This is a genomic window from Rhodococcus sp. P4_E4 (genome assembly GCF_056401575.1).
On sequence record NZ_JBFUJB010000006.1, the window covers coordinates 285,270 to 342,940 of the forward strand.

51 protein-coding genes (2 of these 51 cut by a window edge) are annotated in these 57,671 nt (G+C 63.6%); 17 read left to right on the plus strand and 34 right to left on the minus strand.

Annotated elements, in window-relative coordinates:
- Nucleotides 1-60 carry the 5' portion of a hypothetical protein gene (locus AC1DVN_RS10130; RefSeq protein WP_003944489.1) on the minus strand. 147 nt of this gene lie to the left of the window's left edge, so 60 of the gene's 207 nt are visible here — the first part of the coding sequence; the start codon lies at nucleotides 58-60; its stop codon lies off the left edge, out of view.
- A gap of 82 nt (nucleotides 61-142) precedes the next feature.
- On the opposite strand from AC1DVN_RS10130, the gene AC1DVN_RS10135 reads away from it, so the two are divergent.
- Nucleotides 143-2,101, plus strand: a complete 1,959-nt coding sequence (locus AC1DVN_RS10135; RefSeq protein WP_003944557.1) for a glycoside hydrolase family 15 protein — start codon at nucleotides 143-145, stop codon at nucleotides 2,099-2,101.
- Nucleotides 2,102-2,136: 35 nt separating this feature from the next.
- On the opposite strand, the gene AC1DVN_RS10140 is transcribed toward AC1DVN_RS10135, so the two are convergent.
- The 3 genes from AC1DVN_RS10140 to lepA form a co-directional block, all read right to left on the minus strand.
- The gene (locus AC1DVN_RS10140) at nucleotides 2,137-2,997 is read right to left on the minus strand and encodes an ABC transporter substrate-binding protein (RefSeq protein WP_477993778.1); all 861 of its coding nucleotides are present in this window, start codon (nucleotides 2,995-2,997) and stop codon (nucleotides 2,137-2,139) included.
- Between the two features lie 80 nt (nucleotides 2,998-3,077).
- The gene (locus tag AC1DVN_RS10145; protein ID WP_477993768.1) at nucleotides 3,078-4,007 is read right to left on the minus strand and encodes an NAD(P)H-dependent flavin oxidoreductase; all 930 of its coding nucleotides are present in this window, start codon (nucleotides 4,005-4,007) and stop codon (nucleotides 3,078-3,080) included.
- A gap of 6 nt (nucleotides 4,008-4,013) precedes the next feature.
- Nucleotides 4,014-5,906 (minus strand): translation elongation factor 4, encoded by a 1,893-nt coding sequence (gene lepA / locus AC1DVN_RS10150; RefSeq protein WP_024487634.1) that lies wholly within the window; start codon nucleotides 5,904-5,906, stop codon nucleotides 4,014-4,016.
- Nucleotides 5,907-5,978: 72 nt separating this feature from the next.
- On the opposite strand from lepA, the gene AC1DVN_RS10155 reads away from it, so the two are divergent.
- On the plus strand, nucleotides 5,979-6,512 hold the full coding sequence (locus tag AC1DVN_RS10155; RefSeq protein ID WP_161120668.1) for a type II toxin-antitoxin system PemK/MazF family toxin: 534 nt from the start codon (nucleotides 5,979-5,981) through the stop codon (nucleotides 6,510-6,512).
- Nucleotides 6,513-6,542: 30 nt separating this feature from the next.
- Here AC1DVN_RS10155 and AC1DVN_RS10160 read toward each other — a convergent pair whose 3' ends face one another.
- From AC1DVN_RS10160 to AC1DVN_RS10175, 4 genes are read right to left on the minus strand one after another with little or no spacing between them, the layout of a single operon-like run.
- Nucleotides 6,543-7,316, minus strand: a complete 774-nt coding sequence (locus AC1DVN_RS10160) for an aquaporin (protein WP_019749045.1) — start codon at nucleotides 7,314-7,316, stop codon at nucleotides 6,543-6,545.
- Nucleotides 7,317-7,375: 59 nt separating this feature from the next.
- Complete coding sequence (locus AC1DVN_RS10165; protein WP_007731033.1) at nucleotides 7,376-8,206, minus strand: transglutaminase family protein; 831 nt, start codon at nucleotides 8,204-8,206, stop codon at nucleotides 7,376-7,378.
- Between the two features lie 8 nt (nucleotides 8,207-8,214).
- Nucleotides 8,215-9,186, minus strand: a complete 972-nt coding sequence (locus AC1DVN_RS10170) for an alpha-E domain-containing protein (RefSeq protein ID WP_019749046.1) — start codon at nucleotides 9,184-9,186, stop codon at nucleotides 8,215-8,217.
- A gap of 56 nt (nucleotides 9,187-9,242) precedes the next feature.
- Entirely contained in the window at nucleotides 9,243-10,865 is a 1,623-nt protein-coding gene (locus AC1DVN_RS10175; protein ID WP_019749047.1) for a circularly permuted type 2 ATP-grasp protein, read from the minus strand.
- Between the two features lie 197 nt (nucleotides 10,866-11,062).
- Here AC1DVN_RS10175 and rpsT point away from each other — a divergent pair, with 197 nt between their 5' ends.
- Together rpsT and AC1DVN_RS10185 are read left to right on the plus strand one after the other, a co-directional pair.
- On the plus strand, nucleotides 11,063-11,323 hold the full coding sequence (gene rpsT, locus AC1DVN_RS10180; protein WP_003944567.1) for a 30S ribosomal protein S20: 261 nt from the start codon (nucleotides 11,063-11,065) through the stop codon (nucleotides 11,321-11,323).
- 158 nt (nucleotides 11,324-11,481) lie between these two features.
- A complete protein-coding gene (locus AC1DVN_RS10185) occupies nucleotides 11,482-12,078 on the plus strand; it encodes a cytochrome d ubiquinol oxidase subunit II (protein WP_139120592.1) in 597 nt (198 codons plus the stop codon).
- On the opposite strand, the gene holA is transcribed toward AC1DVN_RS10185, so the two are convergent.
- From holA to AC1DVN_RS10240, 11 genes are all read right to left on the minus strand, one after another.
- Nucleotides 11,990-12,967 carry a DNA polymerase III subunit delta gene (gene holA, locus AC1DVN_RS10190; RefSeq protein WP_003944476.1) on the minus strand — a complete coding sequence of 326 codons (978 nt, stop codon included), beginning with the start codon at nucleotides 12,965-12,967 and terminating at the stop codon, nucleotides 11,990-11,992. The two genes, AC1DVN_RS10185 and holA, sit on opposite strands and share 89 nt — an antisense overlap.
- Complete coding sequence (locus AC1DVN_RS10195) at nucleotides 12,964-15,324, minus strand: ComEC/Rec2 family competence protein (protein WP_477993769.1); 2,361 nt, start codon at nucleotides 15,322-15,324, stop codon at nucleotides 12,964-12,966. The genes holA and AC1DVN_RS10195 overlap by 4 nt, the downstream gene beginning before the upstream one ends.
- Nucleotides 15,321-16,241, minus strand: coding sequence for a ComEA family DNA-binding protein (locus AC1DVN_RS10200; RefSeq protein ID WP_211917747.1), 921 nt, complete (start codon nucleotides 16,239-16,241; stop codon nucleotides 15,321-15,323). The genes AC1DVN_RS10195 and AC1DVN_RS10200 overlap by 4 nt, the downstream gene beginning before the upstream one ends.
- An 81-nt stretch (nucleotides 16,242-16,322) precedes the next feature.
- Nucleotides 16,323-17,165 carry a DegV family protein gene (locus AC1DVN_RS10205; RefSeq protein ID WP_080910051.1) on the minus strand — a complete coding sequence of 281 codons (843 nt, stop codon included), beginning with the start codon at nucleotides 17,163-17,165 and terminating at the stop codon, nucleotides 16,323-16,325.
- Between the two features lie 4 nt (nucleotides 17,166-17,169).
- Nucleotides 17,170-17,952 carry a diglucosylglycerate octanoyltransferase gene (octT, locus tag AC1DVN_RS10210; RefSeq protein WP_019749052.1) on the minus strand — a complete coding sequence of 261 codons (783 nt, stop codon included), beginning with the start codon at nucleotides 17,950-17,952 and terminating at the stop codon, nucleotides 17,170-17,172.
- The gene (locus tag AC1DVN_RS10215; protein ID WP_019749053.1) at nucleotides 17,939-18,613 is read right to left on the minus strand and encodes a histidine phosphatase family protein; all 675 of its coding nucleotides are present in this window, start codon (nucleotides 18,611-18,613) and stop codon (nucleotides 17,939-17,941) included. The genes octT and AC1DVN_RS10215 overlap by 14 nt, the downstream gene beginning before the upstream one ends.
- Nucleotides 18,610-19,056 (minus strand): ribosome silencing factor, encoded by a 447-nt coding sequence (gene rsfS / locus AC1DVN_RS10220; RefSeq protein ID WP_003944502.1) that lies wholly within the window; start codon nucleotides 19,054-19,056, stop codon nucleotides 18,610-18,612. The genes AC1DVN_RS10215 and rsfS overlap by 4 nt, the downstream gene beginning before the upstream one ends.
- Nucleotides 19,057-19,102: 46 nt before the next feature.
- Nucleotides 19,103-19,819: a nicotinate-nucleotide adenylyltransferase gene (gene nadD / locus AC1DVN_RS10225; RefSeq protein ID WP_080657183.1), complete on the minus strand. Its 717-nt coding sequence runs from the start codon at nucleotides 19,817-19,819 to the stop codon at nucleotides 19,103-19,105.
- An 18-nt stretch (nucleotides 19,820-19,837) separates the two neighbouring features.
- Nucleotides 19,838-21,301, minus strand: coding sequence for a vWA domain-containing protein (locus AC1DVN_RS10230; RefSeq protein WP_477993770.1), 1,464 nt, complete (start codon nucleotides 21,299-21,301; stop codon nucleotides 19,838-19,840).
- Between the two features lie 8 nt (nucleotides 21,302-21,309).
- Nucleotides 21,310-22,221: an AAA family ATPase gene (locus AC1DVN_RS10235; RefSeq protein ID WP_019749056.1), complete on the minus strand. Its 912-nt coding sequence runs from the start codon at nucleotides 22,219-22,221 to the stop codon at nucleotides 21,310-21,312.
- A gap of 41 nt (nucleotides 22,222-22,262) precedes the next feature.
- Nucleotides 22,263-23,549, minus strand: coding sequence for a glutamate-5-semialdehyde dehydrogenase (locus AC1DVN_RS10240; protein WP_336504371.1), 1,287 nt, complete (start codon nucleotides 23,547-23,549; stop codon nucleotides 22,263-22,265).
- 195 nt (nucleotides 23,550-23,744) lie between these two features.
- Between AC1DVN_RS10240 and AC1DVN_RS10245 the strand changes: the two genes are divergently transcribed.
- The 9 genes from AC1DVN_RS10245 to AC1DVN_RS10285 all read left to right on the plus strand — a co-directional run bounded on the left by AC1DVN_RS10245 (nucleotide 23,745) and on the right by AC1DVN_RS10285 (nucleotide 33,770).
- Nucleotides 23,745-24,848, plus strand: a complete 1,104-nt coding sequence (locus tag AC1DVN_RS10245) for an NADH:flavin oxidoreductase/NADH oxidase (RefSeq protein WP_070386543.1) — start codon at nucleotides 23,745-23,747, stop codon at nucleotides 24,846-24,848.
- A gap of 243 nt (nucleotides 24,849-25,091) precedes the next feature.
- Nucleotides 25,092-26,534, plus strand: a complete 1,443-nt coding sequence (locus AC1DVN_RS10250; protein ID WP_003944479.1) for an MFS transporter — start codon at nucleotides 25,092-25,094, stop codon at nucleotides 26,532-26,534.
- Complete coding sequence (locus AC1DVN_RS10255; RefSeq protein ID WP_029255665.1) at nucleotides 26,531-27,397, plus strand: ribokinase; 867 nt, start codon at nucleotides 26,531-26,533, stop codon at nucleotides 27,395-27,397. Before AC1DVN_RS10250 ends, AC1DVN_RS10255 begins: the two co-directional genes overlap by 4 nt.
- A gap of 69 nt (nucleotides 27,398-27,466) precedes the next feature.
- Complete coding sequence (locus AC1DVN_RS10260) at nucleotides 27,467-28,288, plus strand: MerR family transcriptional regulator (RefSeq protein ID WP_029255666.1); 822 nt, start codon at nucleotides 27,467-27,469, stop codon at nucleotides 28,286-28,288.
- 39 nt (nucleotides 28,289-28,327) lie between these two features.
- On the plus strand, nucleotides 28,328-30,427 hold the full coding sequence (locus AC1DVN_RS10265; RefSeq protein ID WP_046378764.1) for a RecQ family ATP-dependent DNA helicase: 2,100 nt from the start codon (nucleotides 28,328-28,330) through the stop codon (nucleotides 30,425-30,427).
- A 160-nt stretch (nucleotides 30,428-30,587) separates the two neighbouring features.
- Nucleotides 30,588-31,103, plus strand: coding sequence for a diaminobutyrate acetyltransferase (gene ectA, locus AC1DVN_RS10270; RefSeq protein ID WP_019749063.1), 516 nt, complete (start codon nucleotides 30,588-30,590; stop codon nucleotides 31,101-31,103).
- A gap of 48 nt (nucleotides 31,104-31,151) precedes the next feature.
- Nucleotides 31,152-32,414: a diaminobutyrate--2-oxoglutarate transaminase gene (gene ectB, locus AC1DVN_RS10275; RefSeq protein ID WP_020969986.1), complete on the plus strand. Its 1,263-nt coding sequence runs from the start codon at nucleotides 31,152-31,154 to the stop codon at nucleotides 32,412-32,414.
- A 15-nt stretch (nucleotides 32,415-32,429) separates the two neighbouring features.
- Nucleotides 32,430-32,828: an ectoine synthase gene (locus AC1DVN_RS10280; RefSeq protein WP_003944463.1), complete on the plus strand. Its 399-nt coding sequence runs from the start codon at nucleotides 32,430-32,432 to the stop codon at nucleotides 32,826-32,828.
- Between the two features lie 9 nt (nucleotides 32,829-32,837).
- On the plus strand, nucleotides 32,838-33,770 hold the full coding sequence (locus AC1DVN_RS10285; protein ID WP_007731007.1) for a D-isomer specific 2-hydroxyacid dehydrogenase family protein: 933 nt from the start codon (nucleotides 32,838-32,840) through the stop codon (nucleotides 33,768-33,770).
- Between the two features lie 44 nt (nucleotides 33,771-33,814).
- Here AC1DVN_RS10285 and AC1DVN_RS10290 read toward each other — a convergent pair whose 3' ends face one another.
- Nucleotides 33,815-34,336: a VOC family protein gene (locus tag AC1DVN_RS10290; RefSeq protein ID WP_020969987.1), complete on the minus strand. Its 522-nt coding sequence runs from the start codon at nucleotides 34,334-34,336 to the stop codon at nucleotides 33,815-33,817.
- 50 nt (nucleotides 34,337-34,386) lie between these two features.
- Between AC1DVN_RS10290 and AC1DVN_RS10295 the strand changes: the two genes are divergently transcribed.
- Entirely contained in the window at nucleotides 34,387-35,244 is an 858-nt protein-coding gene (locus AC1DVN_RS10295) for an NAD-dependent protein deacetylase (RefSeq protein ID WP_070386546.1), read from the plus strand.
- Here the strand turns inward: AC1DVN_RS10295 and proB are convergent.
- The 9 genes from proB to AC1DVN_RS10340 all read right to left on the minus strand — a co-directional run bounded on the left by proB (nucleotide 35,217) and on the right by AC1DVN_RS10340 (nucleotide 47,684).
- Nucleotides 35,217-36,320, minus strand: a complete 1,104-nt coding sequence (gene proB / locus AC1DVN_RS10300) for a glutamate 5-kinase (protein ID WP_019749067.1) — start codon at nucleotides 36,318-36,320, stop codon at nucleotides 35,217-35,219. The two genes, AC1DVN_RS10295 and proB, sit on opposite strands and share 28 nt — an antisense overlap.
- Before the next feature lie 44 nt (nucleotides 36,321-36,364).
- On the minus strand, nucleotides 36,365-37,816 hold the full coding sequence (gene obgE, locus AC1DVN_RS10305; protein WP_019749068.1) for a GTPase ObgE: 1,452 nt from the start codon (nucleotides 37,814-37,816) through the stop codon (nucleotides 36,365-36,367).
- A 212-nt stretch (nucleotides 37,817-38,028) separates the two neighbouring features.
- Entirely contained in the window at nucleotides 38,029-38,298 is a 270-nt protein-coding gene (gene rpmA / locus AC1DVN_RS10310) for a 50S ribosomal protein L27 (protein WP_003944532.1), read from the minus strand.
- A gap of 42 nt (nucleotides 38,299-38,340) precedes the next feature.
- Nucleotides 38,341-38,652: a 50S ribosomal protein L21 gene (gene rplU / locus AC1DVN_RS10315; protein WP_003944533.1), complete on the minus strand. Its 312-nt coding sequence runs from the start codon at nucleotides 38,650-38,652 to the stop codon at nucleotides 38,341-38,343.
- Between the two features lie 319 nt (nucleotides 38,653-38,971).
- Nucleotides 38,972-42,205 (minus strand): translation initiation factor IF-2 N-terminal domain-containing protein, encoded by a 3,234-nt coding sequence (locus AC1DVN_RS10320; RefSeq protein ID WP_283567520.1) that lies wholly within the window; start codon nucleotides 42,203-42,205, stop codon nucleotides 38,972-38,974.
- A 471-nt stretch (nucleotides 42,206-42,676) separates the two neighbouring features.
- On the minus strand, nucleotides 42,677-43,096 hold the full coding sequence (gene ndk, locus AC1DVN_RS10325; RefSeq protein WP_042952256.1) for a nucleoside-diphosphate kinase: 420 nt from the start codon (nucleotides 43,094-43,096) through the stop codon (nucleotides 42,677-42,679).
- An 18-nt stretch (nucleotides 43,097-43,114) separates the two neighbouring features.
- A complete protein-coding gene (locus tag AC1DVN_RS10330) occupies nucleotides 43,115-43,570 on the minus strand; it encodes a DUF4233 domain-containing protein (RefSeq protein ID WP_283567519.1) in 456 nt (151 codons plus the stop codon).
- A complete protein-coding gene (folC, locus tag AC1DVN_RS10335; RefSeq protein ID WP_080910044.1) occupies nucleotides 43,567-45,006 on the minus strand; it encodes a bifunctional tetrahydrofolate synthase/dihydrofolate synthase in 1,440 nt (479 codons plus the stop codon). The genes AC1DVN_RS10330 and folC overlap by 4 nt, the downstream gene beginning before the upstream one ends.
- Nucleotides 45,003-47,684, minus strand: a complete 2,682-nt coding sequence (locus tag AC1DVN_RS10340; protein ID WP_024487630.1) for a valine--tRNA ligase — start codon at nucleotides 47,682-47,684, stop codon at nucleotides 45,003-45,005. Before AC1DVN_RS10340 ends, folC begins: the two co-directional genes overlap by 4 nt.
- 172 nt (nucleotides 47,685-47,856) lie before the next feature.
- Here AC1DVN_RS10340 and AC1DVN_RS10345 point away from each other — a divergent pair, with 172 nt between their 5' ends.
- On the plus strand, nucleotides 47,857-48,558 hold the full coding sequence (locus AC1DVN_RS10345) for a hypothetical protein (RefSeq protein ID WP_019749074.1): 702 nt from the start codon (nucleotides 47,857-47,859) through the stop codon (nucleotides 48,556-48,558).
- 72 nt (nucleotides 48,559-48,630) lie between these two features.
- Here AC1DVN_RS10345 and AC1DVN_RS10350 read toward each other — a convergent pair whose 3' ends face one another.
- From AC1DVN_RS10350 to AC1DVN_RS10360, 3 genes are all read right to left on the minus strand, one after another.
- Complete coding sequence (locus tag AC1DVN_RS10350) at nucleotides 48,631-50,664, minus strand: S9 family peptidase (protein WP_477993771.1); 2,034 nt, start codon at nucleotides 50,662-50,664, stop codon at nucleotides 48,631-48,633.
- 12 nt (nucleotides 50,665-50,676) lie between these two features.
- The gene (locus AC1DVN_RS10355; protein ID WP_003944518.1) at nucleotides 50,677-51,291 is read right to left on the minus strand and encodes a GNAT family N-acetyltransferase; all 615 of its coding nucleotides are present in this window, start codon (nucleotides 51,289-51,291) and stop codon (nucleotides 50,677-50,679) included.
- A gap of 63 nt (nucleotides 51,292-51,354) precedes the next feature.
- Nucleotides 51,355-52,362, minus strand: a complete 1,008-nt coding sequence (locus AC1DVN_RS10360) for an iron-siderophore ABC transporter substrate-binding protein (RefSeq protein WP_019749076.1) — start codon at nucleotides 52,360-52,362, stop codon at nucleotides 51,355-51,357.
- Nucleotides 52,363-52,482: 120 nt separating this feature from the next.
- Between AC1DVN_RS10360 and AC1DVN_RS10365 the strand changes: the two genes are divergently transcribed.
- Both AC1DVN_RS10365 and fdhD read left to right on the plus strand, forming a co-directional pair.
- Nucleotides 52,483-54,792, plus strand: a complete 2,310-nt coding sequence (locus tag AC1DVN_RS10365) for an FdhF/YdeP family oxidoreductase (protein ID WP_477993772.1) — start codon at nucleotides 52,483-52,485, stop codon at nucleotides 54,790-54,792.
- Between the two features lies 1 nt (nucleotide 54,793).
- Entirely contained in the window at nucleotides 54,794-55,663 is an 870-nt protein-coding gene (fdhD, locus tag AC1DVN_RS10370; protein ID WP_020908229.1) for a formate dehydrogenase accessory sulfurtransferase FdhD, read from the plus strand.
- On the opposite strand, the gene AC1DVN_RS10375 is transcribed toward fdhD, so the two are convergent.
- On the minus strand, nucleotides 55,614-57,527 hold the full coding sequence (locus AC1DVN_RS10375) for a sugar phosphate isomerase/epimerase and 4-hydroxyphenylpyruvate domain-containing protein (protein WP_269577845.1): 1,914 nt from the start codon (nucleotides 57,525-57,527) through the stop codon (nucleotides 55,614-55,616). The genes fdhD and AC1DVN_RS10375 overlap by 50 nt on opposite strands.
- Nucleotides 57,524-57,671, minus strand: the final stretch of a protein-coding gene (locus AC1DVN_RS10380; protein WP_269577846.1) for a shikimate dehydrogenase. Its footprint extends 731 nt past the window's final position; only the last 148 of its 879 coding nucleotides appear in the window; its start codon lies beyond the right edge, outside the window — the gene reads right to left on this strand; its stop codon occupies nucleotides 57,524-57,526. The genes AC1DVN_RS10375 and AC1DVN_RS10380 overlap by 4 nt, the downstream gene beginning before the upstream one ends.

Here is a 57,671-nt window from a genome sequence, read left to right on the forward strand (position 1 = left end):
GAACGGGAGCCCCGCCATCCACAGCTCGAAGCTGTCCCACCAATCCGCTATCCGATCCACGCCAACACCCTATCCTTCGGACGATACGGTCCCGACAGCGTGTGGATTGGACGTGTGTCGATTCTGGCCGGATGATGGCCGAATGAGTGCTGACGACGAAGTGGTGCAGACTATTCCTCCCGCCTCCACGGGTCACCATCGAAGCAACTTTCCCCCTATCGACGACTACGCGTTTCTTTCCGATTGCGAAACCTCGTGCCTGATTGCCCGTAACGGATCTGTCGAGTGGATGTGCGTTCCCCGCCCGGACTCCCCCAGCGTGTTCGGTGCCATCCTCGACCGCAGCGCAGGCCATTTCCGCATCGGCCCGTACGGCCAGAACGTCCCGGCCGCCCGACGCTATCTGCCGGGTGGACTCATTCTCGAGACCACCTGGCAGACCGAGACCGGCTGGCTCGTCGTACGCGACGCCTTGGTCCTCGGTCCTTGGCACAACGTCGACAAGCGATCGAACACCCACAAGCGCACACCCACAGACTGGGATGCCGAACACACCCTTCTCCGTACGGTCAAATGCGTCAGCGGCACCGTTGAACTCGAGATGAGCTGCGAGCCCGCGTTCGACTATCACCGCGGCACGGCGAATTGGGAGTACACCGGAAAGGTCTACGAGGAAGCAACGGCAACGTGTCGCTCCGCCAAGCCCGGAGACCACCCAACTCTGCGCTTGACCACCGACCTACGACTGGGCCTGGAAGGTCGTGAGGCACGGGCCCGGACGCGACTGGTCGAAGGCGACAACGTGTACGTCGCGCTCTCGTGGTCGGATCTTCCCGCGCCGCAGACGTTCGACGAGGCCGCCGACAAGATGTGGCAGACGTCCAAGTCGTGGCGCGAGTGGGTGACGATCGGCAAGTTCCCCGATCACCCGTGGCGCGGATACCTGCAGCGCAGTGCGCTCACACTCAAGGGCCTCACCTACGCCCCGACCGGAGCCTTGCTCGCGGCATCGACGACCTCGCTTCCGGAAACACCAGGCGGAGAACGTAACTGGGACTACCGCTACGCGTGGGTTCGCGATTCCACCTTCGCACTGTGGGGTCTCTACACGCTCGGGTTGGACCGTGAGGCCAACGACTTCTTCAACTTCATCTACGACGTGTCGAGTTCGGACAACGGTCAGCCACATCCCTTGCAGGTGATGTACGGCATCGGCGGCGAGCGCACACTCGAGGAATCCGAACTCAACCATCTGTCCGGCTACGACGGTGCTCGTCCGGTGCGCATCGGCAACGGGGCGTTCGATCAACAGCAGCACGACATCTGGGGCACCATGCTCGACTCGGTGTATCTCCACATCCGTACCCGCGAGCGCGTCCCCGAAGCGCTGTGGCCGCTACTCAAGAAGCAGGTCGAGGAAGCGATCAAGCACTGGCGCCAACCCGACCGTGGGATCTGGGAGGTGCGCGGTGAACCACAGCACTTCACGTCGTCGAAGATCATGTGCTGGGTCGCACTCGATCGCGGCGCCAAGCTGGCGGAGATGCAGGGCGAGAAGAGCTTTGCGCAGCAATGGACGGCCATCGCGGACGAGATCAAGGCCGACATCCTCGCGCACGGTGTCGACTCACGCGGAGTTCTGACGCAGCGGTACGGCCACGACTCACTCGACGCGTCGCTCTTGTTGGCACCGCTGCTGCGCTTCCTGCCGGCCGACGATCCGCGCATCCGGGCAACGGTGCTGGCGATCGCCGACGAGCTCACCGAGGAGGGGCTGGTCCTGCGCTATCGCGTCGACACCACCGACGACGGATTGAGCGGCGAGGAGGGCACGTTCACCATATGTTCCTTCTGGCTCGTCTCCGCCCTCGTCGAGATCGGCGAACTGGATCGGGCAAAGCATCTCTGCGAGCGCCTGCTCGGGTTCGCGAGCCCCCTCAAGCTGTACGCCGAAGAGATCGACGCCCACACCGGTCGCCATCTGGGTAACTTCCCGCAGGCGTTCACACACCTGGCGCTGATCAACGCCGTGGTCCACGTGATCCGCGCCGAGGAAGCTGCCGAAGCCGGAGCTTTCCAGCCCGCGCACAACGCGACCTAGACCCCCTGCTGTGCGCCTTTATTAACCGCCCGCGGTTAATAAAGGGGTAGGTCGGCGAACCCCGGCAGCGTCATCATGTCTTCCAGCGTTCCGCCGTTCGGCAGCAACACCACGACGTCGGCGCTCAGAGCGTCGACCCGTTCCGGGCTGAGCATCAGCCGGCCACCGGTAACGCCCGCCTCTTCGACCAGCTTGGGCGGCAACGACATTCCCAGGCTCGTGAACAATCCCGATGCGCCGTCCTTTGGATCGGCGACGATCACCAACTGCGACGTCGGGAAGACGTACTGCGACAGAAGCGCCGTCTTGCCCTTCAGGCCTGGCAGTCGCTGTGCGAGCGCATCGATCTGCCCGTTTGTCGTCTCGACGATCTCGTCGGCGCGCGACTCCTTGTCGAGAACTCGACCGAGAATCTCGACCTGGTCCTGCCACGGATCGACCTGGACGTCGGACAGACCGGCAATTGTCGGAGCGATCTTGCTCAACTGGTCGAAATCGTCCTGATCGGCGACGGAGAACCCACCGAGAATCAGATCGGGATCCAAGGCTGCAATTTCTTCAGCTTTGAGCGGGACACCGAACTGCTGGATCGCCGAGCGATCAAGTTCCTTCGCCGACGCGTCCACGTCGCTCTCCCACGGGAACAGGCCACGCTCGTCGCCCATCGGGCCGGCAGCCAGGTACCCCACCGGCTGGATTCCGAGTTCGAGCAGAGCGTCGAGCCACTGGGTGTCGGCCGCGACGATGCGCGTCGGCGTCCCGGTGATCGTGGTGGCGCCGAACTTGTGATCGATCGTGGTGACCCGACCGTCCGCGATCTCGTCGGCGTCCGAGGACGAACATCCACTGATACCTACGACCAGTGCTCCCAAGAGAGCCACCGCCGAGAACTTCATCGCACGCACGAAAATACTCCTCCACTAGTTAGTAGAGGCTTACCTTCTCATATGGGACCCGGCTGTGTCCGACCTTGCTTTCAGGCGAAACGAGAGAGCAGACGCTCCGCATCCGCGCCGATGCGTCGAACCACATCGCCGGCCGGATGGGTTCCGTGCACGAGTCCGACAGCTTCTCCGGCATAGACGACTCCGCTGTGCGGATCCGACGGGTCGTACGCCTGTGCCAGCGTTTCCTCGTCGGCGTCGACTCCGTGCCACGCGGCAGTGAACTCGTTGGCCACCGCGCGGCCACCCCACCGCTGCGGCCACGGTTGACAGCGCGCTCGGTCGAATACCGAGGTGTAAATCGTGTCCGCACTTCCGGCTTCGACGACGCGGTCGCGGGCATAGTCCGGCCCGACCGTCTCCGGGCTGGCGAGCAGCGCCGTTCCGATCATCACGCCTTCGCCGCCGGCTGCCAGGACGGCGGCCAAACCGCGTCCGGTTCCGATTCCGCCGGCTGCCAGCACCGGAAGTGACGTCGCTTCGAGGATCTCCTGCAGCAGCGGCAAGGTTCCGATTCGGCCCGTATGGCCGCCTGCCTCACCGCCTTGCGCGATCACAGCGTCGACACCTGCGGCCTCGACAATACGAAGGTCCTCGAGCGTATTGATCTGTGACACAACGGGAATGCCCGCATCGTGGATTCGTCCGACATACGCGGCGGGATCACCGAACGACAAGGTGATCATGGTCGGCTCGACGGCAATCGCAGCGTCGAGCATCAACTCGTTCTCGGGCAGCGACCACGTCATCAGGCCGACGCCGAATTTTCCGCCGATCGAGCGGGCCACTTCGGCTTCGGCCTCGATCCACTCCGGTGTGTTGTACCGGGCCGCGCCAAGCAGACCCAACCCACCGGCCGCCGAAACAGCTCCGGCGAGCGCGCCGCCCGCGCGACCACCCATGGGCGCCCCGAGAACCGGGATTTCGACTCCGAATTCTCGGGACAACCAGGTGGTGACCATGCGCTCCTACTTCTTGGGCTTCTCGCCGACCGATTCCGACGTCAGAGCCGCCACGAATGCTTCCTGCGGCACCTCGACGCGACCGATGGTCTTCATGCGCTTCTTGCCTTCCTTCTGCTTCTCGAGCAGCTTGCGCTTACGGCTGATGTCGCCGCCGTAGCACTTGGCAAGAACGTCCTTGCGGATTGCGCGAATGTTCTCGCGCGAGATGATCTTCGCGCCGATCGCGGCCTGAATCGGAACCTCGAACTGCTGGCGAGGAATCAGCTCACGAAGCTTCGACGTCATGCGTCCGCCGTAAGCACCAGCGTTGGAGCGGTGCACGATCGACGAGAACGCGTCGACGGCCTCGCCCTGCAGAAGGATGTCGACCTTCACCAGGTCGGCCTGCTGCTCACCGGCCTCCTCGTAATCGAGGCTGGCGTATCCCTTGGTGCGGGACTTGAGGGCGTCGAAGAAGTCGAACATGATCTCGCCCATGGGCAGTTCGTAGCGCAGTTCGACGCGAGTCTCGGAGAGGTAGTCCATGCCGCCGAGCTCACCGCGACGGGACTGGCACAGCTCCATGATGGCGCCGACGTACTCGCTCGGGGCAATGACGGTGCACTTGGCGACCGGCTCGTAGACCTCGCGCACCTTGCCTTCCGGCCAGTACGACGGGTTGGTGACGATGACCTCGGCCCCGTCCTCCATCACGACGCGGTAGACGACGTTGGGCGCAGTGGAAATCAGTTCGAGGCCGAACTCACGTTCGAGGCGGTCGCGGGTGATCTCCATGTGCAGCAGGCCGAGGAAGCCGCAGCGGAAGCCGAATCCGAGGGCAACCGACGTCTCCGGTTCGTACGCCAGGGCGGCGTCGTTGAGACGGAGCTTGTCGAGAGCGTCGCGCAGCACCGGGTAGTCCGAGCCGTCCATCGGATAGAGACCGGAATAGACCATCGGCTTTGGATCGCGGTAGCCGACCAGCGGTTCGGTCGCGCCGTTGCGGGTTGTGGTGACGGTGTCACCGACACGCGACTGGCGGACGTCCTTCACACCTGTGATGAGGTAGCCCACCTCGCCGACGCCCAGACCGATACTGGCCTTCGGCTCGGGCGAGATGATGCCGACCTCGAGCAGTTCGTGTGTGGTGCCCGTGGACATCATCGTGATCTTCTCGCGGGGACGGATCCGACCGTCGACCACACGCACGTAGGTGACCACGCCGCGGTACGCGTCGTAAACGGAGTCGAAGATCATCGCGCGGGCGGGGCCGTCTGCATCGCCGACGGGTGCAGGTACCTGCTTGATCACCTCGTCGAGCAGTTCCCTGACGCCCACGCCGGTCTTGCCCGAGACGCGCAGGACATCGCCTGGCTCGCAGCCGGTGATGTGCGCAATCTCTTCGGCATAGCGGTCGGGATCCGCGGCCGGGAGGTCGATCTTGTTGAGGACGGGAATGATCTTGAGATCCTTCTCCATCGCCAGGTACAGATTGGCCAGCGTCTGAGCTTCGATGCCCTGAGCTGCGTCGACCAGCAGAATTGCACCCTCACATGCTTCGAGCGCGCGGGAGACCTCGTACGTGAAGTCGACGTGGCCGGGAGTGTCGATGAGGTGGAGGACGAACTCTTCGCCGTCGACGGTCCAGGGCAGACGAACGTTCTGGGCCTTGATGGTGATGCCGCGTTCACGCTCGATGTCCATGCGGTCCAGGTACTGCGCACGCATCGCCCGCTCTTCGACCACGCCGGTGAGCTGAAGCATGCGATCTGCCAGCGTCGACTTACCGTGGTCGATGTGCGCGATGATGCAGAAGTTCCGGATCTGCGCAGGATCCGTGAACGTCTTGTCGGCGAAGCTGCTGATGGGAGACCCCTTAGTCGGACCGGCACCGGCCCGGATCCGGGCCACTGTCAACCCTCAGGATATCCAAGTCTCGGCGCCGCCGTACCAGGGGTTCCCACGGGTGGGTGATTATGCTCGAACGCTATGGCAAGCATGTGGAAGCAGATCGGCAGAACCCTCGGCGCCCTCGCGGTGGAGAAGGGCCCTGCGTTGCTGCGCCAGCTGCAGTCGTCCACGTCTCAGTCGTCTGCCTCGAAGCCGGGTCCGACCGGCCGCCCGATCGCCGCGCGAACGTCTCCGACCGCACATCGCGCCCGCAAGGTCGAGTACTCCCCCGACCTCGACGGCAAGGCCGATCCGGGCGAGATCGTCTGGACCTGGGTTGCCTACGAGGAGGATCCGACCCAGGGCAAAGACCGCCCGGTGCTGGTTGTCGGCCGCGACGGCAACACGCTGCTCGGTTTGATGCTGTCCTCGCAGAGCAAACGCGAAGGCGAGCGTGATTGGCTCGCAATCGGTTCGGGCCCGTGGGACGGCGAGGGAAGGCCCAGCTGGGTCCGGCTCGACCGGGTGCTCGACGTTCCCGAGAGCGGGATTCGGCGCGAGGGCGCCGTCATGGATCACAAGAAGTTCGACGCGGTCGCGGCAAAACTTCGGGCCGACTTCAGCTGGAGCTGAAGCCGACCCGAACGATGGAAACAGTATCGATCAGCTGTCCAGACGGTTGAACCGTCCGAAGAGTGCTCGATAGATGAGTGCACCGAGCGCACCGCCGATCAGCGGGAACACGATGAACAACCACACCTGACCGAGTGCACCGTCCTGGAACGGCGCGACAGCGAGGCTTCGAGCGGGGTTGACGGAGGTGTTGTCGATCGGGATCGAGATCAGGTGAATGACGGCCAGGGTGAAGCCGATGGACACCCCGGCGAGCGGCACGTCGGAGATCTGGTCGGTCGACGCGAGAACCACGAACACGAGCAGAGCGGTCAGGAGAATCTCGATGATCATCGCGGCACCGATGCCGTAACCGTCGGAAACCACCTGTCCGAGAAGATTCTTCTCGGCCGACGGACTGTGTGCGCCCCAACCGTTTGCGCCGAGGCCGTCTGCGGCCCGGTTGTACGCCGGGAGACTGTTGGCCACCGTGTAGATCACGACGCCGGCGACCAAGCCGCCGATCACTTGCGCGACAACGTAAATCGCTGCATTGACGGCCGAGATGCGCCCGATCACGAATTGGCCGAGAGTCACGGCTGGGTTGACGTGGCAACCGGAAATCGGTCCGATCGCATATACGAGGAACAGCAGGGTCAAGCCGAATGCGAAGGCAACTCCGAGATTGCCGACTTTCGCACCTGCGAAGACGGCAGTTCCGACCGCGGAGAACACGAGCACAAATGTCCCCACCGCTTCGGCCGCATACTTCTTCACATCCGAGATCGGTTCGATCTCAGTCAATTCCTGTGCAGTTGGAGACATATTCCCACCTTCTTCTCATCGAACGGTAGTAATGCTCACGCGCCTAGATTTGCCGGACTTTACGCAAGCCTGGTGATCTCCACAACAACTTCGAGATCTGTGGAGCGTCCACCGGAAAAGATTCCCTTCAAAGGCGGCACATCCGAATAGTCCCTTCCTATTCCGACCGAGACATGCTGTTCATTCACAGCTATCGCATTGGTCGGGTCATATCCCCACCACGCGCCGGTCCACGCTTCGATCCACGCGTGCGATTCCCCGACCACCGTGTCCCCGACTGCCGCATCACGTTTGGGGTGGAGATAGCCGGAAACGTACCGACAGGGAATGCCCATCGTTCGAAGCAACACCAAGGTCAGATGTGCATAATCCTGGCAGACGCCTTTCCTGGCCGACCAGGCCTCGACCGCCGACGTATGCACTCCGGTCGTACCCGGAACATATGACATTTCACCGTAAACCCATTGCGACGCAGCCACTACTGCATCTTCAGGTGATTTATCTTTGCGCAATTCCTTGGCAATTGTCGCCAGCTTACGATCACGCGGAACATATCTCGTGAAACTCAGTTGCTCGTTGAATCGATCTTTAATCGCGTTTCCCGACAATTCATCCCAGTCGACGGTTTCCTCGGGTTGAACAAACGGTTCCGTCTCCACCACCGACAGTCCGGTCACTTCCAGCTCCGTGTGCGGGGCGTGCAAGTCGAAGGCGGTCACCGCGGTGCCCCAGTAATCGGTGTACCGATAGGAACGCGTTGCCGGCTGGGTTTCGACGCGCGTGAGGATCACCGTCTGCCTGGTGTCGCCGCGGGGTGTCAATCGCGCTTCGTTGTACGACGACGTCACCGGGGCGTCGTACGCATATCCCGTGGTGTGCACGACCCTCATTCGCCAGCTCACAGCTCTCCCTCCACCGTCGACTCCGCATACGCGGCGCCGGCATCCGTCCATGCGACCCACGGCGCAGCGTGGAAGTACTGCAATGCAATCGCCTCACCCAGTTCGCGGCAGGTCTCCTGCCAACCGAGCAACCGTCCTTGCAGATCTTCGAGCAACACGCCCTGCGGCAGAAACTCCAGTTCGCTGCGTGCGCGGCCGAGAAGCCGCGGCGCCTCCGCCCGGATTCCGACGCGACTGCCCGGCTGCGGGTCGAGTTCCTGCAGGCACTTCTCGGCCTGCCTGATCGAATGGAACACCGAGCGCGGAAAGAGTCTGTCCAACAAGATGAACTCGACGACGCGGTTGGCGTCGAGCGCTCCGCGATACGTACGCAGATACGTGTCATGTGCGCCCGCCGAGCGAAGAACACTGACCCACGCCGGCGACGACGGGCGGTCACCGGCGCGCGCCAGGAGCATCCGCACAATCATGTCGACACGTTCGATCGACCTGCCCAGCAGGAGGAACCGGTAACCGTCGTCGCGGCTGAGCGTGGAATCCGCCAGCCCCGCGAACATCGCTGCGCGTTCCTCCACATAACGGAAGAACTCGTGTGGCCCCAGCCTGCGTGACGCGCGTTCACGCTCCGCCAGTCCGTTGTACGTGGTGTTCAGGCACTCCCACATCTCACTCGACGTGACCTCACGTGCTCCGCGAGCATTCTCACGGGCACTTGCCAGCGAGTCCACGATCGATCCAACCTGATTGCGGCTGAACGCAACCAGGTCGGTGAGCGAGCGTACGTCGAGCTTCTCCTCCGGCGCTTCGATGCCGAGGACACGCAGGAGCAGACGCGACGTGCGGTCCGGGTCGACGGTTGCGTCGTCGAGCAGTTGGTGGACGGCGACGTCGAGGATCCGAGCGGTGTCGTCGGCGCGCTCGACGTAGCGGCCGATCCAGTAGAGGGACTCTGCGTTGCGAGCAAGCATCGGTCACCACGCTCCGTTCGCTGATAGTTCTTGGTAGCTGGGCACTTCTGAGGTGTTCACTGTTGTTGCTGCTGCTGTTGAGAGGTGCTCAGTTCGGGTCCCTGCACCGGCTCCGCGGATTCCGGGGGCTCGGACACCAGTTCCTCACCGGACAGCTCTGGGTCCTCGTCCGAGCTGCGGCTGGCGAGCACCCATGTGTCCTTGCTTCCGCCGCCCTGGCTCGAGTTGACCACCAGCGAGCCTTCCGGAAGTGCCACCCGGGTCAGGCCGCCGGGCAACACCCACACGTCCTCACCGTCGTTGACGGCAAAGGGTCGCAAGTCCACGTGGCGCGGCGAGAGAACGTCGTCGATCTTGGTCGGCACCGTGGACAACTGCACGAGAGGCTGCGCGATCCACCCGCGCGGGTCTGCCTTGATCTTGCGGGTGATCGCGGCCAGTTCCTTGGGGCTCGCGTCCGGTCCGAAGACGATTCCGTAGCCGCCGGACCCTTCCACCGGCTTGATGACGAGTTCGGCGACGCGGTCGAGGACTTGCTCGCACTCCTCGTCCAACCAACAGCGGAACGTGTCGACGTTCTGCAAGAGCGGCTTCTCACCGAGGTAGTAGTCGATGATCTGCGGAACATAGGTATAGACGAGTTTGTCGTCACCGACTCCGTTGCCGACGGCACTCGAGATCACCACGTTGCCCGCTCGCGCCGCATTCAGTAGGCCTGCGACGCCGAGAATCGAATCCGGACGGAAGTGCATCGGGTCGAGATACTCGTCGTCGATGCGGCGATAGATGACGTCGACCTGACGCTCGCCTTCCGTCGTGCGCATGTACACCATGTTGTCGCGGCAGAACAGGTCGCGACCTTCGACGAGTTCCACACCCATCTGACGAGCGAGCAATGAATGCTCGAAATAGGCGGAATTGGCGATACCCGGTGTGAGAACAACCACTGTCGGGTCCGCTTCGTTGAGTGCAGCACCCGCACGCAGCGCCCTCAGTAGGTGTGTTGCGTAATCACCGACCGCCCGCACCTTGTGGGACATGAACAGATCCGGGAACACCCGAGTCATGGTGCGACGGTTTTCCATCACATAGGAGACACCGGACGGAGATCGCAGATTGTCCTCGAGAACTCGGAACTCTCCCGCCTCGTCTCGGACCAGGTCGATACCCGCGACATGGATTCGCACACCGTTGGGCGGCACGATGCCGGCTGCTTCACGGTGGAAGTGCTCGCACGAGGTCACCAGGCGGCGCGGCAATACGTGATCGCGCAGGATTCGTTGCTCGCCGTAAATGTCCGCAAGGAACAGCTCGAGCGCCTTCACCCGCTGCTTGATGCCCTTTTCCAGCCGCGACCACTCCTGCGCGGCGATGACGCGCGGCACCAGATCCAACGGAAACGGTCGTTCCTGCCCGGAAAGCGAGAACGTCACGCCCTGGTCGATGAATGCGCGTCCGAGTGCGTCGGCACGCGCGGCAAGGTCGGCGCTGCTCGTCGGCGCCAGGGCTTTGTACACACCCTTGTACGGGGCACGCACCGAGCCGTCGGGCTCGAACATCTCGTCGAAAGCCAACTCGTAGCGACCGATGTCTGAATATCCGTCGAACACTGCGGCAGGACGCGCTCGGGTGGTGGTCGAACCTGTTTTACTCGAACTTTTCGAAGGCGGCGGCGTCATAGGGCAACATGCTGCTACAAGTGGGGCTATTCGGCAGCGCGGCGAGAAATCGGGCGCTCGGTGTACTCTTCTCGACAGACGCAACGTGCGACGGTTTGGGTTCTTGGGCCCTCGGCTGGTAATCTTGCCAGTCGGTGCATCAGTGCGCCCACAGCTTTCTCGACCGTAACCAGCTAAAGACGACAAGGATTTTACGCGTGGCCAACATCAAGTCCCAGGTGAAGCGAATCCGTACCAACGAGGCGGCCCGACTCCGTAACCAGTCGGTGAAGTCCTCGCTGCGTACCGCGATCCGTTCATTCCGCGAGGCTGCGGCAGCCGGTGACAAGGACAAGGCCAACGAGCTCCTCGTCTCCACCAGCCGCAAGCTCGACAAGGCAGCCAGCAAGGGCGTCATTCACGCCAACCAGGCTGCCAACAAGAAGTCTGCACTCTCGCAGGCTGCCAACAAGCTCTGACGTTTCCACTGTGACGGTTCGCCGTCATACTGGTTCGTCTCGATAGCCGCCAGGTCGAAAGACCAGGCGGCTATTTTGCGTGCTCAATCGGATCAGAGCGAAAACCCGCCATCCATGTCTTGCACGGAATATGTGGATCGGGCTGCGACCATCTGATGATGGCGGTCAACGGGAAACGCCCTCGCAGCTGGTTGTTCACGACTGTCTTCTGGGCGGTCGTCGCTTTCGGCGTATTGGCAGCCCTGGGGATCCCTCGTTGGTGGGAATCATTGACGGTTGCAGTAGTCGGAGTCGCAGCAAGCTACGGATGGTGGAGCCGCAGGCGCCGCAGCGAATTCTGGATCTTCTTCGGCGTGGTGTGTTCGCTCGTTGCAGTCTTGGCGTTTCTCGCCGCTGGACGAGCGCTACTCACCACCGTGAAGGTGCCGGTAGACAGCATCGGCCAAGAAACAATTGTCTGCGGCAGTGTGATGAATCCGGCGCCGAACTACTCCCTACGAGTGACCGACATCAGGACTGGTGAACCAACGACACGGCCTCAGGCCATTCCGCACACCCAGTTGGAGCAAGCCTGCGTGAAACGCCTCGACTACCGGGTGGCCGAGGCCACGGCCGCCACTGTCGTCGGACTACTTCTGGCCGGCCGCGCGATCGGCCATGTTGTCCTCAGTTCTTCCGCAACGCGCACACTTTCCGCACTGCCATCTCCAGAGCGAAGGACGAGTCGACTGCGGCGCCCTTCACGTCGGCATTGAGAGCGGCGACGATCTGCATCGCAGCGCCGATCGACGTGGGATCCCAACCGCCGACTTCCTTGATCGCCTTCTTGACCTTCCACGGCGGCATCCCGAGATCCGACGCCAACCGGAACGGGTCACCGCCCCGTGCAAACGGGCCGACCTTCGCGATGGTGTGGACTGCATCGGCGAGGGCGTCAGCGAGCAGTACGTGCGCCGTTCCGATCTGGTCAGCCCATCGCAGAGCCTCGAGCGCACCCCGGGTATCGCCGACGATAACTTTGTCGGCCACATCGAATCCGGAAACCTCGGCCTTGCCCGAGTAGTACTTGTGGACCGCATCCACGTCGATCTTGCCGCCGGTATCGGCCGCCAATTGCGAGCAGGCCGACGCAAGTTCGCGAAGGTTGGAGCCGACGCTTTCGATCATCGCGGCGATCGCATCGGGCGCAACCCTGACGTCGGCGGTCCGAAACTCACCCCGGACGAAGTCGACAAGCTGACTCTTGTTCAGTTTTCCGCAGTTGTGAACCGTCGCGCCGAGCTTCTCGAGAGCCGGCGCCAACGCTTTCGCGCGACCGCCGCCCGAGTGCACGACGATCAGAACGACGCCTTCTGCCGGCTCACGCGCCGCCTCGAGAACAAGAGCTACGGCATCTTTGCCTGCTTCTGCGGCCGATTCCAGGACGATCACACGGTCTTCGGCAAAAAGAGAAGGGCTGAGCAACTCGGCCAACTCGGGAGCATTGGTGTCTCCGGCACGCATCTTGGTTACCGGGAGATCCGAAATACCCTGGCCGCGGTCACCGCGGACGGCTCTGATGAGCTGCGATACCGTGCGGTCGATCAGGAACTCGTCGTCCCCGAGAACAAGATGCAGCGGATCGACTCCAGACGGATTACTCACCCGAAGATGGTCCCACGAGGAACCGACACGATCGACACAGACCCGCCGCCCCCGCCGTACACAGCGACGGTGCCGTGGACGTCGGTCCGAACCACCGCCCCGCCCAACGAAACCAGTTCGTCGAGAACCTCCTCATTCGGGTGCCCGAAACTGTTGCCGTCGCCGACGCTGATCATCGTCAACCTCGGACGCACCGCTTCCAGAAATGCCGACGACGTGGTCCGAGAACCGTGATGGGGCAGCTTCAACACATCGGCCTTCACGTCCGTTCCCGATCGGAGGATGGCCTCCTCCCCCGCAACTTCGGCGTCGCCCGTCAACAGAATGCGACCCGCGTCCGTGTGTGCCATCACCACCAGCGACTGATCGTTGGCGGCGTCCGCGCCGTCCCTCGCATCGCGGGGAGTCGGAAGCAACGGTCCGAGAACCTCCATGTTCACCGATCCCAACGTCAACTCCATACCTGCCCGCAACGAGACAACCGGAACGCCGTGCGACTCGGCGGCATCCTTTACCGCCCGAAAACCTGACTCCGGCAACAACATCGACCCGACTCCGACCGCAGCGACCGAACGCCCACCCAGAACTGCTTCCAATCCACCGATGTGATCGGCATGAAAATGACTGATCATCAGCAACGCGATGTCGTTGACGTCCAACATGTTCAGGCAACGATCCATCGACGTGGGATCAGGACCGACATCGATGACGATCACCCTGCCGTCTCCAGTCGAGAGCACAAGACCGTCCCCTTGACCGACGTCGCACATCACCAGTACCCATCCCGGAGCAATACGACCACCGCCGAACACGTGCTGAAAGACGAGGGCTAGAACAACTCCCAGAACGAGGACGCCGACCACCCATCTCGAGATCCGATTCCACAGCGTCAGGGCCGCGGCCAGTAAGACGCCCACGACGACGAGAGCACCGATGAGCCCTGACGGCACCACCACCGACGCTCCGGGAAGCGCCGCCGCCCGCTCGGACACGTACAGCAGCCACCCCATCGGCGGCCGGACCAGCGGCGTGACGAACACCGCGATCGGTGGACAGATCAGCGCACACAAGGCAATCACCGCACCGAACACCGTGATGATTCCGATCACAGGCGCCACGGCCATGTTCGCGGCAATCGTGACCACGCTGAAGGTTCCCGCCATGGCGCCCACCAGTGGCGCAGACACGACAAACGCAGCACTCGAGACGGCTGTCATCTCCGAAAACCAACGGGGCCAACCTCGTCGACGAAGCATCTCCACCCACACCGGAGCAATGATCACCAACGCGCCCGTGGCCGTGGTCGACAGCGCAAACCCCCAGTCGACGGCAAGTTCGGGCATCACGACAACCAGCACGATGACGGCTGCGGAAAGAGCAGGCAGTGCCTGTTTGCGTCGACCGGTCACCAGACTGAGCAGGCCGATCAGGCCCATCACCGAGGCGCGCAGAACACTCGGCGACGGCCTCGCGACGACAACAAACGCAACGAGGGCTACCAGCGCCAAAGCAGCGCCGACGCGCGGACTGAGCGCCGCGGCTCTGACCAGCAGCAGAACCGCCCCGAGCAGAATGCTGATATTGGCGCCGGACACCGCGGTGAGATGGGAAAGCCCGGCAACGGTGAAGTTGTCCTTCACCACCGGCGACAACGCCGATGTGTCTCCGACGACGAGGCCAGGCAGCAGACCTGCCTGATCCGGCGGGAGCGCAGCCGAGCACGCAGCGGCGAAACGAGTACGCACCACACTCGCCCATCGCTGATACCAGGGCACTTCTCCCACCGCGACGGGAGGCCCCTCGGACGTGATCACGGCGAGCGTGGAATCGCTACGCCATGGCTGACTCGCCCGGCCGCGAACCGTCAGGCTCTGCCCTGGAACAACTTCGAGCCACGACGAACTGGGCGCCCGGATGGTGACCAAGCCGCCTCCGGAGTACCTGTGATTCTGGGCAGTCACCGAATTGACGGTTGCCCTGAAGAAAACCTGACCTTGACCCGCCGCGCCAGAGACTGCGTGCGGATCCTCCGAGGGTTCCACTTCGACACTCACCCACGCTCCCTCGAGGGCAGCCCGGGTCAGTGGGTGCCCCTCGACCTCGGTCGCCCGCCACCCGATGACGACACTGCATCCGGCACCGAACAGCAATGCAACCAACATGATTCGTGCCCACCCCGCAGATGTCCGGCGCACAACCACGTAAGTGAGGATTGCCGCTGGAATAGCGCATGCCACCGCCAGTACCCACGCGGCGACCGCGCCGAACAGGATCCCCACCGCACTGCTCCCCCACACTGCGACGGCCGACGGTAGCAGTCGAGCGTCGAGGGCCGGCGAGACTTCCGGTTCGTTCACACCGATACCAGCACTCGCAGTTTGGCCAACCTTGCCGGGCCGATCCCGTCGACTTCCCCCAATTGTTCTATGTCCGTGAATTTTCCGTTGGAAGTTCGCCAGGAGATGATCGCCGCAGCCGTTACCGGCCCTACCCCGGGAAGGTCGTCCAGTTCGGCCTCGGTAGCGGTGTTGAGGTTCACCAGACCAGCCCCGCCGGATTCCCCCGCGGCGGCGGGGCCGGTCCCTCCCGCAGTGGTACTCGAACTCGCTGAAACACCACCGGACTGATCGGCGGCCCCCACCACGATCTGATCACCATCGGCAAGCTTCTGTGCCAGATTCAGGCCCACCGTCTCTGCGCCCTCGAGCACTCCACCTGCCGCAGCGAGCGCGTCGGCGATGCGCGAGCCCGAATGTAGGTTGACGAGCCCAGGCGTGCGCACGAGTCCGACGACACTGACCACCAAAGCCTCAGGCGGCTGCTCCGCTACGACGCCGGTCGGTACGGGACTGGCTGATTCACCATCGTCGGCAGTGACATTCTGCGCCGTGACATTCTGCTCCGTGACATTCTGGGGCGAGGGCAACGGTGGGACCGCCTGCAAACTCGGAGAATCCCACCACACCGTGAACAAGCCGATTGCCGTGGCCAGGGCTGCAACGATCGCCAACACCCAGGTCGCCGATCGGCTCGGGCGCCAACGTGTACCGCGCCAGCGCTCGGGCAGCCGATCGAACCGTGACGAGTCGGGTTGAGCCTCGTATTCGTCTTCGTCGAAGTCCTGAAGCCACTCGGGGGGCCTCTCGAATGGCTGCGGGGACCTCTCGAAAGACGCTGAATCCTCGAAGTCGTCGACGGCCTGTCGCTGCCGGTAGTTCCCGTCCATCGCCGCGAGGCGATCACGCGCCCGCTCGCGCTCCTCGCTGATCCTCATGACAGGACGCTAACGAGAGACCATGCCGCCGAAGGCGAACAATTTCAGTCTGTGGAGAACTCGCGGATTGTGGAGAAACGATCAGGCGCTCGGGTCGATCTCCGGCAGCGGGCACACCACAACACCGATCGCGCCGACACCGACGTGCGCTCCGATAACCGCGCTGAAGTCGGTGACCACGGATTCCGCCACATCGGGAATGCGCTCGGCCAACTGTTCCGCTATCGCATCGGCACGCTCTCGCGCTCGCATGTGATGCACGGCTATCGCCACGCGGCCGAGACCGGCGCGCTCGACTGCCGAATCCACCAAGCGTGCAAGCGCTTTGGTGGTCGTACGTGTTTTTTCACCGAGCACGAGCTTGCCGTCCACCAGATGCAGGATCGGCTTCATCGCCAACGCAGTACCCAACAACGCGGCTGCGGTTCCGATTCGTCCGCCCCGACGCAATTGATCAAGTTTGTCGACGACGATGTAGCAGCGCCCACGGCTCGCGACGTCGACCGCCCGGCCGTACGCCTCTTCGAGTGACGCGCCCTTCTCGGCCAAGCGCGCAGCTTCGAGAGCGGGATAGCCCAAACCCATTCCGGCCGACTGCGAATCGACGATCCGGACGGCGCCACCGAACTCCTGGGCTGCGACTCGTCCGGCTTCCCACGTTCCCGAGAGTTGCCGTGAAATGTGCACGGCGAGAACGCCGTCACCGTCGCTCATGTCCAGGGCGCGGGCATACGCTTCGGACAACTCGGCGGGTGACGCTCCGGCCGTTGTCACTCCTGACAGGTCGCTCGGCATTGCGTCGACACCCTCACGCAAGTCGCAGCCGTCACGGAGCACATGGAGCGGAACCACCTGAATCCCACATGCGTCGGCCGACTCCTGCGGGATGCAGGCGGAGGAATCCGTGACGACGACGACCGGCATTCTGCTACCCGACTTCGCTCGGCGGTGATACCAGTTGCGGCGAAACCACTTTCTTCGACTCGACCCCGCGAATCGCGGCGATCATCGCGCGGGCTACACCGACATGACCGTCCCAACCCCAGTGAATACCGTCGGGGTTGCCGTTCTCGGAAAAGACGTTGTCACGCACTGCATCCGCGAGATCGACTACGGGAACGTCTTTCTCCGTAGCCCACTCGGTGATCGCGGACACCGCGGCAGGTCGTCCGGCGTGCACGCTCGCGTAGGCATCGCTGCGGTGCACCGACGGCAGGGTCGCGATCATCGGCAGTTCCGGCCGCATGTACTCCAACGCATTTCGCGAGCTTTCCAAATACTCGACGCTCAGCTTGGGCGGAAGTGCGACCGGGCGGCCCAGAGGTGCAAGCCGCGGCTGCAGCCACTGATAACCCTCGCGCACCACGCGTCGAAGCGCCGGAGGACGAACGTAGCGGATGGTCTCGCGGAGCGCGGTAGGCAATGGGGACGGTAGCGAGTCCATACCGCCGACCGCGAACACGACGGCGCCGGCCCGCGGCACCGCCGCCCACACACGAGGATCCTGAGTCAGTGCCCACCACGCGTCGCGGCACGTCCAGCCGATACGGGCGACCAACTCGACGTCCCAGCCGAGTTCGTCGGCCACGATGTTGGGCCAGATGCGTGGATGATCTGCGGCTAGGCCGCCCTTGGGGCCGAAATACGACAGCGAATCCGCGAGCACGAGGAGGACGGGGCGCTGCCCGTCGGCACTTTCAGAGGACGTCATTTGCGACACTCGCAGAAGCATTCCATACGTCGAGTCGCCACTCGATCGACTTGACGTCACCGTGTCCGCTGAGTTGCACCCAACTGGTGTTTCCCAATCCGCCGAGGACGGCCCAGCGATCGACGGGTAAGTCGAGCAATGCCGCTGTCAGTGCCGCGATCAAGCCTCCGTGCGCCACCAGAACTACGGGCCGCTCGGCCCAGTCCGGGTGCGTGTCGAGCAATTCGTGAACTACGGGGAGGCTGCGATTCGCGACGTCGATTCGGCTTTCGCCGCCGGGCGGCGCCAACGTGGCATCCGCCCGCCAGGCAGATCGCACACCGGGAGTGCGCTCGTCGACGTCATGATGAGTCAGGCCTTGCCATTCACCCAGGTGTGTCTCACGCAGACGCGTGTCGGTGAGGACCGGAAGTCCGGCGGCGTCACCGACAGCGACTGCCGTGAAATACGCGCGCCGCAGATCCGAGGACACGATCGTCAACGGTCTGCGATCGGCGATCACCGGACCTGCACTCTTGGCCTGCGTGCGTCCCAACTCCGACAGGTCGGTGTCGAGTTGCCCCTGCATCCGAGAGTCGGCGTTGTATTCGGTCTGTCCGTGACGCAGCAGGATGAGCCGGCGGACAGGGTTCGACGCCGCACTGGGCGCCGACGAAGTCACAGCGAGGGATCCTGCGCGTCCGGCTCGGAAACCGTGTCGGTCTCGAACACCGTGTTGGCATCGGCGGGGCCGGGACGGTTCTGTCCGAGGCCTTCGACCTCGACCGTCGGGCAGTCCTTCCACAGACGATCGAGAGCGTAGAAGTTGCGCTCCTCGTCATGCTGGACGTGGACGACGATGTCGGCGTAGTCGAGCAGTGCCCAGCGGCCCTCGCGGGTGCCTTCACGGCGGACAGGCTTGTGTCCCGCTTCGCGGAGGCGGTCTTCGATGTTCTCGACAATCGAGTTGACCTGACGCTCGTTGGTCGCAGATGCGATCACGAAGCAGTCCGTGATGACCAACTGTTCGGACACATCGAGCACCACCACTTCGGTGGCCAGCTTCTCGTCGGCTGCCAAGGCCGCGATGCGTGCCATGTCGATGGCTTCGGTGTTTGCACTCACTCGATGTTCTCCAGTTTCGTCTTCAGAAAGTACTTGTTGTTCTCGGCTAGCTCGATTCGGCGCCCGGGACGGCTTCCGACTTCCCCGGTGCGGGCTCCGACATCGTTGTAGCTCCGTCGCGGCGCTCCGCGTCGACAGGTCGATACAGGTTCCGCTTCGAGATGTACTGCACCACTCCATCCGGCACCAGGTACCAGACAGGGCGGTCTTCACTTGCCCGACGCCGACATTCGGTCGACGAAATGGCAAGTGCCGGAATCTCTATCAACGTGACCGCGTCGGCGGGCATGGTGTCGAGGTGACCGGCCAGATGCTCTGCATTGAGATCGAAACCCGGTCGCGATACCCCGACGAACTTCGCCAATGCGAACAACTCTTCCCAATCTTGCCAGGAAAGGATGCTGGCCAGCGCATCGGCACCGGTGATGAAGAAGAGTTCGGCGTCGGGATGGTAGGCCCGGAGGTCTCGCAGTGTGTCCACGGTGTACGTCACTTTTTCACGGTCGACGTCGACCCGAGAGACGGAAAACCGCGGGTTGGAGGCGGTGGCGATGACCGTCATGAGGTACCGGTCCTCGGCAGGACTGACGCCCCTCCCCTGCTTCTGCCAGGGCCGCCCGGTGGGGACGAAGATCACTTCGTCGAGTCCGAACCGGTCGGCGACCTCACTGGCCGCAACGAGGTGGCCATGGTGAATGGGGTCGAAGGTGCCACCCATCACTCCGAGGCGTCGAGCACGTTCCACCGATAGTCCCTTCTGCACGAGTGTCGAGCTTACGGGTCAGACCGGCAGCAGACGGGACACGACGTCGGCAAGCTGCTGGGCCGAGCGGCACTCGTGCATGCTGATGACCTCGCTGTACACCTTCGCCGCGGAGTCACCCGTTCCCCATTGCCCCTTCGGCTCAGGGTTGAGCCAGTGTGCGTGCTTGGCAACCGCAACCATCTGCGACAGCGACTGGAGGTTGGGATCGCGGTAGTTGTTGCGACCGTCGCCGAGTACCAGCAGCGACGTGCGACTGGTGATCGACTGCGCGAACTTCTCCTGGAAGACCCCGAAGGCGTGCCCGTAGTCGGAGTGGCCGTCGTAGGTGATCAGTTCGGCTTCACGCACCATCCGTGACATCGCGGACCCGAGGTCTGCGTTCGAGTCGAAGAACCGCGTGACCTCGTCGGTCGTGTCGATGAACGCGAACACCCTCACTCGTGAGAACTGCTCGCGCAACGCGTTGACGAGGAGCAGGGTGAAATGGCTGAACCCCGCTACCGAACCCGACACGTCACACATCACCACAAGTTCCGGCCGCGCTCGCTTCGGCTTGCGCTGCACCAGATCGATCGGCACTCCGCCCGTCGACATGGACTTGCGCAACGTGCGACGCAGGTCGATCGAACCCGAGCGAGAGCGGCTACGACGCACCGCGAGACGGCTGGCCAACAGACGCGCGAGTGGTGCGACGTTCTTCTTCAGTGTGGTGAGTTCGGCGTCGGAGGCCCGCAGGAAGTCGACTTCCTCGGCGAGTTTCGGAACGCCGTACGTGGCGACGCGTTCCTTACCCAGATTCTCGGCGGTGCGTCGACGCGTTTCCTTCTCGACCATCTTGCGGAAGTCCGCGATGCGCTGCGCTGCCGTGCGCTTGGCGACCTCGGACTGATAGTCGGAATTGTCCTTGCCCTCGGACCCGGCGCCTTCCTGGTTGCCGAGTAGACCTTGCAGGATCTTGTTGAGCAACGTCTCCGGGGCGACGTCACGCAGCGCCTGATAGGCGGAGAACGACGGGCCGTTACTCGACTGGTACTGCCCGAGTTCCTCGACCATCGCGGCGGTCAAGAGTTCGGTCATCTCCATCGCCTCGTCACTGCCGTCTGTCAGCAGTTCGGCGATCAGCTCACGCAATGCCTGCAGGTCGATCGAGCCGTCTGGCTTGCGCGGCAGTGTGACGTCGACGTCGCCGACCGCACGGTCACCGATCGCCTTGGGGAACCACAGGTCGAAGACGGCGTCGAACGTCGCCCGGTGGGTAGGTCGACGCAGGAGCGAGCATGCCAGCCCTTCACGAAGCGCTTCACGATCGAGCAGGTCGAGAACCGACATGACCTGACCGGCGTCGACGGTCTCGGACGGGCCGACCATGATTCCGCGTCGTCGCAGAGCCTCGACAAAATCGACGAGGTGACCGGGAATCCCGTGCGGCGCTGCCAGGCCGCCGGGTGCGAGCGGCGACGTCGATCCTGCGGGAGCCATGACAGACCTCAGTTCAGCCGAAGTTCAGCGGCGGCGCGCACCTGATCGGACTGGTGCTTGAGGATGACACCGAGCGTGGCGCGTACGGCGTCGTCGTCGAGCGTGTCCATGCCCAGAGCGAGAAGGGTGCGTCCCCAGTCGATGGTTTCGGACACCGACGGAACCTTCTTGAGCTGCATTCCGCGAAGAACACGAATGGTGTTGACCAGCTGCTCGGCAATCGCTTCAGGAAGCTCCGGCACCCGGCTTGCGAGGATGCGACGCTCGAGGTCGGCGTCCGGGAAATCGAGATGCAGGAAGAGGCAACGACGCTTCAGAGCCTCCGAGAGTTCGCGCGTGGCGTTGGACGTCAGCACCGTGAACGGCTTGCGGGTGGCGGTGATCGTTCCGAGCTCGGGGATCGTGACCGCGAAGTCGCTGAGCACTTCGAGGAGCAGACCTTCGATCTCGACGTCTGCCTTGTCCGTCTCGTCGATCAACAGCACCGTCGGGTCCTCGCGGCGAATGGCCTTGAGCAGTGGACGTGCGAGCAGGAACTCCTCCGAGAAGACATCCGCCTTCGTCGAGTCCCAGCTGTGGTCGACCGCGACATCACCCCTCGCTCCGCTCGCCCCGCCCGACTGAATCCGAAGAATCTGCTTCGCGTGATTCCACTCGTACAGCGCACGAGCCTCGTCGACGCCCTCGTAGCACTGCAGACGCACCAACTCGGCGCCTGTCGTCTGGGCTACCGCGCGCGCCAACTCGGTCTTACCGACACCGGCCGGTCCCTCGATGAGCAGGGGCTTGCCCAGTCGGTCGGCAAGGAACACTGCCGTTGCAGTGCCCTTGTCGGACAGGTAACCCGTCTCGGCCAAACGCTCGATCACGTCGTCGACGCTCGAGAAGAACGGTGTTGTATCGGGAAGAGCTCGGTCCACGGTTAACTCCTAAAAAGGGTGGGACAAGTCTGGTGAACTTTTCAGGCGGGTCGGGTGTGCCCGTCGCCCCAGACGATCCACTTGGTGGACGTCAGTTCCGGCAACCCCATAGGGCCACGCGCATGCAGTTTCTGGGTGGAGATGCCGATCTCGGCGCCGAACCCGAACTGCTCACCGTCGGTGAAGGCAGTCGACGCATTGACCATCACTGCAGCAGCGTCGACTCGAGCGGTGAACTCGCGGGCAGCCGAGAGATCGGACGTCACGATGGCTTCGGTGTGGCCGGTCCCGTACTGGTCGATGTGCTCGACCGCAGCGTCCAGGTTCTCGACGACCTTGAGCGCGACGTCGAGGGTGAGGTACTCCTTCGACCAGTCGTCCTCGGTCGCGGGAACCAGTCCCGGCAGATCACCGTGCACGACGACGTCGTGCATCTGGAGCGCTTGGAGCAGCTTCGGCACGGCGGTCTCGGCGATCGCAGCGTCGACCAGGACGGTTTCGGCTGTATTGCAGACACTGGGCCGACGGGTTTTGGAGTTGAGAAGAATCTTCTCGGCCATCAGTAGATCGGCGGCCGAGTGAACATAGACGTGGCAGTTACCGACACCGGTCTCGATGGTGGGCACGGTGGCATCACGCACGACGGCGCTGATCAGGCCGGCGCCACCGCGCGGGATGACGACGTCGACGAGGCCACGGGCCTGAATCAAATGAGTGACCGTGGAGCGATCCGCACTTGGCAGAAGTTGAACGGAATCCTCGGGCAGTCCCTGATCAACCAACGACGCACGCAGAGCCGCCACCAACGCTTCGTTGGACTTGACCGCCGAGGACGAACCACGAAGCAGCGCAGCATTTCCCGATTTGAGGGTGAGCCCGAAGGCATCGACGGTCACGTTGGGACGAGCCTCGTACACCATGCCGACGACACCGAGCGGAACGCGCTGCTGCCGTAGTTCCAAACCGTTCGGCAGAGTGGAGCCGCGAAGAACTTCGCCGATCGGATCAGGTAGTCCGGCAACCTGGCGCAGACCTGACGCGATGCCCTCGATGCGGTCAGCGGTCAGACGAAGACGGTCGAGCAGCGATTCCTCGGTGCCACCCGCCTTCGCGGTGTCGATATCGAGAGCGTTGGCCGCGAGAATCCGATCACTTGCCGCGAGAACTGCGTCGGCTGCGCCGTGGAGAGCAGCATCCTTCTGCGCCGTGGTCAGCAGAGCCAGGACGCGCGAAGCCTTACGGGCTCGGCGTGCGGCGTCGTGCACGACGGACTTGGTGTCGGACGCATTCGAGTCGACGGTTTCTGCGTTGGAAGTCACAGCGGTCATGAATACACATTAACCACCCACCTCCGCGGCCTGCTCGGCGGAACGAGGCTGTGACCACCCGGGAACATTCCGACGGACCGCCTGCGAACATTCCGACGGACCGCCGGGCAACATTTCGGCGGACCGCCGGGGAACAATTCCGACGCGCGGCGCTGTTGCACCCACCGACCTTCTTCTTCGAGTCAGGAGCCATCCGTGAGTGTGTTGTTCGAGCCTTTGACCCTGCGTGGCGTCACCATCCCGAACCGCGTCTGGATGGCACCGATGTGCCAGTACTCGGCCGACGTCATCGGCGACCAGGTCGGAGTGCCCAACGAGTGGCATCGCACGCATCTGGTGAGCCGTGCAATCGGCGGCACCGGCCTGATTCTCACCGAGGCGACGGCCGTCAATCCCGAAGGCCGCATATCGGCAGCTGATCTGGGGATCTGGAACGACACGCAGGCGCAAGCCTTCGCCGAGATCAACGCGCAACTCGCGTACTTCGGCGCAGTGCCCGGAATTCAGCTGGCCCACGCCGGACGCAAAGCGTCGACGCAGGTTCCGTGGCGCGGCGGCAAGAGTCTGCCCGCCGACGACCGACTCTCGTGGCAGACGGTTGCCCCGAGCGCGGTTCCGTTCGGTCACCTTGCCGATCCGGTCGAGCTCACCACGGAGGGCATCGAGAAGGTCGTCGCGGACTTCGCAGCGGCGGCTACCCGCGCATTGAAGGCCGAATTCAAGGTCGTGGAAATTCACGCGGCCCACGGATACCTGATCCATCAGTTCCTCTCCCCCGAGAGCAACAAGCGAACGGACCGCTACGGAGGCAGCTTCGAGAACCGCATTCGATTGCTCCTCGAAATCCTGACAGCAGTCCGCGAGGTGTGGCCGGCCGAGCTACCGCTCTTCGTCCGGGTCTCGGCGACCGATTGGCTGACGGAAGAGCGTGGGCTCGAGGTCGACAGCTGGACCGCGGATCAGACCGTTGCCCTGGCCAACATCCTCTCCGATTACGGGGTCGATCTCGTCGACGTCTCCACTGGCGGCAATTCACCGGCGGCACAGATTCCGGTGGAACCGGGATACCAGGTTCCGTTCGCCCGTCGCCTGCAGAACGAGAGCCTGCTACCGGCCGCCGCCGTCGGCCTCATCACCGAACCCGAACAGGCCGAGAAGATCGTCGAGGACGGAAGCGCAGTGGCGGTGCTCCTCGGCCGCGAACTGTTGCGTGATCCGTACTGGGCGCGCCGGGCGGCACGGGAACTGAACGCCGAGGTTGGACCACATATCCCGTCGCAGTACGCCCGCGCCTTCTAGCCCGAAAATCGGCTCCCGCGCCCAACTTTGATAGCGTAAGCGTCTTACTTGCCGGTAGTCCGGAGCCCTGTGGGCTCCGGACACTGCCGCGGGCCAGAGCCGTGCGACGGGGGTCGCAACGAGCCACAGGGCACGCGGACGCTCGATTTCCCGACCGGCTCATCGGCGAGTGGGCAACGAAAAGATGCGTGCATCAGGTACGTGCCCCGCTCGGTTCGATGATTGCGCTGGGGAGCGCATGTCATGACTACACCAGAGAACTCGATCAGCGCTCTCGAAGTGGCCGAATCACCCGATGTCTGCGTCACCGACAATGCGTCCGTCAAGCGCGCTGTCAAGGCGACGATGCTCGGAAATGCCATGGAGTGGTTCGATTTCGGCGTTTACGCATATCTAGCTACCACTATCGGAAAAGTGTTCTTCCCGGACGCGAGCGGCAGCGCTCAACTCCTCTCGACGTTTGCAATTTTTGCGGCTGCCTTCATCGTCCGCCCTCTCGGCGGATTGTTCTTCGGTCCACTCGGTGACCGCATCGGACGCAAGAAGGTCCTGGCCACCACCATCATTCTGATGGCCGGCAGTACCTTCGCCATCGGCCTCATCCCGAGCTACGAATCCATCGGTATCGCCGCCCCGATCCTGCTGGTACTCCTACGCCTGTTGCAGGGCTTTTCCACGGGCGGCGAATACGGCGGGGCCAGTACGTTCGTTGCCGAATACGCGCCGGACAAGCGGCGCGGTTTCTTCGCCAGCTTCCTCGAATTCGGGACTCTGGCAGGATATGTGGCGGCAGCGGGCATCGTGACGATCATCCAGACCGTCGTCAGTGCCGAGGACCTCCTCCAGTGGGGCTGGCGCATCCCCTTCCTCATTGCCGGACCTCTGGGTCTCATCGGCCTGTACCTCCGTCTGCGTTTGGAGGAAACTCCCGCATTCCAGATGATGGAGCAGGCCGAAGAGCGCTCCCTCGCAGATGAATCCACAGGCAAGAAACTACGCGAAACTCTCGTCGACAACTGGCGTCCGCTTGTTCTGTGCATCGTCCTGGTGGCCACGTACAACATCGCTCACTACGGCCTGCTCAGCTACATGCCGACGTATCTGACCAACACGTTGGGTTACGACGAATCCCACGGACTCGTTCTGATGATCATCGTCATGATCGTGATGATGATGGGGATCAGCTACGTCGGAAAGTTCTCGGACCGCGTCGGGCGTAAACCCTTGCTGCTCAGCGGTTTCATCGGATTCTTCGTCCTGTCCCTGCCTGCCTACCTGTTGATCGGCGTCGGCAATTACGTGACGGTCTTCCTGGGACTCGCAATTCTCGGCGGCTTGCTCCTGCTGTTCGTCGGGGTGTTCCCGTCCGTGCTTCCCGCACTCTTTCCGACCGGAATCAGGTACGGCGGCTTGGCAATCGGATACAACCTCGCGGTCTCCATCTTCGGTGGGACCACTCCCCTGGTGCTGACAGCTCTCGAAAGTGCAACGGGCAGCAATCTGGTCGCACCGATGTACATGATGATCGCCGCGGTGATCGGTGGTATCGCAGTCCTGATGATCCCCGAGACCGCACGGAAGCCACTGGACGGCTCTCCGCCCTCCGTCGCCACCGACGAGGAAGCACGTCGGATCATCCGCAAGGTTCGTCGAAAGAGAATGAAGGCCGATAACCTCGAGGTATGAGCACGCCTCGAATCGTCGTCGTCGGCAGTATCAACATTGATCTGACCACGTCGGTGGCCAGATTCCCCGCTCCGGGAGAAACGCTGCTCGGCACTGCCTTTGCCACCGCGGCGGGAGGCAAGGGCAGTAACCAGGCCATCGCCGCCGCGAAGGCCGGTGGGGACGTGTCGTTCGTCGGCGCGGTCGGCGACGACGGTTTCGGTACCCAATTGCGCGAGACCCTGCAAGACGCCGGGGTCGACACCGCGTTGCTTCGTAGTGTCGACGGCCCGAGTGGCGTTGCCGCCATCACCGTGAGCGAGGACGCGGAGAACAACATCATCGTAGTCCCGGGCGCCAATTCCTCGGTCACCTCGTTGTCAGAAGCAGACCTCGACGCGATCGCACACGCCGACGTTCTATTGTGCCAACTCGAAATCCCGGTCGAGACAGTCACAGCAGCAGCCGGGCACGCACATGCTAACGGGACGACGGTCATCCTCAATCCGTCTCCTGTGCAAGAACTTCCGGATCCACTGATCGATGCAGTCGACATCTTGATCGTCAACCAGACCGAGTCGGAGCAGTTGGCCGCGGTCACCGGTCGCGTCCGATACCTCGTCACGACGCTCGGGGCCGGCGGCGCGGATCTCCGGTCGGGCGAGGAGACAATCCACGCCGACTCCCCGGCCGTGACACCCGTGGATACAACTGGCGCAGGCGATGCTTTCACCGGCGCCTTCGCCGTGGAGTGGGTACAGGGCCAGGACCGCGCCCTGCAGTTCGCTGCCACGGCGGGAAGTCTGGCGACGACGGTCCGCGGCGCGTCGGTGTCGTCGCCCACTCGCGCTGCGATCGAGAAAGTGCTGAAGCGTCAGGCTTGACTCTGACACCGTGTGAGGTCGTAAACCTGTAGGTGTCGGGTTCGTGAGGGAGAAACGGGGCAAGTAACCATGTTGAGCATCGGAGACTTCGCGAGAGCAGGTCGCGTGTCCGTGCGCATGCTCCGCCACTACGACGCTATCGGCCTGCTCGCGCCCGCGAGGGTCGACGCATCCACCGGGTACCGCTCGTACACCGCGGGCCAGTTGGCGCTGCTCAACCGCATCGTCGCACTCAAGGAGTTGGGCCTGACCCTGGCCCAGGTCCAGCAGGTGGTGGAGTCGGCAGTCACCGTCGACGAAATCCGCGGGATGCTCACGCTTCGCCGAGCAGAACTCGAGACCCGAATCCAGGAAGACACCGCGCGACTGGCGCATGTACAGGCGCGCCTACGCATCATCGAAAGTGAGGGACAGATGTCCGCATACGAGGTTGTGATCAAGTCCGTTCCGGCGCTGCGGGTCGCGGAGTTGACCGGTACCGCCAAGACGATGGATCCGTCGTCGATCGGTCCRGTGGTTCGCGGGCTGTACGAGCGCCTGTGCACCGGTTTGGATCGTGCCGGTATCGCCACGATCGGACCTGCGCTCGCGTACTACGAGGATGCCGGTGACGACGAGAACGTCGTCGTGCATGCCGCGCTACCGGTCGATGCGGATCCCGAGGGCGACTACGAGTTCGCGGTCGTCGAATTGCAGGCCGAAGCTCAGGTGGCCTCGCTGCTGCACAAGGGGTCGATGGACAACTGCCTGCCCGCCTATCAAGCCTTGGCTCAGTGGATCGACGCAGCGGGATACCGCAATGCCGGCCCCAGCCGGGAGGTCACGCTGGCGTGCCCGGAGGACGTCGACGGCTGGGTCACCGAGCTGCAGGAACCTGTTGCCAAGGCCTGAAGCCCGCACGTGTCGGCAGGGTCGTGCACCATGGGGTCCATGACCACCGCCACTGCCCCAGCCATGCGCGACGAAGCCGAGCGACTGCTCCGTGAACTCGCGGGGCCGGATGCCCGCCTACGCGAGGACCAGTGGACGGCCATCGAGGCGCTGGTGGTGCAACGCAAGCGTGCCCTCGTCGTCCAGCGGACCGGCTGGGGCAAGTCTGCGGTCTACTTCATCTCGGCGAAGCTGCTCCGGGCAACAGGTCATGGCCCCACGGTCATCGTCTCGCCCTTGTTGGCCCTGATGAGAAACCAGGTCAGTTCTGCCGAGCGTGCCGGGGTGCGAGCCGCGACCATCAACTCGGGCAATGTCACGGAGTGGGACGACATCCACGCCCGCGTTGCAGCCAACGATCTCGACGTACTGCTGGTCAGCCCCGAGCGCCTCAACAACCCCGACTTCCGCGATCAGGTTCTCCCGTCCCTGGCAGCTGATGCCGGCTTGGTAGTGGTCGACGAGGCTCACTGCGTTTCCGACTGGGGACACGACTTCCGTCCCGACTATCGGCGTATCAGGACTTTGATCGCCGAACTCGGAGAGGGCATTCCCGTCCTCGCGACCACGGCTACGGCCAACAACCGCGTCGTCGAGGACGTGTCCGCCCAACTCGGCGTCGGCGGCGAGGAAACTCTCGTACTTCGTGGCGGGCTCGAACGCGAGTCACTTCACCTTTCCGTGGTTCACATTCCCGAGGCGACGGCGCGCGCTGCCTGGCTCGCCGACATGCTCGAGACGCTGCCGGGATCGGGCATCATCTACACGCTGACGGTTTCGGCCGCTCGCGACCTCGCAAGCCTGCTCTCCGAGCGCGGTCATACCGTCGCCGCCTACACGGGCCAGACCGATCCCACCGAACGTGAATCCCTCGAGCAGGACCTGTTGGGCAATCGCGTCAAGGCTCTGGTGGCCACCTCGGCCCTCGGGATGGGCTTCGACAAGCCTGATCTCGGGTTCGTCGTCCACCTCGGCGCACCGTCGTCACCTATCTCGTACTACCAGCAGGTGGGCCGCGCCGGACGTTCCACCGACAGGGCAGACGTGATCCTGCTGCCGGGCGCCGAGGACAAGCAGATCTGGAGCTACTTCGCCTCGGTCGCCTTCCCCCGCGAGCATCTGGTCCGCAGCGTCATCGAGCACCTCGACACCGAAAAGGCCACGTCGACACCGGCACTCGAACCGCTGGTGGAGCTCAATCGCACCCGTCTCGAAATGGTCCTCAAAGTTCTCGACGTCGACGGCGCGGTCAAACGAGTCAAGGGCGGTTGGATCAGCACCGGAGAACCTTGGGTGTACGACGCCGAGCGCTACGGTCGACTCGACGACGCTCGCCAGGCCGAGCAGGCTGCAATGGTCGAGTACCAGAGCATCACCACGTGCCGAATGACCTTCCTGCGTGAACAACTCGACGATCCTGGTCTGACATCGGAGAACTCACAGTGTGGACGCTGTGACAACTGCACCGGCAATCGCTACGACACCACTGTCGACACCACCGCCCTCGACGAGACTCGGGCGCGCTTGCAGCGCCCCGGATTCGACCTGGAGCCGCGCAAGATGTGGCCGACCGGCCTGAGCAAGCTGGGCGTCAAGCTGTCCGGGAAGATCACCGAGGGACCGGAAACCGGGCGCATTCTCGGACGGATGTCGGACCTGGGCTGGGGCCAACGTCTCCGCGCGCTTTTCGACGGACCCGACGCCGAGGTACCCGATGCGGTGGTCAGCGCGTGTATCAGCGTTCTGGCCGCCTGGAATTGGGCCGAGCGCCCCACCGGTGTCATGGCCCTCGAATCCACGACGCATCCATTGCTGGTGTCGAGCCTGGCTGCCAAGCTGGCCGAGGTCGGGCGATTGACCGACCTGGGCACCCTTCGCTTGCGACCCGACCACCCTCCGGTGTCGGCAGCGAACTCCGCCTATCGCGTGTCCGGACTGGTCGATGTTTGGGAAGTTCCGGACATGAGTATCCATCAGGGACCGATACTTCTTGTCGACGCAATCGCTGACACCGGTTGGACTTTCACGATGGCCGCACGCGCACTTCGGCAGGCAGGTGCGCATTCGGTCCTCCCATTGGCGCTCGCGAGCCCCAAATAGAGAGTTTTGGCCCGAAATAGTCGCTCGGACAACACCAAAAGTTACATAATGTGAGCACGATCACATTCATGTCCTCACCTGGGGCGCAACGGGTTCCGCACGGCCCGAAACGGACATCTGCATGACTTCGACAGCAATGATTGTTACGTTCAGATGACCGATGAAGCCTGTTGATACGAGAGCTATCCCGACCACCGCGCCGGACGCGGTGTTGTTCAGAAGCCCACAGATCGATGACGGAGTCCGGCTCTGGGAGATCGCACGTGATTCGAAGGTGCTCGACCTCAATTCGAGTTATGCATACCTGTTGTGGTGCAGGGATTTCAGCGCGACGTCCATCGTCGCAGAGGTAGACGGCCGCGTAGTCGGATTCGTTTCCGGTTATACCCGTCCCAGCGCGCAGGAAACCCTGTTCGTGTGGCAAGTCGCGGTCGACGAGGACCAGCGCGGCAAGGCAATTGCTGCCCGCATGCTGTCCGACTTGATGGATCGCACTGCCCCACTGGGTGTTACACATCTGGAGACGACGATCAGCCCCGACAACGAGGCTTCGATCGCACTCTTCACTGCGCTCGCACGTCGACGCGAAGTACCGATAACCAGGCAGAACTTGTTCTCGCCCAAAGATTTTCCCGATGGACACGAAGCCGAAGATCTTTACACGATCGGCGCCTAGCGCATTTCGCGCTCGGCATACAGCATGCCCCGGAGGAACAAAGAAGATATGAATATCAACGAAGCAAGCATTTTCGAAACCCTCGAGTCCGAGGTCCGCAGCTACTGCCGTGACTGGCCTGCAGTGTTCACCAGCGCATCCGGATCCTGGATTCGTGACGAAAACGGACGCGAATATCTCGATTTCTTCGCCGGTGCCGGCGCCCTCAACTACGGCCACAACAACCCGGTGCTCAAATCGGCGCTGGTCGACTACATCATGAGCGACGGCATCACGCACGGCCTCGACATGTCGACAGTCGCCAAGCGCGAGTTCCTCGAGACCTTTCAGCGCAACATCCTCGAGCCGCGCGGCCTGGACTACAAGGTCCAGTTCCCCGGCCCGACCGGATCGAACACCGTCGAGGCTGCACTGAAGCTGGCCCGCAAGGTGACCGGACGTTCGGCAGTCATCAACTTCACCAACGCATTTCACGGAATGACACTTGGTGCACTCTCCGTGACCGGCAACTCGATGAAGCGCGCGGGCGCCGGTGTTCCGCTCGTGCACACGACACCGATGCCCTTCGACAACTACTTCGACGGCGTCACCGAGGACTTCCAGTGGTTCTCCCGCGTTCTCGATGATTCCGGTAGCGGCATCAACCGTCCCGCGGCAGTGATCGTCGAGACCGTTCAGGGTGAAGGCGGCGTCAATGTCGCTCGCCCCGAATGGCTTCGGGCGCTGGCAACACTGTGCTCGGATCGTGGCATCCTGCTGATCGTCGACGACGTCCAGATGGGCTGCGGCCGCACCGGGCCGTTCTTCTCCTTCGAAGAGGCCGGAATCGTTCCCGACATCGTCACGCTGTCCAAGTCGATCAGCGGTTACGGAATGCCGATGGCGCTCACGCTGTTCAAGCGTGAACTCGACGTCTGGGGACCGGGCGAACACAACGGCACCTTCCGTGGCAACAACCCGGCGTTCGTCACCTCCAAGGTTGCACTCGACCACTACTGGTCCGACGACGCACTGACGAAGACAACCTTGAAGAAGGGCGCACGCATCAGCGAATGCTTCGCCAATCTCTCCGATCAGTTCCCCGGCGAGGTCTCGCACCGCGGACGCGGCCTGGTTCAGGGCCTCGTTTTCGATCAACCCGAGCGCGCCGGCAAGGTCTGCCAGCTGGCATTCGACGAGGGATTGCTCGCGGAGACCTCCGGACCCTCCGACCAGGTTGTGAAACTGCTTCCGGCACTGACGATTACCGATGACGAGCTCGAGCACGGCCTCTCCATTCTGGCCGAGGCGACACTCAAGGTCTGCAGCTAGAGGAAGGACTCTCCCATGATCGTTCGCACCACCACCGAGATCACCGACACCGACCGCGACATCACGAGCGAGGACGGCAACTGGCGCAGTAAGCGCATCGTCCTCGGCGGCGACCGCGTCGGGTTCTCGTTCCACGAAACCACCATCAAGGCAGGTTCGGTCAACGAGTTCCACTACGCCAACCACGTCGAAGCGGTCTGGCTCGTCGAGGGCACCGGCAAGCTGATCGACCTGGACAACAACAAGGAATACGATCTCGCACCGGGGTCGATGTACCTGCTCAACGGTCACGAGCGTCACCGCGTCGAGCCCGATACGCAGATGCGCATGCTCTGCGTTTTCAATCCGCCGGTCACCGGGCGTGAGGTACACGACGAGAACGGTGTCTACCCACTGGTGGAGGTCCCCGCGTAGCGTCTAGTCATGGCGACTGACACCTCTCCACGCGTAGCGATCGGCCCCGTCCCCGATGCACTGCTCGACAGCGCGGTGCTTCGGGGCGGAGGTCTGATCAGTCCGATCGACACTGCCGACGCCCTGATCTGGGCGGGCTCACCCGAAACTTTTCCGTCGGAGTTACCGGCGTCGGTCAGGTGGGTGCAGCTGCCGTCGGCGGGAATCGAGGATTGGTTCGACTCCGGTGTGATTCCGAAGGACACCGAAATCACGTGGACCTCGGCGGCCGGCGCGTTTTCGGCCTCGGTGGCCGAGCACGCGCTCATGCTGCTGTTGGCCGGAGTTCGTCACCTGCCCGCACACATCGAAGCTCGAACGTGGCGTCAGTTCGAGTTCTTTCCCAAGATCGGCACCCTTCGTGGCTCGACGGTTGCGATCATCGGCGCAGGCGGTATCGGCCGCGCGCTGATTCCGATGCTGGCCGCGCAGGGGGCGGACAGCATCGCAGTCAATCGTTCCGGTAGCCCGGTTCCCGGGGCCATCTCGACGTACCCCGCATCCAGGATGGATGAAATCTATTCTCGCGCAGATCACTTCGTGATCGCTGCGCCCGCCACCCCGGCCACCCGTCACCTCGTTGGCCGCGCGCAGTTGGCGGCGATGCAACCCCATTCCTGGGTGATCAATGTCGCGCGCGGATCACTGGTCGATACCGACGCGCTGGTCGAGGCAATCGAGTCGGAGCAGATCGGCGGCGCCGGTCTCGACGTCACCGACCCCGAGCCCCTCCCGGACGGTCACCCGCTGTGGGATCTGACGAATGCGATCATCACACCCCACGATTCCAATCCGCCGGGAGTTCGCCCCGCCGCGTTTGCGGATCACGTCTCCAAGAACGTGACCCGCTTCGCGAAGGGCGAGGCACTGGCTGCCCTCGTCGACCCGGTCGCCGGATACTGAGCACGCCGCCGAAGCCTGAATGATCCGGCGAAAGCTGCCGAAAGTTACTGTGGCGAATCCGTATCCGGGAAGAAGAGCGCCCGCGCCCGGCGAGCCACCTCCTCCGCAGGTACGTCCTCGACCTTCGTGCATACGGCCCACCGATGGCCGAATGGGTCGAGAAACACTCCGTGCCGGTCACCCGAGAACGTATCGGCGACCGCCGTGACCAGCGTGGCTCCCTCGGCGACGGCCCGAGCGACGAACTCGTCCGTGTCCTCGGTGTAAACGACGATGGACGAATGCACCCAGCCGTCCTGCGGCGACCTGAGACCGAAGTCCGGCATCTCCTGCGAAAGCTGCAGCATCGAATCACCGATCCGAATCTCGGCATGCATGAGAGTGCCGTCAGGTGCATTCATCGCATCGACGATCTCAGCTCCGAGTGCTCGTTTGTAGTAGTCGAGTGCGGCATGCCCGTCCGGCACCGCAAGGTAGGGAGTGATCGTGCGGTAACCAGCGGGAATTGGGTTCACTGTGTTCATGTCTACGAGTATCGACAGTCGTACACGTGTTCTATTGAACATTTCGGACTTCCTCCGCGCCGCCGTCTCGCACACGCGCCTATCCTGGAACGGTGCCTACCGACAACAGCCGCCTCGACGCCCTTCCCGAGCTCCTGACCGGCCGTCGCCTGGCAGTTCTGACGGGTGCAGGCATCTCCACCGACTCCGGAATCCCGGACTACCGTGGCCCCGATTCACCCCCGCGCAATCCGATGACGTTCCAGCAGTTCATCGGGGATCCGGCGTTTCGACGTCACTACTGGGCGCGTAACCACATCGGCTGGCGTTACATGGACAGCTCGCGGCCCAACCAGGGCCACCGGGCCGTCGCGGCACTCGAGCGAACAGGGCGAGCCGTCGGTGTGATCACCCAGAACGTCGACCTGCTGCACACCAAGGCCGGCGCGCGAAACGTCATCGACCTCCACGGCACCTACGCGCAGGTTCGATGCTTGAGCTGCCAGCGGCTGATCTCCCGCACCACTCTCGCCGAGAGACTGGAGGAAGCCAACCCCGGATTTGCCGAAACTGTGGCTGCTGCAACGGGAGTCGAGATCGCGCCCGATGCGGATGCCGTGATCGAATCCACCGCACACTTTCGCGTCGTGGATTGCGCCGTGTGCGGTGGGCTACTCAAGCCGGACATCGTCTACTTCGGTGAATCCGTCCCCAAGGAACGTGTGGCCCGGGCGTACAGCCTCGTCGACCAAGCCGATGCACTTTTGGTAGCCGGGTCGTCGTTGACGGTGATGTCCGGTCTGCGTTTCGTGCGGCATGCCGCCAAGACCGGGAAGCCGATCGCCATCGTCAATCGCGGAACGACCCGAGGTGACGAATACGCCGACCTCAAGCTCGAAGTCGGTTGTGCTGAAGCACTTTCCGCCCTGGTCGAGTACGACAGCTACAGCGCCACCAAGTCGTCCGCGTGAACCACGGGACGCTGCATGTCGGCCGGTAGATCGGCGGTGGAGCGCCCCAGGATCTCCTCGATCTCCGTAGCGTCGAACGCAACGACACCCCGAGCGACGGGCTTCTCCCCCGGTCCCATCAGCGACACGACATCGCCGGCGTGAAAATCGCCGGACACACCGACGATGCCGGCGGACAGCAGGCTTCGACGCTTGGACACCACCGCGCGAACGGCGCCTTCGTCGAGGTGAAGGTCACCCGATGTGTCAGCGGCGTGACGTACCCAGAATCGGCGAGCCGACAATCGCGTCGGCCGGGGCGCAAATGCCGTTCCGACATCGGCACCACTGAGTGCCTGCGCAGCGTCCGATGCTGCCGCGAGCAGCACCGGCACTCCGGAATCAGCGGCCAGGCGTGCTGCTGAGAGCTTTGACGCCATGCCTCCGGTACCGAGAGCGCCACCCGAACCGGCAACCACACCGTCGAGATCCTCGGGACTGTTGACCTCGGGAATCAGTGTGGCATCGCCCTTTCGGGGATCCCCGTCGTACAGGCCGTCCACATCCGACAACAGGATCAACGCGTCGGCGCCGACGAGATGAGCAACCAGAGCAGCCAGCCGATCGTTGTCACCGAATCGAAGTTCGGTGGTGGCAACGGTGTCGTTCTCGTTCACGATCGCCACCGCGTGCAATGCCCGTAGACGATCGAGTGTCCGTTGGGCGTTGCGGTGCTGCGTCCGTCGAGCGATGTCGTCCGCCGTGAGTAGAACCTGCCCGACGGTACGCCCGTAACGGGCGAACGACGTACCCCAGGCGTGAGCCAGCGCCAACTGACCGACGCTGGCCGCAGCCTGCTTGGTCGCGAGATCCCGCGGTCGCTTGGTCAGTCCCAGCGGCGCCAGTCCGGCGCCGACGGCACCGGACGAGACGACGACTACATCGGAGCCCGCGCGCATGCGGGCCTCGATGGCATCGGCCAACAGATCAAGTCGGTGAGTGTCGAGTCCCGCCACCAGACTGGTGAGCGCAGACGACCCGATCTTCACGACGATACTGTGAGCCGACGCTATCGACTCCCTGGTGGACCCGAGCACAGTCCCGTTCCCTCTCTTCGGTTTTCGTCCTGAAATCGCGTGAGTCAGGCGTCTTCGTCGAGCAGCCCGCGGCGGACGCGACGAGCATGCTTGCGCTCGTCGGCGCCGATACGCTCCACCTGATCGAGACGCGGGTCGGTTCCACGGCCCGTACGGGTCAGATCGATACCGGCCGGCGTCATCGGCTCCCACTCGAAGCTGACGTCACCGATGGTGACGGAAGCCCCTGGCTGAGCGCCCTTCTTGACCAATGCGTCCTCGACACCCAAGCGTGCAAGACGGTCGGCGAGGTAACCAACGGCTTCGTCGTTGTCGAAGGCGGTCTGACGAATCCACCGCTCCGGGCGGGTGCCTCGGACGACGAACCCACCAGGGATATCGGGATCCTTCTCGATGGTGAAGCTGGAATCCTTGACCTTGACCGGGCGAATGACCTGGCGCTTCGGCTCGGGCTTCGGATGGGCTTCGCGGTAGTCGCGGACCATCTTCGCCAGCGCGAATGTCAACGGTCGCAGACCTTCTCGGCTCACCGCTGAGATGGTGAAGACCGGCCATCCGCGAGCTTCGATCTCGGGTGTGACCATCTCGGCCAGCTCGGCTGCCTCCGGAACGTCGGTCTTGTTCAGGATGACGACGCGCGGGCGCTTGTCGAGGTCACCGAGTCCCGAGTCGCCGGAGAGCGCGGGCGTGTACGCGGCCAGCTCTGCTTCCAGGGCGTCGATGTCGGATATCGGGTCGCGTCCCGGATCGAGGGTGGCGCAGTCGATCACGTGCGCCAATACGGCGCAGCGTTCGATGTGGCGCAGGAAGTCCAGGCCCAAACCGCGGCCTTCGCTGGCACCGGGGATCAGCCCGGGCACGTCGGCGACGGTGAAGGTGGTGTCACCGCTCGAGACGACGCCGAGGTTGGGGACCAGAGTGGTGAAGGGGTAGTCGGCGATCTTCGGCTTGGCCGCAGAGAGAACGGACACCAGCGAAGACTTACCGGCAGAGGGAAATCCGAGCAGACCGACGTCGGCTACCGACTTGAGTTCGAGAACCAGGTCACGCTCGACACCGTCTTCACCGAGGAGTGCGAAACCTGGGGCCTTGCGAGCCTTCGAGGCGAGTGCTGCGTTGCCGAGTCCGCCGCGGCCGCCCTGAGCGGCGTCGTAGCGCGAGCCGACACCGACGAGGTCGGCAAGGACGTTGCCGTCGGTATCGAGAACCACAGTTCCATCCGGGACCTTGAGGATGAGGTCTTCACCGTTTGCACCCTCGCGGTTACTGCCGGCGCCCTGCTTGCCGTTGGTCGCCTTCGCGTTGGGATGGAAGTGAAAGTCGAGGAGGGTGTGGATGTTCTCGTCGACCACGAGGATGACGTCGCCACCGCGACCTCCGTTGGCACCGTCCGGACCGCCGAGCGGTTTGAACTTCTCGCGGTGTACGGAGGCGCAACCATTGCCGCCTTTTCCAGCGCTGACGTGCAGCACAACACGGTCAATGAATCGGGACATGACTGCCGGATCCTTCCTCAGTCAATTGCGGGTCTCACGCGATGAGCTGAACTTCTGGTGAGCAGGGTTGCTCGGGGTAAAACTGGCACTGCTTAAACAAACGATAGGGGCGGACCGGGTTATTTCAACCCTGGTCCGCCCCTATCGGGAGCTTGGAACGCGTCACTCTCTTACCGAAAGTAGAACCGGTGACGCACAACTAGCGAGAAAGACTAGACCTCAGCCGCAACGACGGCCGGAACGATGTTCACGGTCTTGCGTCCACGCTTCTGGCCGAACTCGACTGCACCGGCAGCGAGAGCGAACAGGGTGTCGTCGCCGCCACGGCCGACGTTGACGCCGGGGTGGAAGTGCGTGCCGCGCTGGCGAACCAGGATTTCGCCTGCGCTGACCGACTGGCCGCCGAAGCGCTTCACGCCGAGGCGCTGGGCGTTTGAATCGCGACCGTTACGGGAGCTGGATGCACCCTTCTTATGTGCCATGCTATTGACCCTCCTCGGGTGAAATTAGCTAGAAAGAACTGGTTACTTGATGCCCGTGACCTTGAGCACCGTGATCGGCTGCCTGTGGCCCTGACGCTTGTGGTAACCGGTCTTGTTCTTGAACTTGTGGATGCGGATCTTCGGGCCCTTGGTGTGCTCGACGATCTCACTGGTGACTGCGACCTTGGCCAGCTTGGCCGCGTCGGTGGTCAGGTCAGATCCGTCGACCACGAGAACGGGAGCAAGCGAGACAGCAGTGCCGGGCTCACCCTCGATCTTCTCGACCTTGACGAGGTCACCAACAGCGACCTTGTACTGCTTTCCGCCGGTCTTGACGATCGCGTACGTTGCCATCGGAGGGCTACCCCTTGCTTCTTCGAACTTGCTCGCGCTGCTGCCTGAGGCTTCAAATGCATCGCGACTGGTCTGGTTTATGTCACCTCGGCTCGGCACTGACGTACCGGGACATTCACGCGCACTCTAGGCACACGGAATCTCTACCGCCGGGTGGCGACCCTCCAAGGTTACGGGAAAGCAACCGTCAGGGTCAAACCGCCCCGCCGAGGGGTGGTGCTTACTACTCTGTACTGCTTCTACCAGCTGAAACTTCGGATAACGGTTGGATGTCCTCGCTCATCGCGAAGTCATCCAACCGACCGAAAGCCAGTAGTTCTTACTCTCCGTCTACCGGAGGACCTGCGGGACGTGCTGCTGCACGCCTGCGACGGGGTCGCTTGACGACGACAACTTCTTCCTCAGCCGGAACTTCGGTGGCCGGAGCCGGAACGTTTTCCACGACCGCTTCTGCCACGGGTTCCGGAGTCGGAATCACGAAGACCGTACCCACCTCGGGAGCTGCCTCGGCAACCGGTGCCGACGCTGCCCGCGACGCCCGGCGACTACGCCGACGACCGCGCGGAGCTGCTTCGGTCGAAGCTGTCGCCGACTCGTTGTCCACTGCGGATACTTCTTCCGCAGCAGAGTCCACAACAGGAACGTCATGGCGCTCAGTAGCAGCAGGAGTATCGATCGGCCGATCCTGTTGCCGATCGGCACTTTTGGATGCATCATCCCCCGAAGACGTACCGGTGGAATCAGACTCGATCGAGCCGGCCGCGACGGTCTCGTCGTCGTCGTGGTGGTGCGAGGCCATCGCCAATGCCACCGGATGAGCCCGCTTGACGGTCGCGTCGACAGCCGGAACCTCCGGCGCCGGAGCTTCCTGTCCGTTGGACTCGGTCGAAGGCGACTTGTCTCCGCGGCCACGCTTGTTCTTGCGCGAGGTGCCGGATTCGCTTCGCTGCGAGCCCGAACGCGATCCCCCGTCGTCCGAGGACTTCACCTCGACCGGCTCGGAGTGGACGATGATGCCGCGGCCGTGGCAGTGCTCACAGGTGGTCGAGAAGGCCTCGACCAATCCGGTGCCCAACTTCTTGCGCGTCATCTGCACGAGTCCGAGTGACGTGACCTCCGACACCTGATGGCGCGTGCGATCGCGACCCAGGCATTCGGTGAGCCGACGCAGGACCAGGTCCCGGTTCGATTCGAGGACCATGTCGATGAAGTCGACGACGATCATTCCGCCGATGTCCCGCAGGCGCATCTGGCGAACGATCTCCTCGGCTGCTTCGAGGTTGTTGCGGGTAACAGTCTCTTCGAGGTTTCCGCCGGCTCCGGTGAACTTTCCGGTGTTGACGTCGACGACGGTCATGGCCTCGGTGCGATCGATCACCAAGGTGCCGCCGGACGGCAGCCACACCTTGCGATCGAGCGCCTTGGCCAACTGCTCGTCGATACGGCGAGCAGCGAAGACGTCGATACCGTTGTTCGGCGTGTACTTCTCGAGTCGCGGAAGCAGATCGGGCGCAACGGAGTTGATGTAGTTCTCGACCGTCGTATGCGCCTTCTCGCCCTCGATGACCAGCTTGGAGAAGTCCTCGTTGAACAGATCGCGAATGACCTTGACCAGCATGTCAGGCTCTTCGTACAGCGCCTGCGGGTTGCCGGATTTACCGGTGTCCGCAGCCGCAGCCTGCTCCTCGATGCCGGCCCACTGAGCCTGCAGACGAGTCACGTCGCGCGCCAACTCTTCTTCGCTGACGCCCTCGGACGCCGTGCGAATGATCACGCCGGCGTCGGCGGGAACGATGTCGCGCAAGATTTCCTTGAGACGCTTGCGCTCGGTGTCCGGAAGCTTGCGGCTGATACCCGTGGACGTACCACCGGGCACGTAGACGAGGAAACGACCGGCAAGCGAAATCTGTGTGGTCAGTCGAGCACCCTTGTGACCGACCGGATCCTTGCTGACCTGAACGAGCACCTGATCGCCCGGCTTGAGGGCCTGCTCGATCTTGCGCGAGTTGCCACCGAGACCGGCAGCCTCCCAGTTGACCTCACCGGCGTAGAGAACGCCGTTGCGGCCACGTCCGATGTCGATGAACGCCGCTTCCATGCTGGGGAGCACGTTCTGGACACGTCCGAGGTACACGTTGCCGACCATCGACGCGGACGCCGAGTTGGTGACGAAGTGCTCGACCAACACTCCGTCTTCGAGGACTGCTACCTGTGTAGTCGCATGCGGCTGACCGCTGTCTGCTCGATCACGCACAACCATGACGCGATCGACGGCCTCACGACGCGCGAGGAACTCCGACTCGGTCAGAATCGGCGGGCGACGACGGCCGGCGTCACGACCGTCGCGGCGACGCTGACGCTTCGCTTCCAGACGTGTCGAACCACTGATGCCCTGGACCTCGTCCTTGACGCGGGTCTTGTTGCGAGGTTCGCGCTCGTGAACGACGGTGTTCGGCGGATCGTCCTCGGACGTCGCAGTCGCGTCGGTGGCGCCGTCGGTGCCGGTCTTGCGACGACGACGACGGCGGCGACGGCGGCTCGATCCGTCGGCATCGAGATCGGAATCGTCGGCATTCTCGGAATCCGCATCAGCGGTGGACTCGGACTTATCACCGGATTCTTCGCCGGCAGCGTCGTCGGTTTGCTTCTCGACTGCCGCAGGGGCAGATTCCTGCTCCGATTCGGCAGCGGTATCCGACTCTTCGTCCGAACCCTGCTCGCCACCCTGTTCACCGCGACCACGCCCACGTCCACGGCGTCCACGACGACGGCGACGCGGCTGATCGTCGTCCTCGTCCTCGGACTCGGCGCTCTCGCCCTCGGTTTGCGGTGCGGTCACGGCCGGCTCTTCGACGGCAGGAACTGCAACCGGTGCTGCCTCGGGAACGACGGTTTCGGCTTCCGTAGTTGTCTGCTTCTCTTCGACGACCGCCGGTGCAGCGGGCTCGCGGCGTGCGCGACGGCGACGCGGAGCTACCTCGGCGGCTTCGAGATCCGGCTGCAGGAACAGCGGGACCTGCGGCGCGGCGGGAGCCACCTCGGGCTGATGGGTCTGCGGTGCCTCGAAGGAAGTGAACAGATCGGACTGCTCGGCTTCCTTGCTCTGCAGCGCAGCTGCGGCGTCGAGTCCAGCGCTGATCTCGGCGACAGCCGGATCCACTGTTTCTTCTGCTGCAGGTTCTTCGGCGGCCGGTTCTTCGACAACGACCTTTTTGCGGGTGCGACGAGCCCTGACAGGCTTCTCGGCCGGAGCCTCTGCAACAGGCTCTTCCGCAACAGGGGCCTCGACGACCGGGTCGATGAGGGTATCGAGCTCGGCCACGACCGGCTCGATGGCCTCGGCCGCGGAAGTCAGCGAGGCGTGAATCCGCTGGGCAACGTCCCGTTGGAGACTCGACTGCGCACTGCGCAATTCGGTACCGAGCGCTGCGGCTTCGGCAAGGACCTGCTTGCTGGTGACACCGAGCAGCTTCGCCAGCGCGTGTACGCGCATCTTGTCGGGAAATTCCGGGGTGGTGCTGGAATCTGATTCGGTTGGGGATTGATCGGCCACGTAAGTCTCCTCAGCCCCCGGGCGCGTCCAACCCAGAAGTCGAGTTGTCACGCGGCCACGCGGGAGCGTGCTGTGTGTACTCGCACTCAGAAGTGAGTGCGAGATTGTAAGGTCTCGCTCCGCATGGTCCGCAATGCCCGTTATTCACTGCGAGCACATGAAGTGCCTGGCTGGATGGCCGTTGTCCTGTGCGCGAGCGCCTGATCATCCAGCGTGCAGAGGTCCAGGGATTTCCTGTTGACCTGGAGCAGCGATGAAAGGGCATCGAACCTAGGTGTCATCCGGTTGAACGTGCGTAAAACAAATTGCGGTTCAACTGAAAGCAGTATCCCACACCAATGCGCCTGCAACTGCAAAGGGCGCACCGATGTGGGATACGTGCCGAGAATTCGCTGTGGAGATGTGGGCCGAAGGCCCGTTCATGTGGGCCGGAGGCCCGTTACATGTGGGCCAGAGGCCCCGATCGAAGATTCAGATGGACGACAGCGCGGGGAACCACAGAGCGATTTCGCGCTCTGCCGACTCCACGGAGTCACTGCCGTGAACGAGGTTCTGCTGCGCTTCGAGTCCGAAGTCGCCACGGATGGTGCCCGGAAGAGCTTTGTCGACCGGGTCGGTTCCGCCGGCCAACTGACGGAAAGCAGCGATGGCGCGGGGGCCTTCGAGCACTGCGGCCACCAGCGGACCGGAGGTGATGAACTCCAACAAGCTCGGGTAGAACGGGCGCTCGGAGTGTTCTGCGTAGTGGCTACCAGCCACCTCTTCGGAAGCTACACGGAGTTCGAGTGCTGCAATTGTCAGGCCTTTGCGCTCGATACGGCTGAGGATTTCTCCTACGTATCCACGGGCAACGGCGTCGGGCTTGATCAGTACGAGGGTGCGCTCAGTCACAGCGGACAGCCTAAATGGTCAGTCCCGCTGGCCGGGAAGCAGGCCCTTGTCCATCCGGCGCTTGATGTCTCTCTGCAGGTAGACGAGGTATCCCCAGACGATCCCGAAGGTGATCGCCACACCGGCAATCGACGGGTGGACGAAGAATCCGAATAGAAGAATCACCTGCAGCGCGACGTTGAACCCCATCGCCCACGGCTTGCCCTGGACGCCGGCTCCCAGAATCATCAGTACCGCCAACCCGATGATGAATCCCGCGGAGGCCGCGGTGAGGCCACCGCCGACGACCGCGACAACCGGCAAAGACAGCAGCACGACGATCGCCTCGAGGATCAGGGTTCCGGCCATCACTCCGCGGAAACTTTTCCAGGGGTCCTTGGTCGGAGGCCCGAACTCGCCGGCAGTGTCTCCGGACTCGGGGTCTCCGGGCTCGTGGCCTCCGGACTCGGGATTGGCATCTGACGGGGTACTCACGCGGGGTCCTTTCCGAACAGCGTGCGGGCGGCGCCTGCGGTCACGACGGATCCCGTCACCACCACACCTGCCCCTGATACGGCTTCGCCGGGTTCGGCGACCTGCTCGGCGATTTCGATCGCGACTTCCAACGCGTCGGCAAGCACCGGCGCCACGACGACGCGCTCGTCGCCGAACTTCGCGACGGCAATGTTCGCCAGCTCCTCGACATCCATCGCCCGGGGTGACCCGTTGTGGGTGACGACGATCTCGTCGAAGACGGATTCGAATGCGGTCAAGATGGCGTCGACGTCCTTGTCCGCCATGACGCTGACCACTCCCACGAGCTTGCGGAAGTCGAACTCGGCGGAAAGTGCGGCGGCGAGAGCGCGGGCGCCGTCTGGATTGTGGGCGGCGTCGAGAAAGACCGTCGGCGCACTCCGAACACGTTCGAGGCGACCGGGATTGACGATCGAGGCGAACCCGTTGCGGATAGCGTCCTGATCGAGTTGTCGGTCCGGACCGGCACCGAAGAACGCTTCGACGGCAGCGAGCGCGAGCGCGGCGTTGCGCGCCTGATGCTCACCGTGAAGGGGGAGGAAAATGTCGGTGTACACGCCACTCAAGCCTTGAAGTTCGAGCTGCTGTCCGCCTACCGCGATCTGGCGAGCAAGCACCTTGAACTCCGAGCCTTCACGCGCGACCGCGGCCTCGACCTCGACTGCTCGCCGCAGCAATACCTCCATCACTTCTGGAGTCTGCTCGGCGATGATCGCGACGGTGTCCACCGGAACCAGGTCCTCGCGGCCCTTCTTGATGATCCCGGCCTTCTCCTCCGCGATTCCGGCCAGGTCGGTGCCCAGGTACTCGGCGTGATCGAGGCTGATCGGCGTGATCACCGCGACCTGTCCGTCGATCACGTTCGTGGCGTCCCAGCGTCCGCCGAGGCCGACCTCGACCACGGCGACGTCCACCGGAGCCTCCGCGAATGCCGCATAGGCCATCGCAGTGAGCACTTCGAACTTGCTCATCGCCGGTCCCCCGGCTTCCTGCGACTGTGCGTCGATCATCTGCACGTACGGTTCGATCTCGCGGAACGTGTCCACGTAGAGCCGCGGGGAGATCGGATGACCGTCGATGCTGATCCGCTCGGTCGCGATCTGCAGATGAGGGCTGGTGGTTCGGCCGGTACGACGATGCAGAGCGCTCATCAAGGAGTCGATCATGCGCGTCACCGACGTCTTGCCGTTGGTTCCCGTGACGTGCACCGACGGATAGTTGTGCTGCGGTGAGCCCAGGACATCCATGAGCGCCTCGATACGAGTCAGTGACGGCTCGATCTTGGTCTCAGGCCAACGCTTGTCGAGTTCTGCTTCCACCAGCGCCAGTTCGGCGATGTCGACCGGGGTCGGAACCGAACTCTGAGCGTCGAATTGGGACGGCTCGTACGAACTCACTTGTCGGCCAACTCCTTCAGACGTCCTGTGATGCGCTCGATCTCTTCGACGGCGATCTGGCGACGTGTCTTGATCTTGTCGACGACGGCGTCGGGCGCCTTCGCCAGGAAGGCCTCGTTCGCCAGCTTGTTGTCAGCGGTGACGAGCTCCTTCTGAGCTGCCGCGAGGTCCTTTTCGAGCCGCTTCTTCTCCGCGCCGAGGTCGATGGTGCCCGAGGTGTCGATGTCGACCGTGACGGTGCCCTGGCTCAGACGCACCTCGACGGAGATCGACGCGGTGAATCCCTCTTCGGGTTCGGTCAGCTTGGCAAGCGCCGCCACGTAGGCGAACTGGCCGTCCATGCCTGCCTCCGAGAGCCCGGACGCACGAGCCGGAACCTTCTGGGAAGGCTTGAGCCCCTGATCGTTTCGGAAACGTCGCACCTCGGTGATCAGCTTCTGCGTGTCTTCGATCCTGGTGGCGGCCTGGGTGTCGACGGCCACACCGGACAACGTCGGCCAGTCGGCGACGACGACGGATTCACCACCGGTGAGCACCTTCCACAGGGTTTCGGTCACGAACGGAATGACCGGGTGCAGGAGGCGGAGCAGTGCATCGAGAACGTTGCCGAGCACGGCGCGGGTGTTCGCGGCGACAGCCTCGTCGGCGGCGAACTGCACCTTGGCGAGTTCGAGGTACCAGTCACAGACCTCGTCCCACGCGAAGTGGAACAAGCCTTCGCACGCCTTGCTGAACTCGTAGCGATCGAATGCGGCGTCCGCCTCGGCCTGGACCGTGTCGAGACGGTCGAGGATCCAACGATCGGCGTCGGTCAGTTCGCTTCGAGCGGGCAGCGGCGCGGGAGCAGCGCCGTTCATCAGAGCGAACTTGGTCGCGTTGAACAACTTGGTCGCGAAGTTGCGCGAGGACTGCGCCGAATCCTCACCGACGGAAAGGTCACTGCCCGGGTTGGCGCCGCGTGCGAGTGTGAATCGCAGGGCGTCGGCGCCGAAACGATCGACCCAGTCGAGTGGGTCGATACCGTTGCCGCGAGACTTCGACATCTTCTTGCCGTACTGATCGCGGACCAGTCCGTGCAGGAACACGTCCTTGAACGGCATCTGCGCGCCGGACTTACCCGGACCGGCGGTGATCGACTCGTCCTCGGACACGTAGGTGCCGAACATCATCATGCGGGCGACCCAGAAGAACAGGATGTCGTAGCCGGTGACGAGAACGCTGGTGGGATAGAACTTTTCGAGTTCGGGCGTGTTGTCGGGCCAGCCCATCGTCGAGAAGGGCCACAGTCCCGAGGAGAACCAGGTGTCGAGGACGTCGGGATCCTGGACCCAGCCTTCCGGTGCCGTTTCGTCGGGACCGAAGCACGCAACTTCACCCTCGGGGCCGTACCAGACCGGAATGCGGTGACCCCACCAGAGCTGGCGGGAAATGCACCAGTCGTGCATGTTGTCGACCCAGTCGAACCATCGCGGTTCCTGGCTCGCCGGGTGAATGACGGTGTCCCCGTTGCGAACCGCGTCACCCGCAGCCTTGGCGAGCGTCTCGACCTTGACCCACCACTGCAACGAGAGACGAGGCTCGATGGCCTCGCCACTGCGCTCGGAGTGCCCGACGCTGTGCAGGTACGGGCGCTTCTCGGCGACGACGCGGCCCTGCTCGGCGAGAGCTTCGCGAACCTTGACGCGAGCCTCGAAGCGGTCCATACCGTCGAATTCGGTTCCCGTGTCGGCGATCTTGCCGGTCTTGTCCATGATGGTGGGCATCGGCAGGTTGTGCCGCAGGCCCATCTCGAAGTCGTTGGGGTCGTGAGCCGGCGTGATCTTCACTGCGCCGGTTCCGAACTCGGGGTCGACGTAGTCGTCCGCGATGATCGGAATCTGACGCCCGGTGAACGGATGATCGAGAGTGGTTCCGATGAGGTGCTTGTAGCGCTCGTCTTCGGGATGGACCGCCACTGCGGTATCACCGAGCATCGTCTCGACGCGAGTGGTCGCGACGATGACGTGCGGCTCGTTGTCGTCGAGCGAGCCGTAGCGCAGGGAAACCAGCTCACCCTCGACGTCCTCGAACTTCACCTCGATGTCGGAGATCGCGGTCTGCAGCACCGGCGACCAGTTCACGAGACGCTCGGCGCGGTAGATCAGACCCTCGTCGAACATGCGCTTGAAGACGGTCTGAACGGCGCGCGAGAGGCCCTCGTCCATCGTGAAACGATCGCGACTCCAGTCGACACCGTCACCGATGCGCCGCATCTGGCCCCCGATGGTTCCACCCGATTCGCGCTTCCAGTCCCAGACCTTGTCGATGAAGAGCTCGCGGCCGAAATCTTCCTTTGTCTTGCCGTCGGCAGCGAGCTGCTTCTCGACGACGGACTGCGTGGCGATACCGGCGTGATCCATGCCAGGTAGCCACAGCACCTCGTAGCCCTGCATCCGCTTGCGACGGCTGAGCACGTCCATGAGGGTGTGATCCAGGGCATGGCCCATGTGCAAGCTGCCCGTGACGTTCGGGGGCGGCAGCACGATGGAGTAGCCGGGCTTGTCGCTGGTCGCGTCGGCCTGGAAGTACCCGGCGTCTACCCAGCCTTGATACAGATCGGCCTCTACAGCGCTGGGGTCCCAGCTCTTGGGTAGGGCGTCGGCGGGGGTCTGGGGGTTCTCTGGAGCTGCACTGGTCACCACTTGATCCTAATGACTCCCCCGTCGTGAACGAATTCGCCCGTCGGCCGCCGCGGCGCACACGAACGACTGCCCCGCAGTCCGGGGTCAGCCGAACAAACGATATTCACCGATCCGCTCCGCTGACAGGATCGCTCTGAAGGACGACCGACCAACTACCTGTGGAGCAAATATGTTGAATAACTGGAGTTCTCGCCGTCCCGGCGTTCGAACCTTGGCGGCGGCCGCGACGATCGGAGCGGCGGTTGCCCTCGTGCTTCCGGCGACTGCGTCCGCTGCCCCCGGCATCGAAGAAAGTGTGCAAGGAAGCATCGACAGTGGTAGCGCCACGATCAACGGAAGCGTCGGCGATATCGGGAACGACATCGCAAACGGCATCGCCAGCGGCAGCGTGGGCGACATCGTCGGCGGGATCGCCACTGGGAACCTCAACGACGTTCTCGGCGGCCTGAACGCCGGCTCGACCAGCGCGACGGACATCGTCAACGGCCTGGCCAGTGGCAACGTCAGGGACATTCTCAGTGGCCTGGCCAGCGGCAGCGGCGGCGGCGGATCGTTTGCACCCACGCAGCGCTGCGACGCCTCGACCGTCTCGGGCGGCGCAGGAATCACCAGCACCAAGCACGAACTCGGCCGCGGTGGCCCGACCTCGTTCGTGCTCGGCTACGAGACCGAAAACGTCCCGGACCTGATCGAGGTGTACTACGAAGGTCGGTTGATCCACAGCACCGGATACATCGGCGATAACATCAACGAGGGAACTGGTTCAGCTGTCGTCAACGTGCCCGCCGGTGGGGCGTCGTCCGTTCTGGTTCGCGTCACGGGCCCTGACCACACCGAGTGGTCGTACACCGTTCGTTGCCCCGGCGCCTGAGTCCGGTCCGGATCCGCGCGAAGACGATCATGCCTCGTTCGGCTGCTTCAGCCGAACGAGGCATGCGCGCGTTCAGCCCAGAATCTCCGGCAGCGCGACATCTTCGCCGAGAACGTGCTCGGAGAGGAACGCGGTGACCACCTCGTACCAGATCTTGGTGTGCTGCGGCTTGAGCACCCAGTGATTCTCGTCGGGGAAGTACAGGAAGCGATGGTCCGTTTTCCCGTCGTCGTCGGCGGGCAGACCTGACTCGGCGAGCAGTTCGTACCAGAGTCGCAAGCCCTCACCGATCGGAACCCGGTAGTCCTTGTCGCCATGGATGACCAGCATCGGAGTCGTGATGTCCGCGACGTACAGGTGTGGCGAGTTCTCGACGGCCATCTCCGGCGACATCTCGCGTTGCCAGTACCAGGCCGCGTCCGTCGTCGGGCCGAATTGATCGAGTGCCCAGAGGCTTGCGTGGGTGACGATCGCGTCGAAACGGTTGGTATGGCCGGCGATCCAGTTGGCCATGTAACCGCCGAACGAACCACCCATCGCGCCGGTTCGCTTGGGGTCGATCTCGGGCTGCGCGACGGCAGCATCGGTGATCGCCATCAGATCGGTGAAGGGCGCCTTGCCCCACTGACCCCACCCGCGCTGGACGAAGTCCTGCCCGTATCCGGTCGAGAGTGCGGGATCGGGCAGCAGTACGGCATAGCCCTTGGCGACGAGCAGCCACGGATTCCACCGCCAGGACCAGGTGTTCCACGAACCGAGTGGGCCGCCGTGGACCCAGAGGAGCAATGGCACCGGCGCGTGCGGTGCGGCGCCGGTCGGCAGTGCCAACCAACTCCGGACTGTCGAACCGTCCTCGGCGCGAGCGGTGATCTCGGTCAGTGTTCCCGGCAGCTCCGGCAATGCGTCGGGTCCACGAAGTGCAGTGATCTCACCGGATCCCAGATCCACCCGCACCACGTGCGGGGGCGCTTCGTACGAGGCTCGCAACGCGTAGATCGACTCGCCGTCCGGCGCCACTCGAACATCGGTGTACGCCGCGTCGTCGGCTGTCAAGCGCACCGGCTGGCCCCACAGGTCGATGGTGAAGATCGGCCCTCGGCCGCCGTCGTCCGCGGTGACCACCAGCCCGGATCCGTCGGGTAGCCAGGCAAGTGAGGTGGGCCAGCGGTCCCAGCCGTCGGCGACGCCGGTCACGGCACCGGATCCGAAGTCGTAGAGCTGCAGAGTCATTCGCGGTGCGAACTCCGGCGTGGTGAGAGTCTCCCGGATGAACGCGAGCTTGGTTCCGTCCGGTGAGAGCACCGGGTTGTAGACGTCCGCGTCGGCCTCGTCGACAAGAGTGGTTCGGTCGCCGGTCACCGTGTCGATCCGAACCAACGTCGATCGGCGGGCGGCACTCGCATCGCCGACAGTCCACGTGGTCACGACGAAGAGACCGTCGTCGGAGATCGTGGTCGACGTCTCTCGCAGCGCCGCGGCTGCAGTCGGTGTGATGTCCCGCAATTCGACGGATTCCTTCGAATCCGTCTCGGCGACAACCAGATGCGGATGATCGGGGCCCAGGTCGTGGTCCCAGTGGCGCACCGGATACCCGGTGTGCAGCATCGCCGTGACCTTCTTGTCCTTGCGCGCCGATCGCACCTGATCGTCCTGGTCGAGGCTGATCGCCGAAGCCATGACCGAAGTCTGGGCCACGAACGTCGGCGCCGCCTTGGCCGCTGATACCGACGAGACACCACCGGGACGTGAGATCAACAGCTGAGCTTCTCCGCCCGCCGCGGGCAAGCGCCAGAGTGCGGGTTGCGGATCGCTCTCGCCCGGCACGGCTCGCGTGGCGGTGAAGAGCACGTCGCCGTCGAACGCGAAGGCAGCACCCGACTCGCTGGTCGAGCCCCAGGTCAACCGACGCGCCGGACGCCGACCTTCCGGGTCGATCTCCCACAACGAGGACACGTATTCGGCGCTCTTGTCGTCGAGAACGGCGCGCGCGCAGATCAGCAGCGAGCCGTCGGGTGACAACACCAGGCCGGACAACCTGGCCAAGGCGATGTAGTCGTCGAGTTCGTCGAACGGTGTGCCTGCGTGGAGCTCGGGAATCTGGGTCACCACTAGTTGGTATCACGCGCCCCGCGGTTGACGCATCATTGCGTAGATCGTCGGCCCGCCGCCTGGCATGACGATGTCACGGGTCACTTCGAAACCGAAGCGGTTGTAGTACGGGATGTTCGATTCCTTGCTGCTCTCGAGGTAAGCGTCGACGTGTTCACGATCGCAACGCTCCAACCGGGAGTTCAGTAGGGCTTTGCCGTATCCCCCACCGCGCGCCGCGCTGCCGGTCCCGACCGTCGCGAGATACCAGTGCGGCGAATTCGGATGTGCTCCTTCGAGAACGGAGCTGACCTCGGCCGCGTGTCGTAGCCCCCTGCCGAAGACACGCACCATTGCGGGCAGGCTCACGAGCCCGGAAATCCACGACTGCTTCCACCGCCCCGGCGGATCCCACAGAGTTGCCCCGCCGATCACGCCGTTGTCATCGGTGGCCACCTCGACACCGCCACCGGCGAAGTGGTGGTAACGAGCTTCTGCGGCAAACAGTTTCGTCAGGCGCTCAGCCCTGGAGTCCTCGTCCGGCAACATCCAGGCCATCAAGGGATCATCTTCGAACGCCTCGGCCAACACCGCCGACAGCGCCGGAATATCGGATCGGACAGCCGGCCGCACATGTACACCCATGAGGCGAGAGTACCGCCGACTGTCCGAATCCCTGGACTTTGAACAGCGCTGTCCTTGAACCGATCAGACGAGCAAGCCCGCAATCCGCGGCGGAATCTGTTCGAGCGCATACGGCAAGCTCAGTACGGTGCTCCACGTCATGGCTTCGGCAGCAGCGTCTTCCAGAATGATCGCGCGGCCGTCCTTCACGACGTCGAGCTCCTGGTAGATCGGGGTCTTGTCCAATTCCGCCCGAAGCTTGTCGCCGTAGCCACCACCGGCGTACCAGACGAGTACGTCGACGTCCGCGAGCGAGAGTTGCTCGGTGCTGATCTCGGCGAAGTTACCCGTGATCTGATCGGTGACAGGCGGATTCACGAATCCGAGTTCAGTGAAGAACCTCACCTTGGGGTCTTCCGGTCCGTAGACCCCGAATTGCCCCGGCCCCTTCAACGCGCCGACCAGAACGGTCTTGCCGGCAAACGCCGGATTGGCCGTCTTCACGTCGGCGAACTTCTTGTCGACGCCGGCGATCAGCTCGGTGGCCTTTCCTTGCTGCCCCAGCGCTTCGCCGATGATGGTCGTCTGGTTCTGCCAGGGGATTCCGTAATCCGCGAACTCCTTCGGCTGCGCCACCGTCGGCGCTATGGCACTGAGTTTGTCGTACTGCGCCTGAGTGAGCCCGGAGTAGGTGCCGACAATCAGGTCGGGTGTCGTGGCAGCGACCTTCTCCATCTGAATGGTGGTGCCCGCGGTTCCGATGATCTCGGGAGTCGCCCCGTTCAACAACGGCTGCGCCCATGGCCACACACCGTAGGGGTAATCGCCGTACCAGTCGAAGGTTCCGACCAAAGTCCCACCGAGGGCGAGGATCGCATCTTGATCGTTGTATCCGACACTGACGATCCGCTGCGGATCCTCGGGCAGCTCGGTAGCCCCAAATTTGTGGGTGATCGATCCCGCAGAGTCGCCGCTGGGGGGCGTGTCCTCGTCGTTCGAACTGGAGCAGGCTGCGGCGAATGCCAGCAACGCTCCCGACGTGCCGATCAGAAATCCGCGCCGGGTCAGCCGACCTGCGTCCGTTCGATCCATGCTCTTACCCCTTAAGTCCGCTCGTTCGGTAGGTAAGGCTAGCCGATGAATGTCGCATTCCGGTGAGTTCGACCGGCCCATTCGATGGCAGTACCGCGCCGTTCGGGCCAGTATGGAGACATGACGCGCCAGGGCCCCTCGAAAGACATCGACGAATCGGATCTCGAAGTCACGCACCCCAAGGACTACGCGGCCGGAGTGCCAGCCGTTCTGGTGTCGCTGCAACGAGGAATCGAGCAGATGGGAGCCTTGCGGACCGCCCGAACGCTCACCAGGCTCAACCAGCGTCACGGCTTCGACTGCCCGGGGTGTGCGTGGCCGGAGACTCCCGGACATCGCAAGCCCGCCGAGTTCTGCGAGAACGGAGCGAAGGCCGTTGCCGAGGAAGCAACGCTTCGCACGGTCACGCCTGAATTCTTCGCGGAGCACTCGATCGCCGACCTCGAAGGCAAGACCGATTACTGGCTCGGCCAACAGGGCCGACTGACGCACCCGATGGTCCTGACCCCGGGAGCAACCCATTACCAGCCGATCGACTGGGATGGCGCGTACGCACTGATCGCCGAACATCTGAACGGCCTCGCGTCGCCGGACGAAGCAGTGTTCTACACCTCCGGTCGCACGTCCAACGAAGCAGCGTTTCTCTACCAGTTGATGATTCGTAGCTACGGCACCAACAACATGCCCGACTGTTCCAACATGTGTCACGAGTCGTCCGGAAGCGCACTGACCGAATCCATCGGCATCGGCAAAGGCTCGGTGACGGTTCCCGACCTCGAGAACGCCGATCTCATCCTCATCGCCGGACAGAATCCCGGCACCAACCACCCACGAATGCTCTCGACACTCGAGAAGGCAAAGGGCAACGGCGCCAAGATCATTGCCATCAATCCCCTCCCCGAGGCGGGATTGCGGCGGTTCAAGGATCCGCAGAAAGTCTCCGGCGTGATCGGGCACGGAGTCGACATCGCGGACGAGTTCCTGCAGGTCCGGCTGGGCGGCGACATGGCGCTGTTCCAAGGCTTGGGGAAGCTGCTGCTCGAGCAGGAAGATCGCGCTCCCGGCACCGTGGTCGATCGCGCATTCGTCGACCGCTACTGCGCCGGTTGGGACGAATACGAGAAGCACATCCGCGCGGTCGATCTCGACACGGTACTCGAGGCGACGGGCCTGTCGATGGCGCAGCTCGAGGAAACGGCTGCCGCGCTTGCCCGATCCGAGCGAACCGTCACCTGCTGGGCCATGGGCATCACTCAGCACACACACGGAGTCGCCACCATCGAAGAAGCGGTCAACCTGCTGCTCATGCGTGGAATGATGGGCAAACCCGGTGCCGGGGTCTGTCCGGTGCGAGGACACTCCAATGTCCAGGGTGACCGCACGATGGGCATCTGGGAGAAGATGCCGGAAGAGTTCCTGGCCGCGCTCGACACCGAGTTCTCGATCTCGAGCCCCCGCAAGCACGGGTGGGACACCGTCGACGCGATCCGCGCGATGAATGCCGGCAAGGCAAGCTTCTTCATGGCGATGGGCGGCAACTTCATCCAGGCCAGCCCGGACACCGCAGCCACCGAAACCGCGCTGCGCCAATGCGAACTCACCGTTCAGGTTTCCACCAAACTGAACCGAAGCCACGTCGTTCACGGGCAGACCGCAATCATCCTCCCCACCCTCGGACGCACCGACCTCGACGTCCAGGCCGGCGGAAAGCAGCTTGTCTCCGTGGAAGATTCGATGTCCATGGTGCACCTGTCGCGCGGACGCCTCACGCCGGTCAGCCCCTACCTACGTAGCGAAGTCGCCATCATCTGCCAACTCGCCCGCGAACTACTCGGCAGCGATCACTCCGTCCGCTGGTCGGCCTTCGAGGGCAACTACGACCTGATTCGCGACTCCATCTCACGAGTGGTGCCCGGATGCGAAAACTACAACACCCGGGTTCGCCAGCCGGATGGATTCCAGCTCCCACACCCACCGCGTGACTCGCGTGAGTTCCGCACGCACACCGGCAAAGCCAACTTCGGCGTGAACGAACTGCACTGGATACCCACTCCGAGCGGGCGCCTGATTCTGCAGACCATGCGCAGCCACGACCAGTACAACACCACGATCTACGGCCTCGACGACAGATACCGCGGTATCAAGGGCGGACGCAAGGTCATCCTCGTCAATGCCGAAGACATCACTGCACTCGGATTCCACGACGGCGATCTCGTCGACATCGTGTCCGAGTGGACAACACCAGACGGAACACTCGAAGAGCGTCGGGTCACGGAATTCCGCATCGTCTCCTACGACACCCCCCGCGGCAATGCGGCGGCGTACTACCCCGAGACAAATCCGCTCGTTCCCCTCGAACACGTTGCAGCCAAGTCGAACACGCCGGTCTCGAAGGCCGTCACTGTTCGACTCGAAGCATCAGGCGCCTGAGATGGGACGGGTCACCGCACGAACACCGGTCGTTCGAATCTCGGGTGATCGGGTCGTCACGCGCCCCGACACGCTGGCCGTCGAAGAACCACTCGAAATGAGGGTTGGCGGTCAGGTGCTGGCCGTGACGATGCGAACACCAGGCAACGACGTCGACCTCGTCCACGGATTCCTTCTCAGCGAAGGCGTCATCGGTACCCGCGACGACGTGAGCGTCGTCCGGTACTGCGACGGCGTCGACGAAACCGGCGCGAACACCTACAACGTCCTCGACATCGCGCTCGCTCCCGGAGTGCCGTTGCCCGATCACACCACCGATCGCAACACCGTCGTCAGTTCCGCGTGCGGCGTGTGCGGCAAGACGTCACTCGATGCCGTCCGAACCACCACGCGGCATCCCCTGGTCGGTGACACGACTTCCGTCACCTCCACCGTCCTGTCTGCCATGCCGGTCACGCTTCGGGAGAGCCAACGGATCTTCGAGCGCACCGGAGGCCTGCACGCAGCCGGATTGTTCACCGCCACCGGCGAACTCCTGGCGCTGCGCGAGGACGTCGGCCGGCACAACGCAGTCGACAAGGTGATCGGTTGGGCAATCACCGACGGCCGAGTGCCGCTCTACGACACGATCCTGATCGTCAGTGGGCGGGCGTCGTTCGAACTCGTCCAGAAGGCCGTCATGGCGGGCATTCCGATTCTGGGCGCAGTCTCCGCGCCGTCGTCATTGGCCGTGGAGTTGGCACAGGAATCGGGGTTGACCCTCGCCGGTTTCATCCGCGGCGATTCGATGAATATCTACTCGCACCCGCACCGAGTCGAGGTCACGTCTGATTCGCGCGCAACTGAGCCGACAGTCGCACAGCGGAGTTGACCTCCCCGTAGCCCTCGTATCCACCCACTCGCTGCACGACCTCGAAGAACAGGTCTCCCCCGACCGTCGGGGTGAACAGGTGGAAGAACTCACCGCGGGCATCAGCGTCGTAAAGGATTCCGGCGCTGCGCATCCGGTCGAGCAGTTCTGAATTCAGGCCGAAACGTGCGTCCAGATCGTCGTAGTAGTTCGGGGAAATGGGTAGCGGAGCAAAGCCCCAGTCCTGCATGGACGCAGCGGCACCGAAGATGTTCTCACACGCGAAAGCGACGTGGCTGACGCCGCCGCGACGGACCGTCGGCAGCCCGCTTCGACTGCCCTCCACCATGTTCAGTGAGATCCGCAGGGTATGTCCGTCACCGTCCTGAACGAGCGTGAGTGCCTGGCTCCGCATGAGTCCGACCGAATCGGTGACGTCCTGCCCCTCGTGCGGTTGCATCTCGAACACGGAACGCAGGAGCAGCATGATGCCGTCCCAACTCTCCGCCGGAACTGCCAGTGCCACGTGGTCGATCCCGGTGAACACTGCGCCCTGTTCACGATTGCGCTCGGCGGGCAGCGGGTAGATCTCGAATGCCGATTCCCACGCTGCAGCGCTGCCAGGGCCACGAAGGTCGATCGATGTCGCATCGGTGACCTTCAAGCGTACGACGTCCGGTACCTCGGAGTTCTCGTCGCTCGAACCGGGCAACTGCACGCGCGTCGCCGGTACTTCGAGAGCCAGAGCGCGCTCTCCCCACACTTCGGGTTCGGTTGCCCTGATGCCGATCTGAGTGAGAACCGGCAGATCCGCGGGCAGCCCGGGCGCCGTCCACACCGTGCCCGCTGTCGCGTCGACGGCAACGGTGAGCGGTCCGTGCCGCCACAACTGCAAGTCGTGATCGTGGTGCCGTCCGACCAGATGAAAACCGACGCGGGAGAGCATCGAGTGCACCTGGTCCTGTTTAGCCGGACCCGCAGCGATTCGCAGAGACACGATCCCTTCGAGCGGGGTGCGCTCCGGGGCGGTGAACAGCGTGGGTCCACCGGCGGCAGGGTTCGCGGCGGCGACCTGTTCTTCCAGATGGAGGAGCGACCGATGAGCGTCGATTGCCGTCCGCTGGGTGTCCGCGCGTCGGAATACGTCGTTGAAGATCTCGAGCGACCACGGTCCGTCGTAACCGGTGGCGTAGACATGCTGAGCGAACGCACTGAGATCGAAGCTGCCCTGCCCCGGGAAGTTTCGGTGATGCCGGCTCCACTGGAGGATGTCCATCGCCAAGAACGGAGCGTCCGCCAACTGGAGGAAGAAGATCTTCTCGCCGGGAATCTCGCGAATTCCGGCGGGATCGTCACCGCGCGAGAGGATGTGGAAACTGTCCAAACAGGTTCCGAGCGCCGCGTGATCGACTCCCTCGACGATCCTCCAAGCATGACCGTACGTGTTGACGTGGGCACCCCATGCGAGCGCCTCGTAGGCAACCTTCTTGCCGTGCTCGGACGCCAGTTCGGCGAGAGCTCCGAATTGCTCTGTCAACTGACCGTCATCGTGACTTGCGGTCGGCAGGGGCGAGGAGCACACCAGGAGCGTCTCGCACCCCAGTTGATCCATGAGCTCGAATTTGCGTTCCACTCGAACAAGATTCCGAGCAAATTGGGCCTCGTCCACCGTGTCGAAGTCACGGAACGGCTGATACAGATCGAGGGTCAAGCCCAGATCCGCAGCCCGCGTTCGCAATTCCTTCGGGGACCACGGCGAAGCGACAAAATCCGGCTCGAACACCTCGAAGCCGTCGAAGCCGGCAGCAGCGATGGCATCGAGCTTCTCCTCGAGAGTCCCACTGAGCGATACCGTCGCGATCGACGTCCGGACCGGGGCACTCACAGCGCTGCCGCAGTCTGTTCGCCGTGCACGAGTTCCGTCATGTGCGCGAGCATCCGCTTACTGTCGGGCTCGATGCCCGTGAAGATCCGGAACGCGTCGACGGCCTGAAAGACAGTCATTCCGCCTCCGCTGAGCGTCGGGGCT

Excerpts from the sequence above, each read along its gene's own strand:
- AC1DVN_RS10135 (WP_003944557.1), top strand. The coding sequence starts at position 143 with ATGAGTGCTGACGACGAAGTGGTGCAGACTATTCCTCCCGCCTCCACG.
- AC1DVN_RS10140 (WP_477993778.1), bottom strand. The coding sequence starts at position 2,997 with ATGAAGTTCTCGGCGGTGGCTCTCTTGGGAGCACTGGTCGTAGGTATC.
- AC1DVN_RS10145 (WP_477993768.1), bottom strand. The coding sequence starts at position 4,007 with ATGGTCACCACCTGGTTGTCCCGAGAATTCGGAGTCGAAATCCCGGTT.
- AC1DVN_RS10155 (WP_161120668.1), top strand. The coding sequence starts at position 5,979 with ATGGCAAGCATGTGGAAGCAGATCGGCAGAACCCTCGGCGCCCTCGCG.
- AC1DVN_RS10160 (WP_019749045.1), bottom strand. The coding sequence starts at position 7,316 with ATGTCTCCAACTGCACAGGAATTGACTGAGATCGAACCGATCTCGGAT.
- AC1DVN_RS10165 (WP_007731033.1), bottom strand. The coding sequence starts at position 8,206 with ATGAGGGTCGTGCACACCACGGGATATGCGTACGACGCCCCGGTGACG.
- AC1DVN_RS10170 (WP_019749046.1), bottom strand. The coding sequence starts at position 9,186 with ATGCTTGCTCGCAACGCAGAGTCCCTCTACTGGATCGGCCGCTACGTC.
- AC1DVN_RS10175 (WP_019749047.1), bottom strand. The coding sequence starts at position 10,865 with ATGACGCCGCCGCCTTCGAAAAGTTCGAGTAAAACAGGTTCGACCACC.
- AC1DVN_RS10185 (WP_139120592.1), top strand. The coding sequence starts at position 11,482 with ATGGCGGTCAACGGGAAACGCCCTCGCAGCTGGTTGTTCACGACTGTC.
- AC1DVN_RS10200 (WP_211917747.1), bottom strand. The coding sequence starts at position 16,241 with ATGAGGATCAGCGAGGAGCGCGAGCGGGCGCGTGATCGCCTCGCGGCG.
- AC1DVN_RS10205 (WP_080910051.1), bottom strand. The coding sequence starts at position 17,165 with ATGCCGGTCGTCGTCGTCACGGATTCCTCCGCCTGCATCCCGCAGGAG.
- octT (WP_019749052.1), bottom strand. The coding sequence starts at position 17,952 with ATGACGTCCTCTGAAAGTGCCGACGGGCAGCGCCCCGTCCTCCTCGTG.
- AC1DVN_RS10230 (WP_477993770.1), bottom strand. The coding sequence starts at position 21,301 with ATGGCTCCCGCAGGATCGACGTCGCCGCTCGCACCCGGCGGCCTGGCA.
- AC1DVN_RS10240 (WP_336504371.1), bottom strand. The coding sequence starts at position 23,549 with ATGACCGCTGTGACTTCCAACGCAGAAACCGTCGACTCGAATGCGTCC.
- AC1DVN_RS10250 (WP_003944479.1), top strand. The coding sequence starts at position 25,092 with ATGACTACACCAGAGAACTCGATCAGCGCTCTCGAAGTGGCCGAATCA.
- AC1DVN_RS10255 (WP_029255665.1), top strand. The coding sequence starts at position 26,531 with ATGAGCACGCCTCGAATCGTCGTCGTCGGCAGTATCAACATTGATCTG.
- AC1DVN_RS10265 (WP_046378764.1), top strand. The coding sequence starts at position 28,328 with ATGACCACCGCCACTGCCCCAGCCATGCGCGACGAAGCCGAGCGACTG.
- ectA (WP_019749063.1), top strand. The coding sequence starts at position 30,588 with ATGAAGCCTGTTGATACGAGAGCTATCCCGACCACCGCGCCGGACGCG.
- ectB (WP_020969986.1), top strand. The coding sequence starts at position 31,152 with ATGAATATCAACGAAGCAAGCATTTTCGAAACCCTCGAGTCCGAGGTC.
- AC1DVN_RS10280 (WP_003944463.1), top strand. The coding sequence starts at position 32,430 with ATGATCGTTCGCACCACCACCGAGATCACCGACACCGACCGCGACATC.
- AC1DVN_RS10285 (WP_007731007.1), top strand. The coding sequence starts at position 32,838 with ATGGCGACTGACACCTCTCCACGCGTAGCGATCGGCCCCGTCCCCGAT.
- AC1DVN_RS10290 (WP_020969987.1), bottom strand. The coding sequence starts at position 34,336 with ATGTTCAATAGAACACGTGTACGACTGTCGATACTCGTAGACATGAAC.
- obgE (WP_019749068.1), bottom strand. The coding sequence starts at position 37,816 with ATGTCCCGATTCATTGACCGTGTTGTGCTGCACGTCAGCGCTGGAAAA.
- rpmA (WP_003944532.1), bottom strand. The coding sequence starts at position 38,298 with ATGGCACATAAGAAGGGTGCATCCAGCTCCCGTAACGGTCGCGATTCA.
- rplU (WP_003944533.1), bottom strand. The coding sequence starts at position 38,652 with ATGGCAACGTACGCGATCGTCAAGACCGGCGGAAAGCAGTACAAGGTC.
- AC1DVN_RS10345 (WP_019749074.1), top strand. The coding sequence starts at position 47,857 with ATGTTGAATAACTGGAGTTCTCGCCGTCCCGGCGTTCGAACCTTGGCG.
- AC1DVN_RS10355 (WP_003944518.1), bottom strand. The coding sequence starts at position 51,291 with ATGGGTGTACATGTGCGGCCGGCTGTCCGATCCGATATTCCGGCGCTG.
- AC1DVN_RS10360 (WP_019749076.1), bottom strand. The coding sequence starts at position 52,362 with ATGGATCGAACGGACGCAGGTCGGCTGACCCGGCGCGGATTTCTGATC.
- AC1DVN_RS10365 (WP_477993772.1), top strand. The coding sequence starts at position 52,483 with ATGACGCGCCAGGGCCCCTCGAAAGACATCGACGAATCGGATCTCGAA.
- fdhD (WP_020908229.1), top strand. The coding sequence starts at position 54,794 with ATGGGACGGGTCACCGCACGAACACCGGTCGTTCGAATCTCGGGTGAT.